Genomic DNA, 56,739 nt, shown 5'->3' with positions numbered 1-56,739 from the left:
CTTCACCGGAATGCTCGGGTCCTTCAGCGTCAGGTGGCTGGGCTGGTTCTCGTCGTGGTTGGTGCTGCTCAGGAACACCGAGCTGAGCCGGTCGAAAGTCAGCACGCCATCCGGCTTCGGGTAGGCGATGCGGGTGTGCTTGGCGGCCGGTTCCAGGCAGGCGTGGTCGGGCTGGGTGCGGTGCAGGGTCCACGGCGGGTTGCGCACGCCCAGCTTGGGAAGCAGCCACTGCTCCACGCCGGTCATCAGCGTGGCCACGGTCTGGCCCTTCTTGAACCACTGCTTGAAGTTCTTGGCCTGCTGCAGTTCGGTGAACAGCCAGCTGGCTTCGAACGCCGTCGGGTAGGCACTCAGTTCATCGTGCTGGCGGTCGGCGGCCAGTGCATCGAACGCGGCGTCGGCGCACAGCATGCCGGTCTTGATCGCGGCGTGGCTGCCCTTGATGCGGCTGGCGTTGAGGTAGCCGGCCTCGCAGCCGACCAGCGCGCCACCGGGGAACACCGTCTTCGGCAGCGACAACAGGCCACCGGCGGTGATCGCACGCGCGCCGTAACCGATGCGGGTGCCACCCTCCAGGTGCTTGCGGATGGACGGATGGGTCTTGAAACGCTGGAACTCTTCAAACGGGCTCAGCCACGGGTTCCTGTAGTCCAGGCCGACCACGTAGCCGATGGCGACCTTGCCGCCGTCGGCGTGGTACAGGAACGCGCCGCCGTAGGTGTCGCTGTCCAGCGGCCAGCCAGCAGCATGCACCACCAGGCCCGGCTCATGCTTGGCCGGGTCGATCTGCCACAGTTCCTTGATGCCGATGCCGTAGGCCTGCGGGTCCTTGCCTTCGTCAAGTTTGTAGCGAGCGATCAGCTGGCGGCCCAGGTGGCCGCGTGCGCCTTCGGCGAAGATTGTGTACCTGGCGTGCAGCGCCATGCCGCGCTCGAAGGCCGGGCCGATGCTGCCGTCCTTCTCGATGCCCATGTCGCCGGTCGCCACGCCGATCACTTCACCGTTGTCGCCATACAGCACTTCGGCGGCGGCGAAGCCCGGGAAGATCGCCACTTCCAGCGCCTCGGCCTGCTGCGCCAGCCAGCGGGTCACTTCGCCCAGGCTGATGATGTAGTTGCCTTCGTTGTGGAAGCACTCCGGCAGCAGCGCGTTGGGCGTGCTGCGTGCGCCGGTTTCGCTGAGGAACAGGAATTCGTCGCGGGTGACCTTCTGCTTCAGCGGTGCGCCACGCTCGGCCCAGTCCGGGAACAGTTCGGTCAGCGCGCGCGGATCCATCACCGCGCCGGACAGCACGTGCGCGCCTGGTTCGGACCCCTTCTCCAGCACGCACACCGACAACTCGCGGCCGGCTTCGATCGCGCGCTGGCGCAGGCGGATCGCGGTGGCCAGGCCGGCGGGGCCGGCGCCGACGATCACCACGTCGAATTCCATTACTTCACGCGGGGGCAGGGCGTTGGCTTCAGCGCTCATCGATTGCATGACTCGTGGGTAGGGCCGGCATCGGGGCCACCGGCGGTGCCTGGGAATCGCGCGTGCAGCCACGGGCGAAACGGTTGTTTGAATGTGTCAGGGTACCGGGACGCGCGTGATCGAGCTAGATCGCCGATGTTCACACCCGGATTGCTGCAATGCAGCGTAGGGCCGCGGCTCTGGTGGGTGCCGACCTTGGTCGGCACGCTCTGCCCGGATGACCGACAATGGCCCGGTCCTGACTGCGCGTGAGTGCCATGGCTTTGCATCCGTACGATCTGTTCGATGTCCGTTCCCTGCTCAACGAGGAAGAGCGCGCGGTGCAGGAGAGCGTCGCCCGTTTCACCAACGAGTGCGTGCTGCCGATCATCGGCGATGCCTTCGACCAGGCCCGCTTCCCCGATGAACTGGTGCCGGAGATCGCGTCACTGGGCCTGCTCGGTGCCACCCTGCCGACCGAGTACGGCGGTGGTGGCCTCGGCGCGGTCAGCTACGGCCTGATCTGCCAGGAGCTGGAGCGCGGCGATTCGGGCCTGCGCAGCTTCGTCTCGGTGCAGAGCTCGCTGTGCATGTACCCGATCTACGCCTATGGCAGCGAGGAACAGCGCCAGCAGTGGCTGCCGGCGATGGCGCGCGGCGAACTGATCGGCTGCTTCGGCCTGACCGAGGCGCATGGGGGTTCCGATCCGGCCAGCATGAAGACCCGCGCGGTGCGCGACGGCAGCGACTGGCGCATCAGCGGCAGCAAGATGTGGATCACCAGCGGCCCGGTGGCCGACCTGGCCATCGTCTGGGCGCAGACCGAGGACGGCATCCAGGGTTTCGTGCTGGAAAAGGGCATGGCCGGCTTCACCACGCAGGAGATCAAGCACAAGATGAGCCTGCGCGCATCGCTGACCGGGGCGCTGTTCTTCGATGACGTGCGCGTGCCTGACAGCCACCGGCTGCCGAACGTGAAGGGCCTGAAGGGGCCGCTGGGCTGCCTGACCCAGGCCCGCTATGGCATCAGCTGGGGCCCGATCGGTGCGGCGATTGCCTGCCTGGATGAAGCACTGGGTTATGCCAAGGAGCGCGTGCTGTTCGGTCGCCCGCTGGCGGCCACGCAGAGCGCGCAGATCAAGCTGGCCGAGATGGCCCGCCGCATCACCACCGCGCAGCTGCTGGCCCTGCAGCTGGGCCGCCTGAAGGAAGCCGGCCAGCTGCAGCCGCAGCAGGTCAGCCTGGCCAAGTGGAACAACTGCCGCATGGCGATCGACATCGCCCGTGAATGCCGTGACCTGCTGGGTGGCGCCGGCATCACCACCGAACACGTGGCGATCCGGCACGCGCTGAACCTCGAATCGGTGATCACCTATGAAGGCACCGAGACCGTGCACCAGCTGGTGATCGGCCGCGAACTGACCGGCATCAACGCGTTCTGAGTGCACCGGTAGTGCCGGCCGCTGGCCGGCATTGAGTTGGTAGTGCCGGCCGCTGGCCGGCATTGCCCAGTAGCGTATTCGCAGGCGAGCGATCGGTGTACCGAACCGCGCACCGTACCGAGATGGGTTCAAGGACAGCCTGTACCGCGCGGCTGTTGGGTCCGCCTTGAAGCGAGCCGAGCACCGCAGGTCCGGCGGGGGCGAAGAGGCGCGGGTGTCTGAGCGCAGCGAGTTCCGCGCCGTCCCCCGGCGGGCCGAGGAGCGCAGGGCACCGGTGCGCAGCACCGGCTCGCGGATGGCGGCGCGTTTCTTTTGGTTACTTTTCTTTCCGCGCGGAAAGAAAAGTAACGCCCATGAACGCATGCGCCCGCCACAGCAACGACCAGGCAGAAGAGAGACGCGTGGCGTTACGCGCCGCCGGCAAACCCATGCTGCCGCCACGCTTCGTACATCACCACGGCAACGGTGTTGGAAAGATTGAGGCTGCGGTTGTCCGGCCGCATCGGCAGGCGCAGGCGGCGGCCATCGGGCAAGGCATCGAGCACGTCCTGCGGCAGGCCGCGGCTTTCCGGGCCGAACAGGAAGGCATCACCGTCTTCGAACGCCACGCTGTCATAGCGGACGCTGGCACGCGTACTGAGGGCGAACAACCGCTTCGGTGCGATCCGCGCCAGCGCGGTGTCCAGGTCGGGGTGCACCTGCAGGCGCGAATACTCGTGGTAGTCCAGGCCGGCGCGCTTGAGCTGCTTGTCTTCCAGTGCGAAGCCGAGCGGCTCGACCAGGTGCAGCTGCGCGCCGGTGTTGGCGCAGAGCCGGATCACATTGCCCGTGTTGGGCGGGATTTCCGGTTGGAACAGGATCACGTGGAACTGGGGCGCGGCATTCATCGGCGCAGTGTACCTGCGACGACCGCCGCCTTTACGGCGCACGCCCTGCGCGAGGCAGGGCGGCACCGCTTACGGGCGCAGCAGGACCTGGGCGGTTTCGGTGGCCAGGGCCTGCAGGTCGGCGGCGCTCGGACGCACCTGCAGGGCCGGCAGGTTGACGATCACCTGGTTGGCGACGCTGGTGGCGGCGGCAGCCAGGGTCGCGGCGTAGCGCTGGGCTTCCAGTTCGGCGGCCAGGGCGACGCGCTGTTCCAGGCTCGGGCGCACTTCCACCGAGGCCAGGGTGGTGATCGGCATCGCGGCGGCGACCGGGGCGGCGACGTAGCCGCTGCGCTCGGCCAGCTGGTCGGCACTTGGGCGCACTTCCACGGTGGCCAGGGTCGGGATGCCGCTGGCCTGTTCCCAGGCCTGCTGGGCCAGCTGGTCGGCGGCCGGGCGAACCTGCACGGTGGACAGAGTCTTGATGGATTCGGAGGCCTGCACCGACGAAACAACCGCGGTGCCGGCGATCAGGGCGATGGCGATGGCAATGGTCTTGGCGTTCATGACGGGGCCTGTTTAGTGTTGGTGATCAGTGGTGTGGTAGTAAGGTAGTACACCAATTCTGGGCTTGCAAGGAAAATTTTCGATTTCCTGCGTTTGTTCAGTCTTCAGTCAGCTTTTGTCTGAAGCCCTTCCTGGTGCAGGAAGTACCAAGCAATCCCCGTGCCAACTTTTAATTATTGATTTGCAAGGGTTTTATGGTCATCGAAAAGTGTCCGGCGGGCGGACACCTGTCCATTCGATGTGCTGCGGACACTGTCCGGACGTTGCTGGCGGGTGCTTGTGACGGCTCGGACAGGGCAGATCGGCGCTGCGGATGGCGCACAGGGGCAAACACCCCCAGTGACTGGCGACCGATTCCTGCCGTTGCGCGCGCACGCTAGGATCGGGGTTCACCTATGTGACCAAGGATCCGGATATGTCTCTCGCCCTTCGCCCGCGCACTGCGCTGCTGGCCGTTGCCCTCAGCACCGCCCTGGGCACGCTTGTGCCTTCCCATGCGTTGGCGGCAAAGCCGGCCGCACCGGCCAAGGTCGATATCCCGTATGAGCAGTTCACCCTGCCCAACGGCCTGCGCGTGATCGTGCACACCGATCGCAAGGCGCCGATCGTCGCGGTCAACGTCTGGTATCACGTCGGCAGCAAGGACGAACCGGCCGGCCGCACCGGCTTCGCGCACCTGTTCGAACACCTGATGTTCCAGGGCAGCGAAAACCACGACGGCGAATTCTTCGAGCCGTTCAAGCAGGTCGGCGCCACCAACCAGAACGGCACCACCAATACCGATCGCACCAACTACTTCGAGAACGTGCCCACCACTGCGCTGGACATGGCGCTGTGGATGGAATCGGACCGCATGGGCCATCTGGTCGGTGCGATCGACCAGGCGGCGCTGGACGAGCAGCGTGGCGTGGTGCAGAACGAGAAGCGCCAGGGCGAGAACCAGCCCTACGGCCAGGCCTGGGACCAGCTCAACAAGGCGCTGTATCCAGTTGGCCACCCGTACCACCACGGCGTGATCGGTTCGATGAACGATCTGAACGCGGCGTCGCTGGATGACGTGAAGACCTGGTTCCGCACCTGGTACGGCCCGAACAACGCCGTGCTGGTGCTGGCTGGCGACATCGACCTGGCCACCGCCAAGGAAAAGGTTGGCAAGTACTTCGGCAGCATCCCGGCCGGCCCGACCATGGCGCAGCCGGCGGTGAACGTGGCCAAGCGCAGCACCGATACGCGCGAGACGATGACCGACAAGGTGCCGCAGGCGCGTATCTACCGCGCCTGGAACGTGCCGCAGGTCGGTACCACCGAGGTCGATCAGCTGCAGCTGTTCGCGCAGGTACTGGGCGGCGCCAAGTCCTCGCGGCTGAGCCAGCGCCTGCAGCACCAGGACAAGCTGGTGGACAGCATCGCGGCAGGCCTGTCGACGTCGCAGCTGGGTTCGAACTTCGTGATCATGGCGACGGTCAAGCAGGGCCAGGACCCTGCCAAGGTCGAGAAGATCATCGACGAGGAACTGGACCGGCTGATCAAGCAGGGCCCGACCGCGGCCGAGCTGGAACGCGCCAAGACCGGTGCCCGCGCCGGTTTCATCCGCGGCATCGAACGCATCGGCGGCTTCGGCGGCAAGGCCGACGCACTGGCCGAGTGCGCGGTGTTCACCGGCGACCCGGGCTGCTTCCGCACCTCGCTGGCCAACATCGAGAAGGCCAGTGCTGCTGATCTGAGCCGTCTGGGCGCGCAGTGGCTGGACAAGGGCAGCCACACCCTGGTGATTGCACCGGGTGAGCGCGTGGCGCTGAAGGAAGACCCGAGCCAGGCGCCGAAGCCGTTCAACGTGCCGGCGGTGGACCCCAAGTACAGCACGCTGCCCGAGCAGGTGGACCGCAAGGCCGGCGTACCGCAGACCCGCGAGTTCCCGCAGCTGAAGTTCCCGGCGCTGCAGCGCGCCACGCTGAAGAACGGCACCCAGGTGATCCTGGCCGAGCGCCACGAGATTCCGGTGGTGCAGTTCAGCTACCAGTTCCCGGGTGGCTTCAGCGCCGACCAGGGCCGCAAGCCGGGCACCGCCAACTTCACCATGAGCCTGATGACCGAAGGCGCCGGCAAGCTCGGCTCGCTGGCCTTCGCCGATGCCGCAGACGCACTGGGCGCCAGCCTGGATGCCTCGGCCGGCCTGGACTCCATGAGCGTGGACCTGTCGGCGCTGAAGGAAAACCTGGCACCGTCGCTGGCGCTGTATCGGGACCTGCTGCGCGAACCGCGCTTCGAGCAGGGCGAGATCGACCGGGTCAAGGCGAGCTGGATTGCCGGCATCCAGCAGGAGAAGGTCAACCCGGGCGCGGTGGCGATGCGCGTGCTGCCGCCGCTGCTGTACGGCAAGGGCCACCCGTATGCCATTCCGTTCACCGGCAGCGGTGACGAAGCAGCGATCAACGGCGTGACCCGCGAAGACCTGGTCGACTTCCACCACGACTGGCTGCGGCCGCAGAACGGCACCCTGATCGTGGTCGGTGACACCACCCTGGCCGAGATCGTGCCGCTGCTGGACAAGCAGCTGGGCGACTGGAAGGCTGCGGGCGACGCCCCGCAGGTGAAGGCCGCCACCGATGTGGCATTGCCGAAGGGCCCGCGCGTGTTCCTGATCGACCAGCCGGGTGCGGTGCAGGCCAACCTGTTCGCAGGGCAGGTGGTGGCGCCGTCCAGCGCCACCAGCTCGACCCGCTTCGATATTGCCAACGGCGTGATCGGCGGCGACTTCACCTCGCGCCTGAACATGAACCTGCGTGAGGACAAGCACTGGTCATACGGTGCGCGCAGCAGCGCGATCAACTCGGTGGGCCAGCGCCCGTGGATGGCCAGCGCGCCGGTGCAGATCGACAAGACCGGCCCGGCGATGGCGGAAATGCGCAAGGAAATCGCCGCGTTCGCCGATGGCAGCAAGCCGGCCACCGCCGCCGAGGTCAACCGCATCCGCAACATCCAGACCCTCAGCCTGCCCGGTGCCTACGAGACCGCCAGCGCGGTCGCCTCGACCATCGGTTCGATCGTGCAGTTCAAGCGTCCGGACGACTACGTGCTGCGTCGCAAGGCCGAGATCGAGGCGATGACCCCGGCGCAGGTGCAGCAGGCCGCCGCCGAGATCAAGCCGCAGGCGCTGACCTGGGTGGTGGTGGGTGATCTCAAGCAGACCGAAGCGGCCGTGCGTGCGCTGAACCTGGGCGAGGTGACGGTGATCGACGCCGAAGGCAACCCGGTCAAGAAATAAGGGATGCGCCTGCCCGCCCCCGCGGGCAGGCCTCCCCAGGTAGTGCCGGCCGCTGGCCGGCAACGCCGTGACCCGAAGGCGGGGTCAGAGCCCCCTGCGGGGGATCCGTTCCCCCACCGGCTACCCCCGATTCAGGCGGTTCAGGCAGAATCCCTCCATACCCTTCCAGGATCTGCCCATGCGCGTTCTGCTGCTTTCCTCCCTGCTGCTCACCGTCACCGCCTGTACCTGGGTGCCGATCGAACCGGCCGGCAAGGCGACCCGCGTGCTGCCGGCAGGCCCGGTTCCCGCTGGCTGCATTGCCAAGGGCGAGGTGGCGGTGACCGTGAAGAGCAAGGTCGGCTTCTACAACCGCAACCCGCTGCGCGTGCAGGAAGAGCTGGAAACCCTGGCCCGCAACGAGGCCCCGAGCGCCGGCGCCAATGCCGTGCAGGCCGCCGCGGCCCCGGCCGATGGCAGCCAGCGCTTCGCCGCATTCCAGTGCCCGCCGCGCTGAACGCTTCACCATACGGCCAAGGCTGAATTCGTAAAGATGCGGTGAAGGCCCCGGGGGTTATAGAATAGCGCCCCCTTTTGCCTGAGCCTTGGCGCTAACCTCGATGCTCTTCAAGAATGTCTCGATCGCCGGCCTGGCACACGTCGACGCGCCGCATACGCTGACCACCAAGGAAATCAACGAACGCCTGCAGCCGACGTTGGATCGCCTGGGTATCCGCACCGACGTGCTCGGCGACATCGCCGGCATCCACGCGCGCCGCCTGTGGGACAACGGCGTGCTGGCGTCCGACGCTGCCACCATGGCAGGCCGCAAGGCACTGGAAGACGCAGGCATCAATGCGACGCAGGTTGGCCTGCTGGTCAACACCTCGGTCAGTCGCGACTACCTGGAGCCGTCCACGGCTTCCATCGTCTCGGGCAACCTCGGCGTCAGCGACGAGTGCATGACCTTCGACGTCGCCAATGCCTGCCTGGCCTTCATCAACGGCATGGATATCGCCGCGCGCATGATCGAGCGCGGCGACATCGACTACGCGCTGGTGGTGGACGGCGAGACCGCCAACCTGGTGTACGAGAAGACCCTGGAGCGCATGACCGCCCCGGACGTCACCGCTGACGATTTCCGCAACGAGCTGGCCGCCCTGACCACCGGTTCGGGTGCCGCGGCGATGGTGATGGCGCGCTCGGAGCTGGTGCCGGACGCGCCGCGCTACAAGGGCGGCGTGACGCGCTCGGCCACCGAGTGGAACCAGCTGTGCCTGGGCAACCTGGACCGCATGGTCACCGACACCCGCCTGCTGCTGATCGAAGGCATCAAGCTGGCACAGAAGACCTTCACCGCTGCCAAGATCGCCTTGGGCTGGGCCGTGGAAGAGCTGGACCAGTTCGTGATCCACCAGGTCAGCCAGCCGCACACCGCCGCGTTCATCAAGAACTTCGGCATCGACCCGAAGAAGGTGATGACCATCTTCGGCGAGCACGGCAACATCGGCCCGGCCTCGGTGCCGATCGTGCTGAGCAAGCTCAAGCAGCTGGGCAAGCTGAAGAAGGGCGATCGCATCGCGCTTCTGGGTATCGGCTCGGGCCTGAACTGCTCGATGGCTGAAGTGGTCTGGTAAAAGAGTCACCGCTGACCTGCTGCACGACGGGCAGCGATGATTTTTCCAAGTGTTCAAGGGCCGGTTTACCGGCCCTTTCTACAGGTGCGATCCGATGTCCCAGCTTCCCGGTTACCCCGCCCACCCGCAGCGCTTCGAGGTACGCCCCGGCCTGTCGATGAACTATCTCGACGAAGGCCCGCGCGACGGCGAGGTGGTGGTGATGGTGCATGGCAACCCGTCGTGGAGCTATTACTGGCGCACGCTGGTCGCCGGCCTGTCGGACACGTACCGCTGCATCGTGCCGGACCACATCGGCATGGGCCTGTCGGACAAGCCCGATGACAGCCGCTACGAGTACACGCTGCAGTCGCGCGTGGACGACCTCGATGCGCTGCTCAAGCACCTGGGCATCACCGGTCCGGTGACCCTGGCGGTGCACGACTGGGGCGGCATGATCGGTTTCGGCTGGGCGCTGTCGCACCACGACCAGGTCAAGCGCCTGGTGGTGCTCAATACCGCTGCATTCCCGATGCCGGCGGCGAAGAAGATGCCGTGGCAGATCGCGCTGGGCCGCCACTGGAAGATCGGCGAGTGGATCATCCGGACCTTCAACGCGTTCTCCTCCGGTGCCTCGTGGCTGGGCGTGGAGCGGAAGATGCCGGCCGACGTGCGCCGCGCCTACGTGTCGCCGTACAACAGCTGGGCCAACCGCATCAGCACCATCCGCTTCATGCAGGACATCCCGCTGTCGCCGGCCGACAAGGCGTGGTCGCTGCTGGAGCGTGCCGGCAAGGCGCTGCCGTCGTTCGCCGACCGGCCGGCCTTCCTCGGCTGGGGCCTGCGCGACTTCGTGTTCGACCACCACTTCCTGAAGGGCTTCCAGGCCGCGCTGCCGCGGGCCCAGGTACATGCGTTCGAGGATGCCGGGCATTACGTGCTGGAAGACAAGCACGAGGTGCTGGTGCCGGAGATCCGCGCCTTTCTGGACAAGAACCCGATCTGATCGGTGTGCCGACCAACGGTCGGCACCCACCCCTTCCTCTTCCGGTGGGTGCCGACCGTTGGTCGGCACACCCGAACGGTTGATGAGGTTGCCGGCCAGCGGCCGGCACTACCATTACGCGGCGACCGGCGCCTGCGGCGGCGAGGAAGGGCTGTTGCCGTTGTCGTCCGGATGGTCGTCGTCGTTGTCGGCGTCATCGCGCCAGCGCCAGTCGGCCGGCGTCAACGGATCCAGGCCATAGGCGATGCGCGCCTTGTCGCACTGCGGGCTGGCCTTGCCGTACTCCCACGATGCATCCACCTCGCGGCACACGCTGGGCCGGTTGGGATGGATGGTGCAGCGTGAATACACGCCGATCTGCGCATCCAGCGCCACGCAGCGCACCGGCTTGGAATGGGTGCCGCGCATGCACAGGCGGTGCGGGTCCAGCACCTCGGTGAGCTGGTGCGGCACGCCGCCGGGGGTGACCTCGTCTGATTCCATCCAGTGGAAGGCCACGCGGTACTGGGTGCAGCAGGCGCCGCAGGTCATGCAGGGATGTTGCATGGGCAAGCCGCCTCGGGCGGCAGTCGGAATCAGGAACGAGGGTGCGGATTTTCCACGAAGTGGGCCGCCGCGCAAGAAATTCCGTAAGCGGCGACAATGAACGGATGAACCGACCCTGCAATATTGCCGCCCGCTTGCCTGAACTGGCGCGTGAACGGCCTGATCAGATCGCCATCCGCTGCCCTGGCCGCCGTGGCGCCGGCAACGGCATGGCCGCCTACGACGTGACCCTGGATTACCGCCAGCTGGACGCCCGCAGCGACGCCATGGCGGCCGGCCTGGCCGGCTACGGGATCGGCCGTGGAGTGCGCACGGTGGTGATGGTGCGGCCGTCGCCGGAGTTCTTCCTGCTGATGTTTGCCCTGTTCAAGCTGGGCGCGGTGCCGGTGCTGGTCGACCCGGGCATCGACAGGCGCGCGCTGAAGCAGTGCCTGGACGAGGCGCAGCCGGAGGCCTTCATCGGCATTCCGCTGGCGCACGTGGCGCGGCTGGTGCTGCGCTGGGCCCCCTCGGCGGCGCGCCTGGTGACCGTGGGCCGCCGCCTCGGCTGGGGCGGGACCACGCTGGCCGCGCTGGAGCGCGCCGGCGCCAAGGGTGGGCCGATGCTGGCCGCCACCGACGGCGAGGACATGGCCGCGATCCTGTTCACCAGCGGCTCCACCGGCGTGCCCAAGGGCGTGGTCTACCGCCACCGCCACTTCGTCGGCCAGATCCAGCTGCTGGGCAGCGCCTTCGGCATGGAAGCGGGCGGGGTGGACCTGCCGACCTTCCCGCCGTTCGCCCTGTTCGATCCTGCGCTGGGCCTGACCTCGGTCATCCCGGACATGGACCCGACCCGGCCGGCACAGGCCGACCCGGCCCGCCTGCATGACGCCATCCAGCGCTTCGGCGTGACCCAGCTGTTCGGCTCGCCGGCGCTGATGCGGGTGCTGGCGAAGCATGGCCGGCCGCTGCCGACGGTGACCCGGGTGACCTCGGCGGGTGCGCCGGTGCCGCCGGACGTGGTCGCCACCATCCGCAGCCTGCTGCCGGCCGACGCGCAGTTCTGGACGCCGTACGGCGCCACCGAGTGCCTGCCGGTGGCGGTGGTCGAAGGCCGCGAGCTGGAACGCACGCGCGCCGCCACCGAGGCCGGTGCCGGCACCTGCGTGGGCAGCGTGGTGGCGCCGAACGAAGTGCGCATCATCGCCATCGATGACGCGCCGCTGGCCGACTGGTCGCAGGCGCGCGTGCTGGCGGTCGGCGAAGTGGGAGAAATCACGGTGGCTGGCCCGACCGCCACCGACAGCTACTTCAACCGCCCGCAGGCCACGGCTGCAGCGAAGATCCGCGAGACGCTGGCCGATGGCAGCACCCGCGTGGTGCATCGCATGGGCGACGTCGGTTACTTCGATGCGCAGGGTCGCCTGTGGTTCTGCGGGCGCAAGACGCAGCGCGTGGAAACCGCGCGCGGACCGCTGTACACCGAACAGGTCGAGCCGGTGTTCAACACCGTCGCAGGCGTGGCGCGTACCGCGCTGGTCGGTGTCGGCGCCGCCGGTGCGCAGGTACCGGTGCTGTGCGTGGAACTGCTGCGCGGCCAGTCCGACAGCCCGGCGCTGCAGGAAGCGCTGCGTGCGCATGCCGCAGCGCGCACGCCTGAGGCCGGCCTGCAGCACTTCCTGGTGCATCCGGCGTTCCCCGTCGATATCCGTCACAACGCCAAGATCGGCCGCGAGAAGCTCGCCGTCTGGGCCAGCGCCGAACTGGAGAAGCGCGCATGAAGATCCTGGTCACCGGTGGTGGTGGGTTCCTTGGCCAGGCGCTGTGCCGCGGGCTGGTCGAACGTGGCCACCAGGTACTGGCGTTCAACCGCAGCCATTACCCGGAGCTGCAGGTGATGGGCGTGGGCCAGATCCGTGGCGACCTGGCCGACCCGCAGGCGGTCCTGCATGCGGTGGCCGGCGTCGATGCGGTATTCCACAACGGTGCCAAGGCCGGTGCGTGGGGCAGCTACGACAGCTACCACCAGGCCAATGTGGTCGGCACCGACAACGTCATCGCCGCCTGCCGTGCGCACGGTATCGGCCGGCTGGTCTACACCTCCACGCCCAGCGTGACGCACCGGGCCACCCACCCGGTAGAAGGCCTCGGCGCCGACGAAGTGCCGTACGGCGAAGATTTCCAGGCGCCCTATGCGGCCACCAAGGCGATTGCCGAACAGCGCGTGCTGGCGGCCAATGACGCGTCGCTGGCGACGGTGGCGCTGCGTCCGCGCCTGATCTGGGGCCCTGGCGACCAGCAGCTGGTACCGCGCCTGGCCGAACGTGCACGACAGGGCCGCCTGCGCCTGGTGGGCGATGGCAGCAACAAGGTCGATACCACCTACATCGACAACGCCGCGCTTGCCCACTTCCTCGCCTTCGAGGCACTGGCGCCCGGTGCCGCATGTGCAGGCAAGGCCTACTTCATTTCCAACGGCGAACCGCTGCCGATGCGCGAGCTGGTCAACAAGCTGCTGCAGGCGGTGGGTGCACCGACCGTGGACAAGGCGATCAGCTTCAAGACCGCGTACCTTATCGGCGCCATCTGCGAGCGGCTGTGGCCGCTGCTGCGCCTGCGTGGCGAGCCGCCGTTGACCCGGTTCCTGGCCGAACAGCTGTGCACGCCGCACTGGTACAGCATGGAGCCCGCCCGCCGTGACTTCGGCTATGTGCCGCAGGTCAGCATCGAAGAAGGGCTGCGCAGGCTGAAGGCTTCATCTGCTGCTTAGATCGCCGTCACTGGTTGCACACCGCAGGATCGGGAGGATGGACCCACGCCATCCAAGGCTCGACCACCCGCGAGGAGCGCCATGCTGCATTACGCCATCATTTTCTTTGTCATCGCCATCATCGCCGCCGTTCTGGGTTTCTCCGGTATCGCCGGCGCCGCAACGAACATCGCCTGGATCCTGTTCGTGGTGTTCCTGATCCTTGCGGTGATCTCGATGTTCCGCAAGCGAGGCTAGCCGGTAGTGCCGGCCGCTGGCCGGCATCGCTTTCCGCAGAGTCGAGCCATGCTCGACTCTGCGGGCGATCACCACGTTACACAGCGCTCTGCAGCCCGCGATCGGCCTCATGGCGCTCCAGCGCCAGTTCGATCAGGCGCGTGATCAGCGTGGTGTAGTCAACACCGCTGGCGCCCCACAATTTCGGGTACATGCTGATGCGGGTGAAGCCCGGCAGCGTGTTGACCTCGTTGATGACGATCTCGCCGTCTGCGGTGAGGAACACATCCACGCGCGCCATGCCCGCACACTCCAGCGCCTGGTAGGCCTGCCGCGCGATCTGCTGGATGCGCGCCTGGGTGGCGGCGTCGATGTCGGCCGGCACCACCACGTCAGCGCCATTGGCATTGATGTACTTGGTGTCGTAGGCGTAGAACTCGTCGTGCACCACCACCTCGCCGCATACGCTGGCCTGCGGGTGCTCGTTGCCCAGCACCGCGCATTCGATCTCGCGGCCGACCACCGCCGATTCCACCAGCACCTTGTGGTCGTAGCGCAGCGCCAATGCCAGTGCCTCGGCAAAGCCCGCCGCATCCTTGACCTTGCTCACACCCACCGACGAACCCTGGTTGGCCGGCTTCACGAACAGCGGCAGGCCGAGCTGGGCGATCACCGCATCGGCATCGACCTCCGCGGCCTGATGGCGACGGATGCACAGCCACGGCGCCACCTGCAGCCCCGCGTCGCGCAGCAGGCGCTTGGTCACGTCCTTGTCCATCGCCACCGCCGAGCCCAGTACCGGCGAACCGACGAAGGGCAGGTTCGCCATGCGCAGCAGGCCCTGCAGCGCACCGTCCTCGCCCAGTGGCCCGTGCACGATCGGAAGCACCACATCGATCTGGCCCAGCGCACTGGCCGTATCGGACGGCTGCAGCTGCGCCTGCTCGGCGCCCGGGCGCACCGCCAGCGACTGGCCCGAGCGATGCAGCGCGATGCGCGACGGATCATCGGCATTGATCAGGAAGGTATCCGGCTGGCTCAGATGCCACTGGCCCTGCTTGTCGATGCCGACCAGCACCGGCTCGAAGCGCTCGCGATCAAGCGCATCGAGGATGTTCTTCGCCGACTGCAGCGAAACTTCGTGCTCGGAAGACTTGCCCCCGAAAATAATGCCAACCCGGGTCCGTGCCATGGGGAATGCGATGTCCTGTGCGTTGCGTGGCCCCATAGCATGAACCTTCATCGGCCCTCCGCGTGAGGCACAGATGAACCACAAATCCATCCACGCATGGCGTGGATCTACCGTCCTCATGGCCCATCAACAGGGGTCGGAGCCCGTTGCGCTACAACGGGATCCGACCCCACGGACGACAGGAAACTGTCGAAGGGGGGGTGGGTCCGGTTGTGGGGGCGTGAGCCGCATGGATGCGGCGACCGAGCTTACATGGACGTACTTGCAGCGTCCCCCGCAACCGGACCCACCCCGCCATCCCACGGATAGCCAGCTTTTGATGTTGATCTTGCCGGCCAGCGGCCGGCACTACCACGGGTGCCGGGCGGCAGCCCGGCAGCCCGGCCCAAGCCCCCCACCCACGCAGGTAGAATGCGCACATGGCTCTCTCCCTGCTCAAGTCCCTCAAGCCGGTCGCTGGCCGCGCCCTGCAGATCGCCCTGAACCGCGCGCTGGCGCTGGATCCGGATACCCGCCATGCATTGGCCAGCCTCGACGGCCGGCATATCGACCTGACCCTGGAAGCGCCGTCGCTGGCCATGCGCATCAGCGTCGACGGCGACCAGCTGCGGGTCGGCCCGGTGGATGCGCAGGAAGCCGACCTGGCCGTGCGCAGCAGCCTGGCCGGCGTGCTGGCGCAGCTGCCACTGCTGGCCAACGCACGACGCGGCGACAACAACGGCAAGGGCCGTGTGCGCGTGGCCGGCGATGCCGAGCTGGCGCGCCGCCTGCAGCAGCTGGCCAAGGGCTTCGATCCGGACTGGCAGCAGCCTTTCGTCAGCGTATTCGGCGAAGTACTGGGCGTGCAGGTCGCCAACACCCTGCGCAGCGCCCTGCAGCACGCGCGCCAGGGGGCGATCGATCTGGCCCACAGCGCCGCTGAGTTCATCACCGAGGAGTCGCGCGATGTGGTGCCGCGCGCCGAGCTGGATGCCTTCCACGACGACGTGGATGTGCTGCGCGATGACGTGGAGCGCCTTGGTGCACGCGTGCAGCGCCTGCGGGGTGCCGCATGAAGGCCGTGCTGCGGGCCAGCCGCATCGGCCGGGTGATCCTGCGTTACCGCCTCGACGACCTGCTGCAGGGCACGCCGGCCGAACGCTGGCTGCGCCTGGCCAAGCCGTTCGTGCCGCGCGCCTCGGCCAGCATCGCCTCGCAGTCGCGCGGTGCGCGCCTGCGCCTGGCGCTGCAGGACCTCGGCCCGATCTTCGTCAAGTTCGGCCAGATCCTGTCCACCCGCCGCGACCTGGTGCCGCCGGACGTGGCCAACGAGCTGACCCTGCTGCAGGACCGGGTCAAGCCGTTCGATGGCGAGACCGCGCGCCGCATCGTCGAGGACGCGCTCGGCCTGCCGGTCAGCGAGGCCTTCGCCAGCTTCGACACCGAACCGCTGGCCTCGGCCTCGATCGCGCAGGTGCATGCGGCCACGCTGGCCGATGGCCGCCAGGTGGTGGTCAAGGTACTTCGCCCGGGCATCGAGAAGCAGATCGACGCCGACATCGCCCTGCTCAATTCGCTGGCCGCCCTGGTCGAGCGCACCCATCCGCGCGCCGACAAGATCCGGCCGCGCGAAGTGGTGGCCGAGGTCGAGAACACCCTGGCCGCCGAGCTGGACCTGCAGCGCGAAGGCGCCAATGCCAGCGTGCTGCGCCGCTTCTGGGAAAACAGCGACGACCTGTACGTGCCGGAAGTGATCTGGAGCCATACCGCCGAGCGCGCGCTGACCCTGGAGCGCGTTTGGGGCATTCCGTCCGATGACATCGCTGCACTGGACAAGGCCGGCATCGACCGCAAGGCGCTGGCCGCCAAGGGCGTGCGGGTGTTCTATACCCAGGTGTTCCGCGACAACTTCTTCCACGCCGACGCGCACGCCGGCAACATCTGGGTCGACACCGATCCGGCGCGCCGCGCCAATCCGCGCTTCATCGCGCTGGACTTCGGCATCATGGGCCAGCTGTCGCAGGAAGATCAGTACTACCTGGCCGAGAACTTCATGGCCATCTTCAACCGCGATTACCGCCGCATCGCCGAACTGCACGTGCAGGCACGCTGGATGCCCGACCACGTACGCATCGACGATCTGGAAGCGGCCGTGCGTTCAGTGTGCGAGCCGTACTTCACCCGTCCGCTGTCGCAGATCTCGCTGGCCGAAGTGCTGATGAAGCTGTTCCGGGTGGCGCAGCGCTACCAGCTGACGCTGCAGCCGCAGCTGATCCTGCTGCAGAAGACCCTGCTGAACATCGAGGGCGTCGGCCGCCAGCTGGACCCGCAGATCGACATCTGGGCGGTGGCCAAGCCGGTGCTGGCGAAGATCCTGCGCGAGCGCTACAGCCCGCGCCGGGTGGTGCGCGAGCTGGGCAAGCGCCTGCCGGAAATCATGACCCATGCGCCGGACATGCCGCGGCTGGTGCACGCCTGGCTGACCCAGCAGGTGGAAGGCCGCCACGAACTGGCGATGCGTTCGCGCGATCTGGTCGCGCTCGACGCCAGCCTGCAGCGCCTGCAGAAGCGCGCCGTGGGCGCGATCACCGGTGTGGGCCTGCTCGCCATCGCTGCACTGATGTATGTGCTGCAGCCGCCGGGCTGGTACTGGGGCGACGTGCCGGCGTGGAGCTGGCTGTCCGGTGCGGTCGGCGTGGTGGCGCTGGCGCGCGCGTGGTGGCGCTGACCCCGGCAGATTGAAGATCGGCGGCACGGTACGCCGCCGATCAATTACAGGCTCACCAGTGGTAGCCCAGGCCCAGGTGCGACTGCACACTCTGGAAGCTGTCCAGGCGCGTCCTGTGCCAGGTCTTGCCGATACCCACGTCCAGCACCAGATGCTCACCCAATGGCTGGCTGCGGCGCAGGAAGGCACGCCGTGCATCGTGCTCGCGCAGCAGCAGCGGATCGGACTCGGCGGTATAGCCGGACGTGCCGCTGCCCAGCCACAGCTGGGTCGAGCCGCGGCCTTGCCCATCCTTCAGCCGCAGCGACAGTGTGGTGCCATGCCCATCCGGTCCATTGGACTGGCGGTGCCGCTCGTGGCGCAGTGAGGCAGTCACGCGCGGGAAGTAATGCGAGGCACCCACCGACCAGCCGCTCACATGGGCGCCGGCATGGTACTGGGCGTATTTGCCGCCCACGCTCAGTACGGTCTGCGGTGTCACTTTCCACTGGATGTCCTGGTTGACCTGGCGGTTGACGAACACCGGATCATCGTTGGATGCCGTGACAGCGGTGCGGGTGGACAGGCGCGGGCTCCAGCGATGGTGCAGCGAGCCCTGCATGCGGTTGCCGCTGAATCGCCTGCTGCCGTAGTCACGCTCGCCATGGGCCAACCCCAGGTGCCAGCGGCTGCCGCCACTGCGGCCGGCCACGTCCACGGTCTGAACGTCGCGCTTGCCGAAGCCATCGCTGTAGTCGGCATGGTCCAGCTGCACCGTGACACGGTCGACGCCGGCGTGGGCGCTGCAGACAGCCAGCAGCAGGGCGCATGGCAGTGCGCCACGGATGATCAATCGCATGGGGTTACTCCAGGGGTTGGGAATGCAATGACTGCAGCAGCCGGTAGCGGCCGGGCGGCAGGTTTCGTTCCACGGTGATGCGCGGCCCGAACTGGCTTCCCGGCGCGACGATGCGGCCGGGCAGGATGATCACGCCGACGCCCAGCGCGGCACCTTCGCCGATCCAGGCGCCGAGCTTGTCGCGCTGGCTGTCGATGACGGTGTCGCCGATGTGGACGGTGACCGTTGCCCCATCCAGGCGATGGTTGCTGGTACGCACCAGGGCGCCGAGATACACCCGGTCATCGATGCGGCTGTCGGCGATGAAGCACTGCGGGCCGATGCTGACCTGGTTGCCCAACCGTGCGTTCTTCAGTTCGCTGGCAAAGCCGATACGCGTGCCGTCACCGATGCACAGCGGGCCGCGCAGCAGTGCGTTGTTGCCGATCAGGCAGTCGCGGCCGATCGACACCGGACCCTGGACATGGGCGCCGTCGCAGATGCGACTGCCGGCACCGATCCGTACGGCGCCGTGCAGGGTGGCCCGTGGCGAGACCTCCGCGTCGGGATCAGTGTGGGGCGCAAGTGTCGACAGTGCCTCGGCCATCGCGGCGAGGTCATTCCACCACATGCGGGTACCTCGTCGGCTTGTCGCGCACGGGTTCGCGGCCGGTGAACAGCCCCGCCAGGCCATGAAACAGCCAGATCGCATAGGCGAGCAGTACATACAGCATCGAGAAGGCCGCCGCCGGCACCAGCCACGCGCGTCGGTGGTGGATGGCACTGATCACTGCCAGCAGCATGACGATGCCGGTCCAGAACAGCGGCATCACCGACAGGGCAAGGCCACCCGGTCCGTGCAGCCGGGCCGCGCCGAACCATACCTGCAGCGACAGCATGATGCCGGCCAGGGCGAGCAGCATCATCGGCAGGATGCTGAAAATGCCGAAGCGTGTCAGGAGCAGGCGGCGATGCAGGCGCATGCATACCGCATAGCCGACGATCCAGCGTCGCCAGCGCCGCCATTCCTCCACCAGCGTGTTGCATTCCTGCGGGTAGACCACGCAGCGGATGCTCTGGCGAACCCGATAGCCCTGCGCAACCAGCGACCAGGACATGTCGAGGTCTTCCACGCGGGTGCGATCGGAAAATCCGACCTTGCGCAGCACCGAAGTACGGAACAGGCCACACGAGCCGGAAACGATGAACGGTGCGCCGCCCAGCCATTGCTGGAAGCTGCGCTTGATCACGATCATCGGCAGTTTCAGGCTGGCGCGCACATGGGGGAGGAAGCCGGCGCCCTGCAGGCTGGACGAGGGGACCCCGCCAACCGCATCGGCGCCGCGCTCGATCTCGGCCAGCAGATAACCCAGGCCATGGCTGCGCGGATCGATATGGGTATCTGCATCGGTCAGGAACACCTGCTCGGCGGTTGCGTGCTGCAGCCCGTGCATCAGCGCACCGCCCTTGCCGGTGTTGGCCTGGTGCACGGCCACCAGGCGCCCGGGCCAGCGCGCCTGCAGCGCATCAAGCACCTGAGCCGTGTTGTCGGTGGAACCATCGTTGACACAGATCACCCGCGCCACGTACGGGTTTTCCAGCAGGCTGGCCAGCGAGCGCTCCAGGCATGGGGCTTCGTTGTAGGCCGGCACGATCGCGTCGATGCTGTACAGGCGGGTGCTGGGCCGGCGCGAGGCCTGCACGCAGATTCGTACCAGGATGAAAGCGCACATGGCCAGGAACAACAGCGTCTTCATCAAAGCACCAGACGGTAGGGCAGGAAGCCCTCGCTGGGACCGATGCCGATCTGCTGGCCACGGAACTGCGCATGGCAGCGGAGGTGGCTTTCCTGCATGTAGTGGCGATCGCCCTGGCTGGCATGCTCGCGCAGCGCGTGGATCTTCAGCTCCAGCTGCGCGCTGATGTCCTCGAACACCTGCGGCGCGAACTGCGGCAGGGTGCTGGGGCTCTCATAACAGAGGATCTGCGGAATGTGGCGGCAGGCGATGATCGACGCTTCGTGAACGGTGCGATGGTCCTGGTGATGATCCTCACCACACATCGTGTAGATGCGGTCTGGTTCGATCAGCGTGCAGACCTGTTCGATCGACGCAATGATGTCGTTGCGGCAGGCGGGGAATCGCGTGTCCGGGAAATCCTGCTGGATCACCTCGGCCACCCCGAGCCGGCGCAGGGCGCGATGCGATTCATCGCTGCGGTCGACGCCGGCGTGGCAGCCCCGGCCGCCACGGCTGAGTACCAGTGCATGGATGCGCGAGCCGGCGCGGGCAAGCTTTGCCAGGCTGCCACCGCAACCGAGTTCGATGTCATCTGGATGGGCACCGATTGCCAGAATGTTCAATGTCATGGCCGTGTCCTAGCGGAAGCCGGGTGCGCGGCGGCCAGGCATGCTGTCCCCGCGCGAAGGAGGCGGAAACTATCTCAGCGTGAAAATGCAGCGGCTCTAGGATTCATACGAAATTCCGGGATTCGGGTAAGAATGGACGCTGCGTCATGGCGAGCTCAGCGGAAAATGGCCCTGGAACTGTCGGAACTGAAGAACGAACTGGCCCACTTCGGTGCCGAAAACGACGCCCGTGAAGTCGAACGCGGCCGCCGCATGCTCAACATCACGCCAGACACGGGCGAATTCCTCGCGGTGCTGGTGCGCTTCGGCACTGCGCGCCGCGTACTGGAGATCGGCACCTCCAACGGCTATTCGACGCTGTGGCTGGCCGAGGCCGCCGCCGCCATCGATGGCCACGTGACCACGCTGGAATACGCCGAGGACAAGGCGGCGATGGCGCGTGACACCTTCGCGCGCAGTGGCCTGGCCGATCGCATCACGCTGGTCCACGACGATGGCGGGCTGTGGCTGGCAGAGGCCGCCGATGCCAGCATTGACCTGCTGTTCCTCGATTCGGACCGCGGGCAATACGCCGGCTGGTGGCCGCAGCTGCGCCGCGTGCTGCGCCCAGGTGGCCTGCTGGTGGTGGACAATGCCACCTCGCATGCGGGAGAGATGGAACCGCTGCGGACGCTGCTGGAGTCTGACGCGAACTTCAGCACCAGCCTGGTGCCGGTAGGCAACGGCGAGCTGCTGGCCGTACGCAACGCCTGACCGCCGTGCTGCCCGCGCCTGATCCGGTAGTGCTGGCCGCGCCTGATCCGGTAGTGCCGGCCGCGCCTGATCTGGTAGTGCCGGTCGCGCCTGATCTGGTAGTGCCGGCCGCTGGCCGGCAAGCCCAGCAGCCAGACGATCCGCAGGCAGCCGGCCAGCGGCCGGCTCTACCGCATTCAGTGCCCAGCCTCGATAATCCCGCCGTGAGCACCGAACCTGACACCCTCGCCGCGGTCGAGACTGAAACCGCGCCCCTGCAGCTGCTGCACCTGGATGAGCGCCTGGCCGTGGTCAACAAGCCTGCCGGGCTGATGGTCCACGACAGCAAGCTGGCCCGTGGCGAAGACGACTTCCTGGCCGACCGCCTGCGCGAGCAGCTGGGCCGCCCGATCTTCCTCGTGCATCGCCTGGACCGGGCCACCAGTGGCTGCCTGCTGCTGGCCTTTGACCGCGATACCGCCAGCGCGCTGGGCAAGGCGCTGATGGGCGGCGAAGTGCTGAAGGACTACCTGACCGTCTGCCGGGGCTGGCCGGCCGAACTCGCCTGGCAGGTCGATCATGATCTGGACGGCGGCCCGGGCAAACCGGTGAAGAAGCCGGCGGTCACCGACTTCCAGCGCCTGGCCACCGGAGAGTTGTCGGTGCCGGTCGGTGAATTCACCAGCTCGCGTTATGCGTTGCTGCGCTGCCAGCCACAGACCGGGCGCTTCCGGCAGATCCGCCGGCACCTCAAGCACCTGTCGCATCACATGATCGGCGACACCAGCCATGGTGATGGCCGCCACAACCGCATCTTCCGCATGCAGGGCGTGCACCGCATGCTGCTGCACGCCGAGCGCCTGCGCTTCCCGCATCCTGAGGGTGGCAACGTGGATGTCAGTGCGCCGCTGGATCGTGAGTTCCAGAAGGCGCTGGACCTGTTCGGCTGGCAGGTGGACCTATAGACGGTAGTGCCGGCCGCTGGCCGGCATCTGCCTGATCCCAACCGTACGAGGTTGCCGGCCAGCGGCCGGCACGACCTCACTTCTTTTCCGGCTCGTTGACGATCGCTTCCAGGTCCTTCTGCAGGTCCGCGAACAGCGGCTGCATGCGCGCCTGGATCGCCACCATCACGTTCTGCATCAGGGCCGGGGTCTTGTCCAGCAGGCTCTGGCCGGCCGCGCTCTCGTAGAACTCGGCCATCGCCAGCACGTCTTCCTTGCTGAAAGTCTTCTTGTACAGGTCCACGTACATCGGCCGCAGCTGCTGCCAGGACAGTGCCTGGCGCAGGGTCTGGCTGGTCCGTGCCTGGATCCGCTTCAGCTGCTCCTGCTGCTGGGCATTGAGCTGGCGCTGTGCGGCCACCTGCTGGAACTGCTGCTGCTGCATCGCCTCGATCTGCGGCAGCATGGTGTCGATCATGCTCTGCGCACGTGACGCGGACAGCAGACGGTTGATGTCGCCATCGGTCGGCGGCGCGGCCAGGGCGGGGACACTGGCCACGGCCAGCGCCAGCAGCAGGGCGGCGCGGCGCAGCAGGGAGGGCAGGGCGGGTGCGGAGCGGGTCATGCGAAGCTTCCTGCGGTACATGGGACGGCCAGCATACCCGCAGCCAAGGCGAAGGCGGCGTGTTCGGTACCTGATCGGCGGCATACGGCGCGCGATGCGCACTCCGACACTTGGCTGCCGCTACAATGCGCGGATGGGCAGTGGACCGGTCACCATCAACGCGCAGCTTGAAATCCCCGACGGCGAGATCGTCGAGCGGTTCGTGCGTGCCAGCGGTGCCGGTGGCCAGAACGTCAACAAGGTCTCCACTGCGGTGGAACTGCGTTTCGACGTGGCCAACTCGCCCTCGTTGCCCGAACCGTTGCGCACGCGCCTGCTGGCGCGGCGTGACCGGCGCATGACCGGCGAAGGCGTGCTGGTCATCGACGCGCAACGTTTCCGCACCCAGGATCGCAATCGCGAGGATGCGCGCGAGCGGCTGGCGGCCTTCATCCAGGCCGGGCTGAGCGTGCCCAAAGCGCGCAAGGCCACCAAGCCGACCCTCGGGTCGAAACTGCGTCGTCTGGACGCCAAACGCGGGCGCGCGCAGATCAAGCGCGGGCGCTCATCACGTGACTGGGAGTGATTGCTTGAACAACCCGACTCCGCTGCTGCCGGCCGTGCCGCCGCAGATGCCACAGGTCAAACCCAACGCCTTCCTGCGCTGGCTGGCGCGCTGCACCCTGCGCATGGGCGGCTGGAAGGTGACCGGCACCCTGCCTGACATCCCGCGCCTGGTGTTCATCATCGCGCCGCATTCGTCCAACTGGGACGGCCTGTGGGGCATGGCGGCCAAGATCGCGCTGGGCATGAAGGTGAAGGTGCTGGGCAAGGCCTCGCTGTTCTGGTGGCCGCTGGGGCCGCTGCTGCACAAGCTGGGCGTGATCCCGCTGGACCGCAGCTCGCCGCAGGGCACGGTGGGCCAGGCGGTGGACCTGCTGCGCAACAACGAGAAGATGTGGTTCGCCATCACCCCCGAGGGCACCCGAAAGGCGGTGAAGGAGTGGAAGGCCGGCTTCCTGAAGATCGCCCGGATGGCCGACGTGCCGATCCTGGCCGCCTATTTCCATTACCCGGAAAAGACCATCGGCATCGGCCCGCTGTTCCAGCCGACCGGAGACGATGCTGCCGACATGGCCGCCATCCGCGAGTTCTACCGGCCGTGGATCGGCAAGACCCGCGGCACGGTCTGAGCCGGCCGCAGGCCGTCGCATAGACGCCACGTCCGGCACATGCCGGGCGAGCGCGACAGGAGTAGGGTGGAGGGCTGGTATTCCATACCGTCTGCCCAAGGAGCGTTTTACATGTCGCGTACCGTAGTCCTGGCCGCCGCCATCAGCCTGGCGCTGGCGGCCTGTTCCGGCAAGGAGTCCACCCCCGTGTCCGATGCCCAGAAAGCCCCGGCCCAGCAGCCGGCCGAAGCCTCCACCAATCCGCTGCTGAGCGCCAGCACGCTGCCGTTCCAGGCGCCGCAGTTCGACAAGATCAAGGACAGCGACTACCTGCCGGCCTTCGAAGAAGGCATGCGCCAGCACCTGGCCGACGTTCGCAAGATCGCCGACAGCAGCGAGCCGGCCACCTTCGACAACACCATCGTGGCGATGGAGCGCAGCGGCGAGACCCTGACCCGCGTGTCGCGCATCTTCTTCGGCCTGGTCCAGGCCGATACCAACGATGCACGCCAGAAGATCCAGGAAGAAGTGGCGCCGAAGCTGGCCGCGCACCAGGACGAGATCAACCTCGACCCGAAGCTGTTCGCGCGCGTGAAGTCGATCTATGACCAGCGCGACACCCTTGAACTGGATCCGGTGCAGAAGCGCCTGGTCGAGCACTACTACGATGGCCTGGTGCGCGCCGGTGCACAGCTGTCCGACGCCGACAAGGCATCGCTGCGCAAGCTCAACGTGGAAGAGACCACGCTCTCCACCCAGTTCCATACTCGCCTGGTGGCTGCCACCGCGGCCGCCGCCGTGGTCGTCGACGACAAGGCCAAGCTGGCCGGCCTGGACGAGGATGCGATCAACAACGCCGCCAACGCAGCGAAGGAGCGCAAGCTGGATGGCAAGTTCCTGCTGCCGCTGCAGAACACCACCCAGCAGCCGGTGCTCGGCTCGCTGAGTGACCGCGACCAGCGTGCCGCCGTGCTGAAGGCTTCGGAAACCCGCGCCGAGCGCGGCGATGCCAACGACACCCGGCAGACCGTGCAGCGCCTGGCCCAGCTGCGTGCGCAGAAGGCCAAGCTGCTTGGCTTCGACACCTTCGCCGACTACCAGCTGGGCGACCAGATGGCCAAGACCCCGGCCGCCGCGCTGAAGCTGCTGACCGACACCGTGCCGGCCGCCACCGCCAAGGCCCGCGCCGAAGCCGGCGAGATCCAGAAGGTGATCGACGCGCAGAAGGGCGGCTTCCAGGTTGCCGCCTCGGACTGGGATTTCTACGCCGAGCAGGTGCGCAAGGCCAAGTACGATCTGGACGAGTCGCAGGTAAAACCGTACTTCGAACTGGACAACGTGCTGCAGAACGGCGTCTTCTACGCCGCCACCCAGCTGTACGGCATCACCTTCAAGCCGCGTACCGACATTCCGACCTACAACCCGGACATGAAGGTGTACGAAGTCTTCGACAAGGACGGTACCTCGCTGGCCCTGTTCTACACCGACTACTTCAAGCGTGACAGCAAGTCCGGCGGCGCCTGGATGGACGTGTTCGTCGAGCAGGACGGCCTGACCGGCGCCAAGCCGGTGGTCTACAACGTCTGCAACTTCACCAAGCCGGCCGCCGGCCAGCCTGCGCTGATCAGCTTCGACGACGTCACCACCATGTTCCATGAGTTCGGCCATGCACTGCATGGCATGTTCTCGAACGTGAAGTATCCGTCGATCGCCGGCACCGCCACCTCGCGCGACTTCGTCGAGTTCCCGTCGCAGTTCAACGAGCACTGGGCGCTGGACCCGAAGGTGTTCGCCAACTACGCCAAGCACTACAAGACCGGCGAGGCGATGCCGCAGGAGCTGGTCGACAAGATCCTCAAGGCACGCAGCTTCAACCAGGGCTATGCGACCACCGAGTACCTGTCGGCCGCACTGCTGGACCTGGCCTGGCACACGCAGAAGGCCGACGCGCCGCTGCAGGACGTCGGCGCCTTTGAAGCCAGCGCGCTGAAGAAGTTCAAGGTCGACCTGCCGCAGGTGCCGCCGCGTTACCGCACCACCTACTTCGACCACATCTGGGGTGGCGGTTACTCGGCCGGCTACTACGCCTACTTCTGGGCCGAAGTGCTGGATCATGACGCCTACCAGTGGTTCACCGAACACGGTGGCCTGACCGCCGCCAATGGCCAGGAATTCCGCGACAAGATCCTCTCGCGCGGCAACAGCGTGGAGCTGTCGACCCTGTACCGCGATTTCCGCGGCAAGGACCCGTCGGTGGAACCGCTGCTGAAGTTCCGCGGACTGAAATAAGCGCGACCTGAAGTACGAAAGAAATAACGGCGGGGGAAACCCCGCCGTTTTTCGTTGAATCGATACCATCGACAGATTCCGCAGTTTGCCGCTCATCCACGCATGGCGTGGATCCATGCATCGACCAAGGTCGACACCCACCAAAAGCAGGCCATGCTGTTCCGACAGTTCGCGGAGATCTGTCGAAGGCGGGGTGGGTCCGGTTGCGGGGGTGTCCGCGGCATGGATGCCGCGGCCAAGCTTACAGGCACGTACTTGCAGCGTCCCCCGCAACCGGACCCACCCCGCCATCCCCCAGGAAAACGGCTTTGGCTGTTGCTGTTGAGGTTGCCGGCCAGCGGCCGGCACTACCGGGTGCCGGGCACAGCCCGGCCATCACGTCCCCACGTGTACCCGGTTGGCCTGTTCGGCCAGGCCCAGGTGATCCAGCGCGATGTCCAGCGCCAGCACATAGCTCTGCGCACCGTACCCGGCGGCAATGCCCAGGCGCTGGCCGACACCGGCCGGCAGGCACGGCTCGGCCACCGCGCCGTCGTCATGTACTTCCACGTAGGCGTTGTGCAGGTAGGGCAGCAGGCGCTGAAGACGCAGGCTGTTGGCACACGCACCCGGGTCCAGCAGCGTCACCTCGCCACGGCTGTGGTCGGCCACGCGCAGGGCGTCCAGCAGTTCCTGTTCCGAGCCGCAGGCGCGTATCGCCACGCTGGTGCCGGCGTCGATCGCCCGGTGCACCAACGACTTCAGTACCGGTGCCGGCAGCGGCATGGCGGTACGGATCAGCGCACCGGCGGCTTCCGGGCCACGGATGATGAAGATCGACATGGCTCAGCCCTCCTGCGCCAGGCGGCGGCCGACGATGGCCAGCGACAACGGATAACCGGCCTGCTGGCTGCGCTGGTCAATGACCACCGCCGCCGGGCCATGCTGCAGTCGCAGGCGCGCCTCCAGGCCGGGCTCGCTGGGTGCCTGCAACTCGATGTACTGCGCCGGCAGCCGTTCCAGCGCCGCCTGCAGCGCACCGCCCTCGGCCTGCCATTGCGCCTCGTCGGCCACGCCGACATCCAGCAGCACCCAGTCGGCCGAACGCGCCTGTGGCTGGCACAGGCACTGGCGCACTTCGGACAGGCTGGCGCAGTCGCTGCACAGCACGCGATGGCCGCTCAGCTGCGCCGGCAATTGCGGGCGCGGCGCGGACGAAGATGCGTGGCGGATCACCAGGAGGGTCATACAACACCTTGCGGAATGCGCCCTGCGGCGCGGTGGGCACACGATGCGCGCGCTGGCCGTAAAGGTGCGATGCCCGCGGCCGGTCCCGCGCGTAAAACCTGCGTAACCCGGCACTACCGGGAACCTCTCCCCCCGTGTGTGGTCTGATGCAGCTACCACCCACCCGGAGCCTGCCATGGACGCCGTTGCCCGCCCTCCCTTTTCCGATCGCGCGCTCGCCTGGCTGAAGAAGGAGGCGCTGCCGTTGCTGGTGATGCTCGGCCTGCTCGCCGCCGCCCGCGATACCCTCGCCAACCACTACGTGGTGCCCAGCGGTTCGATGCAGCCGACCCTGCAGCCCGGCGACCGGGTGGTGGTGGACATGCGCGCCTACGGCCTGCGCCTGCCATTCACCAGCAGGGAACTGATGTCCACCGGCACGCCGCAGCGCGGCGAAGTGGCGGTATTCGATTCGCCAGCCGACGGCACCCGCCTGATCAAGCGCGTTGCCGCAGTGGCCGGTGACCATGTACAGCTGCACGAAGGGCACCTGACCATCAACGGCCAGCCGCTGCAGACTGCGGACCTGCAGGATGTGGAAGCCTTCGGTGAACGCCGTGCCAGCCTCGATCTGGACATGGGGGGCGGCCCGGACATCGCCGACCTGGTGGTGCCGGACGGCAAGGTGCTGGTGCTGGGTGACCACCGTGGCAACAGCTTCGATGGCCGCTTCTTCGGCTTCGTAGATGCCGACAAGGTCTACGGCCGTGCGGTGGCGGTGTACTACCGCCGCGGCGACGGTTTCGAGTGGCAGCGCCTGTAAGCTGAATTGATACTTCTTGAGTATCAATCCTGACTTATCAGGTTATGGATCGACTGGATGGACGGGCCTAGTCTGAGGCCCGTTCCCTCCCACGCCCGGCCGTCCCCACCGGCCCTTCGATTCCATGACTGGCGAAACTGCGGCGGCCGTTGAAGGCCGTCCCTCCACTCTCGATACCGGCACCGACACCCGCATCCAGCAGGGCACCCCGGCCTTCCGCCGCACCGCGCTGGCGCTGTTCCTGGCCGGCTTCTCCACCTTCGGCCTGCTGTACACCGTGCAGCCGCTGCTGCCCGAGTTCAGCCGTCACTTCGGCGTGTCCGCCGCCGGCAGCGCGATGTCGCTGTCGTTGACCACTGGCACGCTGGCGGTGGCGATGCTGCTGGCCGGCCTGCTGTCCGACGCGGTCGGCCGTCGCCCGTTGATGATCGTTGCGCTGTTGGCGTCGGCCATGCTGTCGCTGTGCACCGCGCTGGTGGACGACTGGACCACGCTGCTGGTGCTGCGGACCCTGCTTGGCCTGGCGCTGAGCGGCGTGCCGGCGGTGGCGATGACCTACCTGGTCGAGGAAATGGACAGCCGTGCGCTGGGCCTGGCGATGGGCCTGTACATCGGCGGCAACGCCATCGGTGGCATGAGCGGGCGCCTGCTGGCCGGCATCATCGCCGATCACTGGGGCTGGCGCTGGGGCATCGGCGTGGTCTCGATCATCGCCGTGGCCAGCACCGTGCTGCTGTGGCTGCAGCTGCCGCCGTCGCGTCACTTCCAGCCCCGCCGTGATGGCCTGCGCCAGTTGCCGTCGCGCTGGCGCACGCTGTTCGCCGACCCGGGCCTGCCGTGGCTGTTCGCCACCTCGTTCGTACTGATGGGCGTGTTCGTCACCCTCTACAACTACCTGGGCTATCACCTGCTGGCGCCGCCCTACCACCTCAGCCAGACCGTGGTCGGCCTGATCTTCAGCGTCTACCTGGTGGGCACCTTCAGTTCGGCGTGGATGGGCCAGCAGGCCACGCGTTACGGACGCGGCCGCATCCTGTCGATCTCGTTCGCGCTGATCGGCGCCGGCATCGCGCTGCTGGCGATGCCGTGGCTGAGCACGATGGCGCTGGGTATCGCACTGGTGACCTTCGGCTTCTTCGGTGGTCATTCCGTGGCCAGCAGCTGGGTTGGAAGCCGCGCCGGCGCGATGCGTGCGGAAGCCTCGGCGCTGTACCTGTTCGCCTACTACCTGGGGTCCAGCGTGCTGGGCGGTGTGGGTGGCCTGGCCTATGCAGCCTGGGACTGGCTTGGCGTGTGTGCGTTCGCCGCCGTGCTGACCCTGATCGGCGGTGGCATCGTCTGGGCGCTGCAGCAGCGCGCGCCGCAGCCGGTCACGGCGTGACCCAACGCACGGTAGTGCCGGCCGCTGGCCGGCAACCACGGTGTGGCGGGTTTGCCGAGGTAGAGTCGACTGTTAGTCGACTGCTCTTCCATCAGATCGCGAAAACCCCGCGCTGCGCGCGATAGTCGACTAACAGTCGACTCTACCGGCGAATGCCCCGCGCAGCAGCGTGGCGAAATTGCGGATCAACGGGGTTACCCGTTCGCGATGCCACGCCAGCTGCACTTCCGAATGGGCACCGGCATCGGCCAGCGCCACGAAGCGCGATCCTTCCACCCGGATGTGATCGCACGAAGACGGCAGGATCGCGGCGCCCAGGCCTGCGGCGGCCAGGCTGATCAGCGTCGAGGCTTCACCCGCCTCCTGCACGATGCGCGGTGTGAATCCGGCAGCCGCGCACAACGCGATCATGTGGTCGTGGATGCCCGCACCGGCACTGCGGCGGAACGCCACGAATGGCTCCTGCGCGAAGTCGCGCAGCGACAGCGTGCCCTGCTTCGACAGTCTGCGCAGGGCAGGATGGTCGGCATGCACGATCAACGCCAGCGGATCGACGAACAGGCTGTGCGCCACCAGTTCCGGTGGCAGCGCACGCTTGCGGATGATGCCCACGTCCAGTGACCCGTCGAGCAGCGCGTCGATCTGCTGCAGGGTGTTCATCTCGCTCAGCTGCAGCCGCACCTGCGGATACTGCTGGCGGTAATGCAGGATCGAACGCGGAATCTGCGGCGACAGCGGTGTGGCGCGGGTCAGGCCGATGTGCAGTTCACCCTGCTCACCGCGCTGCGCGCGCTGTACCTCATCCACCGCCGCTTCCACCTGCTGCACGATGGCGCGTGCACGTTCCTGCAGCAGCTCGCCCGCGGGCGTCAGCTGCACACGACGATGGCTGCGCACGAACAGGCGCGCACCGATCAGGTCCTCCAGCTGGCGGATCTGCTGGCTGAGCGGCGGCTGCGACATGCCCAACCGCTCCGCCGCCTGGCCGAAGTGCAGCGTATCGGCAACAGCGAGGAAGTAACGCAGGTGGCGGAGTTCGATGGACATGCGGCCAGTTTATTCATCGTCAGCCGGAAATGAATCAGAGATGGGATCCGATCCCGTGCCGACCAACGGTCGGCACCCACCAACAGCAGCTGGCACCAACAGCAGCAACCAACTGTCGAAGGCGGGGTGGGTCCGGTTGCGGGGGTGTGAGCGGCATGGATGCCGCGACCAAGCCCCCATGGACGGATTTGCGGCGTCCCCCGCAACCGGACCCACCCCGCCATCCCACGGAATGCCCGCTGTTGCTTTTGAGGTTGCCGGCCAGCGGCCGGCACTACCGCAGGTGCAGGGCGGCAGCCCTGCAAACCAGAACACCCCTCACCGCTCCGAATGCCCGCTCTGGTCGTAATCGCGCGGGCTGAACAACTCCGGCTGGATCAGCTCGATGAACGCCCGCGCCTGCGCCGACAGCGCCTTGCCCCGGCGCACGATCACCCCGTAACTGCGTTCCGGGAACCAGCGCTTCATCGACCGCGCCGCCAACCGCTCGCGGTCGGCCTCGTTCAGGCACAGCGCCGGCACGATCGAAATGCCCATGCCCATCGCCACGTACTGCTTGATCACCTCCCAGCCGCCGACCTCCAGTGCCACGGTGTAGGCGATGCGGTGGCGCTGGAACACCTGGTCCACCAGCCGGTAGGTGATCTGCCGCTTCGGCGGCAGCACCAGCGGATAGCGCGCGATGTCGGCCAGCTCCAGCTCGCCGCCACTGGCCAGCGGATGATCGTGCGGTGCGATCAGCACCTGCTCGAAGCGGTAGGCCGGGGCGTAGCTCAGGTCGGCCGGCACATCGGTCATCGAACCGATCGCCAGGTCGGCGGCATCCTCGCGCAGCAGGTCGGTGCCGTCGGCGCTGATCGCGTTGTGCAGGGTCAGGCGCACGTCCGGGTGATGCAGGCGGAAGCGTTCGACGATCTTCGGCAGCAGGTAGAGGATGGTGGAACTGTTGGCGGCGATGTTCAGTTCGCCCGCATCCAGTCCGCGCACCTTGTCGCGGAAGCGCGCCTCCAGCCCGTCCAGGTTTTCCACCAGTGGCTGCGCCATTTCATACAGCAGCTGGCCCTCGCGGCTGGGCACCAGGCGCCGCCCGCTGCGCTCGAACAATGGCACCCCCAGCTCCCGTTCCAGCGCCTGCAACTGAAGGCTGATCGCCGGCTGGCTGACGAAAAGTGCCTCAGCCGCCCGTGAGACCGAACCCAGGCGCACGGTCTGGCAGAACGCGCGCAGCGGCTTCAGCCGGTCTGATTTGTAGGAAAAACGCGGACTTGGCGGGGTGCGTGTGCTCATCGTGTCACGAGTATTAGCACAACTTATGTAGAACATTGCAAAAACTGTTTTGCCAAATACTCCGGCCCAGCGGCACCGTGGAGTCGTTCCCCCACCGCTGGAGTCGCCCCATGTCCGCCGTCGCTTCCGCTGTTCCCACCCCTGCCAGCAAGGCTACCCCCGGCATCGCCCTGGCGACCCGCGTGGCCGGCCAGGACACCCTGCTGCCGGCGCCGCTGCTGGCCCTGCTGGTGTCGCTGCACCGCGCGGTGGAACCGGGCCGGCAGGCACGGCTGCAGGCCCGCCGCGAGCGTCAGGCGTTCTTCGATCAGGGCGGCCTGCCGGACTTCCGCGAAGACACCACCGCGATCCGCAACGGCGACTGGCGCGTTGCCCCGCTGCCGGCCGCGCTGCAGGACCGCCGCGTCGAGATCACCGGCCCGACCGACCCGAAGATGGTCATCAACGCGCTGAACTCCGGCGCCAAGGTGTTCATGGCCGACTTCGAGGATTCGACCTCGCCGACCTGGCGCAACCTGCTGGCCGGGCAGCAGTCGCTGGCGGCGGCGGTGCGCGGTGATCTGCAATTCACCGCTGCAAATGGCAAGCACTACAGCCTGCGCCCGTACGACGAGCAGGCGGTGCTGATCGTGCGCCCGCGCGGCTGGCACCTGGACGAAAAGCACGTGGCCATCGACGGCCAGCCGCTGGCCGGTGGCCTGTTCGACGCGGCGGTGTTCGCCTTCCACAACGCCCGCACCCTGCAGGCGAAGGACCGCGGCCCGTACTTCTACCTGCCCAAGCTGCAGAGCATGGAAGAGGCGGCGCTGTGGGAGACCGCGCTGTCGCACATCGAAGGCATGCTCGGCCTGCCGCATGGCCAGATCAAGGTGACGGTGCTGATCGAAACGCTGCCGGCGGTGTTCGAGATGGACGAGATCCTGCACGCGCTGCGTGACCGCATCGTCGGCCTGAACTGCGGGCGCTGGGACTACATCTTCTCGTACCTGAAGACCTTCCGCCGCCACGCCGATCGCGTGCTGCCCGAGCGCGGCCAGGTGACCATGACCCAGCCGTTCCTGAAGGCCTATTCGGAACTGCTGATCCAGACCTGCCACCGCCGCGGTGCGCATGCGATGGGCGGCATGGCCGCGCAGATTCCGATCAACAACGATGCCGCCGCCAACGAACAGGCGATGGCCCGCGTGCGCGCCGACAAGCTGCGCGAAGTCACCGCCGGCCATGACGGCACCTGGGTTGCGCACCCGGCGCTGATTCCGGTGGCGATGGCGATCTTCGACGAACACATGCCCGGTGCGAACCAGCACAGCGTGCTGCGCCAGGACGTGCGCGTCGGCCGCGACGAACTGATCGCACGGCCGCCGGGCACCATCACCCGCGCCGGTTTCGAAGGCAACGTGGAAGTCTGCGTGCGCTACCTGGCCGCTTGGCTGGATGGCAACGGCTGCGTGCCGATCCACCACCTGATGGAGGATGCGGCCACCGCCGAGATCAGTCGCAGCCAGCTGTGGCAGTGGCTGCACACGCCGGGCCAGCAGCTGGACGACGGCACCGCGATCGACCTCGCGCTGCTGGATTCCACCCTCTCGCAGCTGCCGGCACGGCTGGGCGATACCGCCGCGCTGCCTGGTGGCGCACGCATCGGCGAGGCCATCGCCCTGCTCGGCGAACTGAGCCGCAGCGACGAACTGACCGATTTCCTGACCCTGCCGGCTTACGCGCGCATCGACTGACCGACTGCCCGCAAACCCGCCGTTTCCCTCCCCGCTGCACGCACGAACCGAACTGGAGAAAGACATGAGCAAGCTGCCCACTGCCGAACAGATCCAGCACGACTGGGATACCAACCCGCGTTGGGAAGGCATCCAGCGCAACTACAGCGCCGCCGACGTGGTGCGCCTGCGCGGCACCGTCCACATCGAGCATTCGCTGGCCCGCCTGGGTGCGGAGAAGCTGTGGGCATCGCTGCATGAGCGCGAGTTCGTCAACGCGCTGGGTGCACTGACCGGCAACCAGGCCATGCAGCAGGTCAAGGCCGGGCTGAAGGCGATCTACCTGTCCGGCTGGCAGGTGGCGGCCGACGCCAACCTGGCCGGCCAGATGTATCCGGACCAGTCGCTGTACCCGGCCGATTCGGTGCCGGCGGTGGTCAAGCGCATCAACAACACGCTGCTGCGTGCCGACCAGCTGCACCACGCCGAAGGCAAGGATGACATCGACTTCCTGCAGCCGATCGTGGCCGACGCCGAAGCCGGTTTCGGCGGCGTACTCAACGCCTTCGAACTGATGAAGGCGATGATCGAGGCCGGCGCCGCCGGCGTGCATTTCGAAGACCAGCTGGCGTCGGTGAAGAAGTGCGGCCACATGGGCGGCAAGGTGCTGGTGCCGACCCGCGAGGCCATCGAGAAGCTCAACGCCGCACGCCTGGCCGCCGACGTGCTGGGCGTGCCGACCCTGCTGGTCGCGCGCACCGATGCCGAGGCCGCGGATCTGCTGACCAGTGACATCGACGGCAACGACCGCCCGTTCACCACCGGCGAGCGCACCGTCGAGGGCTTCTACAAGACCCGCAATGGCCTGGACCAGGCGATCAGCCGTGGCCTGGCCTACGCGCCCTACGCCGACCTGGTGTGGTGCGAGACCGGCAAGCCGGACCTGGAATTCGCACGCAGGTTCGCCGAGGCGATCCATGCGAAGTTCCCGGGCAAGCTGCTGGCCTACAACTGCTCGCCCAGCTTCAACTGGAAGAAGAACCTGGACGACGCCACCATCGCCAAGTTCCAGCGTGAGCTGGGCAGCTATGGCTACAAGTTCCAGTTCATCACCCTGGCCGGCTTCCACGCGCTGAACTACGGCATGTTCAATCTGGCCCACGGCTACGCACGCCGCCAGATGAGCGCGTTCGTGGAACTGCAGGAAGCCGAGTTCGAAGCCGCCGAGCGCGGCTTCACCGCGGTCAAGCACCAGCGCGAGGTTGGCACCGGCTACTTCGATGCCGTGACCCAGGCGATCCAGCAGGGCCAGTCCTCGACCACCGCGTTGACCGGCTCGACCGAAGAAGAGCAGTTTCACGGCGGGCGCAGCGAACGCGCTGCGTGATGCGGTAGTGCCCGGCCGCTGGCCGGCACCCACGTGCGCCTTCGGGCACTACGGAGAAGCCGGCCAGCGGCCGGCTCTACCGGGGTCGCGAATCCGATCAGGGTGGCCAGGGAAGGGCCAGGCAACGCCGGCCGGTCGGGGGACCTGCCGGCGTTGTTGTATCGATGGAAACGCGATGAACGCATGCAGCGTCAATCCAGCGCACCCCACAGTCCGGCAACTTGGCCGAAACCCTGTGAAGGTGGCCATCAGATTGATCCGGAACGACTTTTCCCTGGACCGTGGCGGGCAGAACGGCCACCGTGCGCCTTCACATCGGGAAAGCGGACCACAAGGCTCAAAATGAGATAGGGCGCACATTTTAAAGCGGTGCTATGCTCCGCGGCTCACCAGGGGACGCTGGCGGCGGGTGCAGGGAATGACCGGCAGGGGTGCGGCCGAGAACAGTGATGTGACGTCAGGTATCGCCCGGGTGGCGATGGCCGAGATCGTGCATGCGCTGCTGTCCGATGCCGAGGTCGCATTGTTCGCCAGATTTGCCCGTCCACGCAAGCTTCATGCCGGGCAGTGGCTGTTCCAGCGTGGCCACCGTGGCGAGCGCATGTACGTGATCCTGGAAGGCCAGATCGAACTGGATTTCGGCGAGGACCTGGTGATCAAGACCCTCGGGCAGCAGGAGTTCTTCGGTGAGCTGGGCCTGCTGGTGGGTGATCACCCGCGCAGCGCCAGTGCGCGCGCCCTGGTGGACTGCGAGGTGCTTGAGCTGGGGCCCGCCGACTTCCATCGTCTGGTGGAATCCGATCCGGGCCTGGTCGCCTACTTCCTGCGCCGCACGATCATGCGCGTGCTGACCAACGAACAGGCGCTGATCAGCCAGCTGCGCCGGCGCAACCATGATCTGGAAACCGCGCTGGACAACCTGTACATCACTACCCACCAGCTGACCCACACCCGTGAACTGGTGCGTACCGATGAACTGACCGGGCTGCACAACCGCCGTGGCCTCACCCTTTACCTGCAGGAATGCCGCGCCGATGGCAGTGGGCTGCCGCAGGCGCTGCTGCTCATCGACTGCGACCGCTTCAAGCAGATCAATGACCGCCATGGCCACCAGGCCGGCGATCGCGTGCTGCAGAGCATGGGCAACATCCTGCGCTCGATGGCCGGTGAGCAGGACCTGGCCTGCCGGCTCGGCGGTGACGAGTTCTGCCTGATCCTGCGTCGTGGCAACCACGAGATCGTGCAGCACGCGGCAGAGTTCATCCTCAGCGCGGTACACGGCCTGCTCGAGCGCAGCCACGGCACGCCGCACGTCAGCCTGGTCAGCATCGGCGCCAGCCTGCTGGACCCGGATGCGGGCTGGAGCGAGTGGTACGCCAGCGCGGATCGTGCGCTGTACCAGGCCAAGCGTGATGGTGGCAACTGCCTGCGTTGGGCAGACGCAGTGGACTCACCCTAGATCGGGAGACAGAGGCGATGAATGGCGACAACGGAACGTCGGCGCCGCACAACCAGCAACTGCGCGCCCTGCTGTTCACCGACCTGTGTGACTCGCTGCTGCTGGTCGAACGCATCGGCGATGTCGCTGCCGCCGAACTGTTCCAGGAACACGACCGGCTGGTGCTGGCGCTGCAGCAGCGCTGGAACGGCCAGCTGATCGATCGCTCCGACGGACTGTTCATGCTGTTCGAGCGCCCGATCGACGCGCTTGGCTTTGCATTGGATTACCAGCGTGGGCTGCAGCCGCTGGGGCAGAGACACGAGATCCATCTGCAGGCGCGGGCTGGTCTGCATGTGGGCGATGTGCTGACCTGGGAGAACAGCGCCGAGGCAGTGCGGGCTGGCGCCAAGGCGATTGAAGTCGAAGGCCTGGCCAAGCCGACGGCGGCGCGCCTGATGCAGTTGGCACGCCCGGGCCAGATCCTGCTTTCGGCGGTGGCCGAATCCATCGTGCGTCGCTCCAGTGGGTCGCTGGGCACGATGGCTGAAGGCCTGCAATGGCGGTCGTTCGGGCGATGGCGCTTCAAGGGCGTGAGCCAGCCAGCCGAAGTCTACGGCGTGCAGGCGGCGGGCATGCCCACGCCGGGGCGGCTGCGGCACACGGCCAAGGCCCGGCGTGATCTTCCGTTGTGGCGCCGTCCGCTGGCGATGGCGGCGCAGGCCGCCGTGCTGCTGGCCGCGGTGCTTGGCGTCTGGTTGCTGACCCGGCCACAGCCGGCCATCGCGTTCGCCGAACGCGACTGGGTGGTGCTCGGCGGGCTGCATAACCTCACCGGCAATCGACTGCTCGATGACGCCCTGGACCAGGCGTTCCGGATCAGTCTCGAGCAGTCCCGCTACGTCAACGTCGTCAGTGACGACCGCGTCGGCCGCACCCTTGAGATGATGCGGAAACCGCCGGATCGCGGTGTCCGTGAACGTGGCGATGCCGCCGCTGTGGCGGTGCGCACGGGCGCCCGCCTGGTGTTCGTGCCATCGGCGACCGATGTCGGCGGCCGAACCCGCTTCAGCGTGGAGGTGGTCGAGCCGTCGACGCTGCGCACCCTGGCCGTGGTATCCGCCGATGCGAAGGCGGGTGCGGTACTGGCGGCGGTGGACGATGTTTCGCGCCAGCTGCGCGATCGCCTGGGCGAAGAGCCCGCATTGATCCAGCGCGACAGCCAATCCCTGCCGGAGGTGACCACGGGCAGCATGGATGCGTTGCGTGCGTTTGCCTTGGGCCAGAAGCGCTACAGCCGAGGAGATTTCAACGGCGCGATGGCATTCTTCGGGCAGGCGATCGAGGTCGATCCTGAGTTCGCCCTGGCATGGCTGGGCCAAGCCCGCTGTCGCTTCGCCATGATGAATTACCGCGATGCCCGGCGTCTGCTGGCAGAGGCTGATCGTCGATCAGGGCACCTTACGCCACGCGAGCGCCTGTACGTGCAGAACTGGGCGCTGCAGATCAGTGATCCGGATCGCGCCACCGATGGCTGGGCGCGCATGGCGGAGCTGTATCCGGATTACATGCCTGCAAGCTACAACGCCGGTCTGAATCTTTTCCACGAGAACCGCCTTGCCGAGGCCCTGGCGCTTTCCAGGCGTGTTGCACAAAGCAGGGTCGAGCTGCCTGAGATCGCGCAGGACCAGTACGGCCGCGCCTTGCTGGCCAGCGAGCGCTACGCAGAGGCTGACATCGCGTTCAGTCGTGCCGCCGGCAATGGTTGGGAAGGTGCATTGATGCGCCAGGCGACGGTGGCGGCAGCGCGTTCCGAGTTCGAGAAGGCCAATGCGCTGCTTGCGCGGATCGATCCAGGCAACTTCCATGCTGGCAATTTCGCTACCACGATTGCGCTTGACCAAGGCGATGTCGAGGGCGCCATCAAGCTCGCCGAACAGGGAAGGATGCTTGCCGGACAGCGCCAGGGCATGGATCGGTACAACTTCGACATGCCCCTGGCCGTCGCCTACATGATGGCCGGCAGAAGGTCGAAGGCGCTGATGGTGGCGCGCGTGGCCGCGACCGCGCCGTTCGCAGAGCTGAGCGGCGAACCCGCGGTGGAGGTAGTGGATCGCCTGGTTGCAGCACACGCGGCAGCCTTGCTGGCACTGAGACTGGGCGATGCCGCACCGGCCAAGGCGGTCCAGGCCCGGATGAACGCGCTTCAGGATCTCCCTGACAGCAGCGTGTTGCGCCAGTACGTCACCCTGTTGGCCGGGCGGATGATGCAGCATGAGGGCCGGCCCCAGGCCGGGCTGGACCTGCTCGTACCGCTGTTGAAGAAGCAGCCACGCCTGCAGGTGCGGCTGGCAGTGCGTGACCTGGCGCTGGAGGCGGGCCTGAAGGATGTTGCCCAGGAGCAGACGCGTTGGCTGCGTGATCGCCCCGGATTTGCATATGCAGAAGCGCAATGCAGCTTCTGCCTGCAGGCGCTTAACGTAGTGGATGTGCGGAGGCTCATGGCGGCGCCGGCAATCGAGGCCGCCGACACCATGGCCTCGATGCCTCAGCGCAGCGTGCGCGGCGAGCCGTAACCGTCCTCCAGCATCGGCACGGAGTAGCCGGTACCACTGGTCAGCATGGCGATGATCTGGTCTTCGGCCTGTGCGATGACGTCTTTCTCCGCCAGGCAGATGTTCTTGCAGCAATCCTGGACGAACTGCTGAAGGTCAGCCGGGTTGGATGGAACGTGTCCAGCCAGCAGTATCGCGGCAGCCGTGTCGGTGGCGAAGAGCTGGCGGAAGGTGTCATCGGTGGCGAGGCGCTGAACCAGCGTCCTTGCGACCGGCAGCGAGAGCGTCAACGTGGGCATTGTGTCCTGCATCCATGGAGTGTCGAGGGGCAGTGGTGATGTCGGCTTGGCAAAGCGGTTCTTGAGAGGGTAGAGCGGGAGATGTAAAGGAATCGGGTCGCGGTTCGATAACGTGGATTCACGATGAAGGAAGGGCTGATCCGATGGATGTCAGGCGCTGCGCGATCGTAGTGGTACAGCCCACCGAGCAGATCCGGTTTGAGTTTGAGGGCCTGCTGCGCGGTGGTGATGGGCTGGTGCGCACGCTTGCCTGGGAGGCACTCGCCCCCCACCTGGATGGACCGGTGGTGCTGGACGCTGCGGCACAGGCACTGCTGGGAAGTCTGAGCCCAAGTGCATGGACCACGCTTGAGGCAGGGGAGGCCTGTTCACCCGCGATGGACCTGCTGATCGCCAGTGGCCTGGTGTTGATCCGCGGACAGGATGACGATGTTGCCGCTCGTGACGAGCGGCTGCGTGCAACGCATTGGCACCCCCTGGCTGCGGTCATGCATGCCTTCTCACGCTGGGAGGATGTTGACGCCGTTCGCAACATGCGTGAATCACAGATCGAAACGGCCTCGCAGATGCGCAGGACGTTGGGACCGCCGCCACCGCACGCTGCCGCTGCCGACGCTGGGTTGGTACCACTGCCGCCTCAGCAGTCCAACGATTTCGACGCACTGCTGGCGCGGCGCGTCACCTGCCGGAACTTCGATGTCACCCGATCACTGCCGCTGTCCCTGCTGAGCCAGATGCTGCAACGGGCATTCGGCAGCAGCAGCTGCCAGCGCGAAGGCGATGATCTGGTGTTCCTGAAGAAGAACGTACCTTCGGGCGGCGGACTGCATCCTGTGGAAGCCTACGTGCTGGTGCGCAATGTCGATGGACTTGCCGCGGGCATGTACCTCTATCGAGCGCAGGGCCACGGACTGATGCCGGTTGAGTGCCCCGTGGCCATCGATCGCGACTTCGTGATGTCCATGGTCGGGCAGCAGCACTGGTTCGCGGATGCGCACGTGCTGGTGGTCCTGGCCCCGCGTTTCAACAGGACGTACTGGAAGTATCGCCAGCATGGGAAAAGCTATCGGGTTGTCGCGATGGAGGCGGGACATCTATCCCAGACGCTGTACCTGGCGGCCACGGATGCCGGCCTGGGAGCATTCATTACTGCAGCGATCAACGAAAAGCCCATCGAACGTGCCCTGGGCCTGGACACGATCAACGAGGGGGTACTCGCGGTCTGCGGTTTCGGATGGCGTGCATCACGGATGACGACCAGCGAACTGGACCCGGCAGGCGTGATCTGGAACCTTGAAGACCGCGCGGGCTGACCCCGCGCGGCCTCTGCTGCATCACGCCGCGTCGAAGTCCACCAGCACCGCGCCATCACCCACCTGGTCGCCGGCCTTGGCGCGATAGCCCTTCACCGTGCCATCGGCCGGTGCCTGCAGGGTGTGCTCCATCTTCATCGCTTCCAGCACCACCAGCGGCGTGCCGCGCTTGACCTCGGTACCGGCGGCGACCAGCGTGGCGACGATCCTGCCCGGCATCGGCGCCAGCAGGCTGCCGGCATCGGCCACGGCGTGGTCTGATTCGCCCACGGGATCATGCAGGGTGAAACGGTGCTGGCCATCGGCGCCGAACAGATACAGCTGGTCACCGTCGCGCAGCAGCTGCAGAGTCCAGCGGCGCTCGCCCAGCTGTACCGCCAGCCCCTGTGCATCGGCCGTGCCGGTCACCCGCATCGGTGCCGCGTCATCGCATTGCACGCGCCAGCCACCGGCCTGCGTCCAGACCTTCAGCGTGTGCCGGCGCTCGCCCTGCTGCAGCGGCAGCACGCGCGGCGCAGACGCGCCGAGGCGCCAGCCGTCCTGTGCCTGCCATGGCGAATGCGGGTCACGGGCATCGGTGGTGGCACCGGCAGTGCTTGCAACAGCGGCCACGGCGGCCAGCTGCCACAGGGCATCATCCGTGTCGCCCACTACGCTCAATGCCGCCTGTTCGCGTTCGATCAGCGCGGTATCCAGCCTGGCGTGCGCGAACGAATCGGTATTCACCAGCCGGCGCAGGAAGCCGGCATTGGTGGTCACGCCTACCACCTGGCAGTCGGCCAGCGCCTGGCTCATGCGGCGCAGCGCGGCATCGCGGTCCACGTCCCAGACGATCAGCTTGGCAATCATCGGGTCGTAGTACGGGGTGATGCTGTCGCCTTCCTCCACGCCGGTATCCACGCGCACATGGGCCGACGGGGCCGGCAGGCGCAGGCGGCGCAGGGTGCCGGTGGAGGGCAGGAAGCCACGGTCGGCATCTTCGGCATACAGGCGCGCTTCGATCGCGTGGCCGTGGATGGCCAGCTGCTCCTGGCGCAGCGGCAGCGGCTGGCCCGAGGCCACGCGCAGCTGCCATTCCACCAGGTCGGTACCGGTGATGTACTCGGTGACCGGGTGCTCGACCTGCAGGCGGGTGTTCATTTCCATGAAGTAGAAATCGCCGTCCGGGCCGGCGATGAACTCCACCGTGCCCGCACCTTCATAGCCCACCGCGCGCGCGGCATCGACCGCCGCCTTGCCCATCGCAGCACGACGTTCCGCGCTCATGCCCGGGGCCGGCGCTTCTTCCAGCACCTTCTGGTGGCGGCGCTGCACCGAGCAGTCGCGCTCGAACAGGTACACCGCGTCACCGTGGCTGTCGCCGAATACCTGGATCTCGATATGGCGCGGGCGCTCGACATACTTCTCGACCAGCACGTGGTCGTTGCCGAACGCCGAGGCCGCCTCGCGCTGGCAGCTGGCCAGCGCATCGACGAAGTCCTCGCTGCGCTCGACCTTGCGCATGCCCTTGCCACCGCCACCGGCGCTGGCCTTGATCAGTACCGGGTAGCCGATGGCGTCGGCCTGCGTGCGCAGGAAGTCCGGTGCCTGCTGGTCGCCGTGGTAGCCCGGGGTCAGCGGTACACCCGCCTTGGCCATCAGCGCCTTGGCCGCGCTCTTGTCGCCCATCGCGCGGATGGCGCTGGCCGGCGGCCCGATGAAGGTGATGCCGGCGGCGGCGCAGGCATCGGCGAAGTCGGCATTCTCGGACAGGAAGCCGTAGCCGGGGTGGATGGCCTGCGCGCCGGTCGCGCGTGCCGCGTCGAGCAGCGCATCGCCGCGCAGGTAGCTCTCACGCGCGGCGGCCGGACCAATGTGGATGGCTTCGTCGGCCAGGCGCACGTGGCGCGCGTTGCGGTCGGCATCGGAATACACCGCCACGGTGGCGATGCCGAGGCGGCGGCAGGTGGCGATGACGCGACAGGCGATTTCGCCACGGTTGGCGATCAGGACTTTGGTGAACATGGCAACGGGCTTCATGGGAGCGTGCTCGGTCATGGCATGGATTACATGCGGAACACGCCGAAGCGCGTCTGCTGCGGGGCGGCGTTGAGGCTGGCCGACAGCGCCAGGGCCAGCACCCGGCGAGTGTCGGCCGGATCGATCACGCCGTCGTCCCACAGGCGCGCGCTGGCGTAGTACGGGTGGCCCTGCTGCTCGAACTGGTCGCGGATCGGCGCCTTGAACGCGTCTTCCTCCGCAGCCGGCCACTGGCCGCCCTTGGCTTCGATGCCATCGCGCTTGACCGTGGCCAGCACGCTGGCGGCCTGCTCGCCGCCCATCACGCCGATGCGTGCGTTCGGCCACATCCACAGGAAGTTCGGCGAGTACGCGCGGCCGCACATGCCGTAGTTGCCGGCGCCGAACGAACCGCCGATCACCACGGTGAACTTGGGAACCTTGGCGCAGGCCACCGCCATCACCAGCTTGGCGCCGTCCTTGGCGATGCCGCCCTGTTCGTACTTGCGGCCGACCATGAAGCCGGTGATGTTCTGCAGGAACACCAGCGGAATGTTGCGCTGGGTGCACAGTTCGATGAAATGCGCACCCTTCAGCGCCGACTCGGAGAACAGGATGCCGTTGTTGGCGATGATGCCGATCGGGTAGCCGTTCAGATGGGCGAAGCCGGTGACCAGCGTTGCGCCATAGCGCGGCTTGAACTCGTCGAAGCGCGAGCCATCGACCAGGCGCGCGATCACTTCGCGCACGTCGTAGGGCTTGCGCGTATCGGCCGGGATCACACCGTACAGTTCGTGTGCCGGCAGCAGCGGTTCTTCGCTGGCCTGCACCGCCATCGCCGGTTCCGGCTTGCGCCAGTTCAGCTGCGCGATGATCGCACGCACCCGTGCCAGTGCCTGCAGATCGTTGTCAGCCATGTGGTCGGCCACGCCGGATATGCGGGTGTGCACGTCGGCGCCGCCCAGTTCCTCGGCGGTCACTACTTCACCGGTGGCCGCCTTCACCAGCGGCGGGCCGCCGAGGAAGATCGTGCCCTGCTCGCGCACGATCACCGTCTCGTCGCTCATCGCCGGCACGTAGGCGCCACCAGCGGTGCAGCTGCCCATCACGCAGGCGATCTGCGGAATGCCCTGCGCCGACAGGTTGGCCTGGTTGTAGAAGATGCGGCCGAAATGGTCGCGGTCGGGGAAGACTTCGTCCTGCAGCGGCAGGAACGCGCCGCCGGAATCGACCAGGTAGATGCAGGGCAGGTGGTTCTGCTCGGCGATCTCCTGCGCGCGCAGGTGCTTCTTCACCGTCATGGGATAGTAGGTGCCGCCCTTGACCGTGGCATCGTTGGCCACGATCACGCACTCCACGCCGCTCACCCGGCCGATGCCGGCCACCACGCCGGCGGCTGGCACGGCGTCTTCATACATGCCATGCGCGGCCAGCGGCGCGATTTCGAGGAAGGCGCTGCCGGGGTCGAGCAGGGCGTCGATGCGGTCGCGCACCAGTAGCTTGCCGCGCGCGGTGTGCTTGGCGCGTGCGGCTTCGCTGCCACCCAGCGCGGTGCGCGCCAGGGTGGCGTGCAGATCGTCGACCACGGCCTGCATGGCCGCGCGGTTGGCTTCAAAGGTATCGCTGCCCGGTTGCAGCTGGCTGTTCAGGACGGTCATCGCGGTGGCCTTACAGGGTGCGCTGGAACAGTTCGCGGCCGATCAGCATGCGGCGGATCTCCGAGGTGCCGGCGCCGATTTCATACAGCTTGGCGTCGCGCCACAAGCGGCCGGTCGGGTATTCGTTGATGTAGCCGTTGCCGCCCAGGATCTGGATCGCCTGGCCGGTCAGCCAGGTGGCCTTCTCGGCGGCGTACAGGATGGCACCGGCGGCGTCCTGGCGGGTGGTGCGGCCCTGGTCGCAGGCGCGCGCCACGGCATAGACATAGGCGCGGCAGGCGCCCAGGCCGACGTACATGTCGGCGATCTTGGCCTGGATCAGCTGGAAGCTGCCGATCGCCTCACCGAACTGGTGGCGCTCGTGCACGTACGGCATCACCACGTCCATCGCCGCGGCCATCAGGCCCAGCGGGCCGCCGGACAGCACCACGCGCTCGTAGTCCAGGCCGGACATCAGCACGCGCACGCCACCGCCAACCTGGCCCAGCACGTTTTCTTCCGGCACTTCGCAGTCCTGGAACACCAGCTCGCAGGTGGGCGAGGAGCGCATGCCCAGCTTGTCCAGCTTCTGCGCGGTGGAGAAGCCCTTCATGCCCTTCTCGACCAGGAACGCGGTGATGCCCTTGGCGCCGGCGTCCATGTCGGTCTTGGCATAGACCACCAGCACGTCGGCATCCGGGCCGTTGGTGATCCACATCTTGTTGCCGTTGAGCACGTAGCGGTCGCCGCGCTTGTCGGCGCGCAGCTTCATCGACACCACGTCCGAACCGGCACCCGGCTCGCTCATCGCCAGCGCACCGACCAGGCTGCCGTCGCACAGGCCGGGCAGGAAGCGCTGCTTCTGTTCTTCGTTGCCGTTCTTGCGCAGCTGGTTCACGCACAGGTTGGAATGCGCGCCATAGGACAGGCCGATGCCGCCGGAGGCACGCGAGATCTCTTCCATCGCCACCACATGGGCCAGGTAGCCCATGCCGGTGCCGCCGTATGCTTCTTCCACGGTGAGGCCGAGCAGGCCCTGTTCGCCCAGCTTCGGCCACAGGGCCAGCGGGAACTGGTTGCTGGCATCGGCCTCGGCGGCCAGCGGTGCGACCTCGGCGGCGGCAAAATGGGCCACGCTCTGGCGCAGCAGGTCGATGTCTTCGCCAAGGTCGAAGTTCAGGGATGGCACGTGCATTGTGGTGGCTCCACGACGGGATGGCAGGAAATGGACGCACCCGGCGGGGGAGCGGGCGGCGGTCTGCAGGACCGCTGCCCGCACGGGCGATTGGACCCCAGCGTAGCGGGGTTCGGATAAGAAGTGAATACAAATTCAAAAATTGAAACCAGAATCAAAACATGGCCTACAAACGCTCTGCACTGATGGAAGAACGCCTGGCTGGGGCCCGTGAACGGATCCTGCTGGCCACCCGTGAGCTGGTCGCCACCGGCGGCTGGCGCAACGCCCCGGTGACCGCCGTGGCAACCCAGGCGGGGGTATCCACTGGCCTGATCTATCGCCATTTCCCGTCCAAGGCCGAGCTGTTCGTGGAGGTGCTCAACGCCGCGGTGGCCCACGAGGTCGCGATCATGGAGCGCATCGCCAGTGGTCCGGAGGTGGCCAGCGAGCGCCTGCGGCTGGCGATCACCGCCTTCGTTCGCCGCGCCCTGGCCGGGCCGGGGCTGGCGCATGCCTTCATCGTCGAGCCGGTCGACCCGGACGTGGAAGCCGAACGCATGCGTGGCCGTCGTGCCTTTGGGGATGTCTTCCTGCGGCTGGTGGAGGAGGGCGTGGCCGCCGGTGAGCTGCCGGCGCAGGACGCGCATGTGGCCGCCGCCTGCCTGGTCGGCGCCTTCACCGAGGCGATGGTCGGCCCGACCGCACCCAGCCGCGAAGCGCACCGCGACGAAGACGCGCTGGTGGATGCGATCTGCAGCTTCTGCCTGCGCGCGATCGGCGCCCGGTAACGTGGTAGAGCCGGCCGCTGGCCGGCTTCTGCACGATCCATCCGGCGGGATGGCGATGCCGGCCAGCGGCCGGCACTACCGGGCCGGCATGTTGCGCCGCACCAGCAGTGACGCCTGTTGTCGCACGCAAAGCGCGTTCTATACTCGGTCCATCACGCAGTCGCTCAGCCGTGGTCCAACGACTATCAGCCAGGGGTAACGAAGAGTGCGGAATTACGATCTGGAGTTCCTGAAACGCTTCTCCATGGTGATCGCGCTGCTGGCGACCATCACCCTCGGCCTCATCCTCCTAGCCGCCTACATCCACACCCGGATTCCGCCCGAGGTGTCGCCGACTGCGGCCAAGCGCACCGAACAGCGCATCTCGCCCACCGGCGCGGTCTATGCCGGCAGCACCGGCGCCGCCGCGCAGGCTGCGGCCAAGGCCGCCGCGCTGGCCAAGGCCGCCTCGCAGGTGGCCTACGGCGGCACCAAGGACGGCAAGGTCATCTTCGACAACCTGTGCACCGCCTGCCACACCACTGGCGTGGGCATGGCGCCGACGCTGGACCATTCGCACTGGGACAAGCGCATCGCGCAGGGCAAGGACACCCTCTACAAGCACGCCATCGAGGGCTACACCGGCCCGGATGGCGGCATCATGCCGCCCAAGGGTGGCAACCCGGCGCTGACCGAGGAACAGATCCACGCCACCGTGGACTGGATGCTGGGCAACCTGAAGTAGGCGCCGGAACGGCCAAACCGCGAAACGGCGGAAACGTCGAAACATGGAACCGCCGAACGGGATGGCGGAACCGCGGAACATGGAACGGCCGAACGGGATGGCGGAACCGCGGAACATGGAACGGCCGAACGGGATGGCGGAACCGCGGAACATGGAACGGCCGAACGGGATGGCGGAACCGCGGGAAGGGGGTAGAGTCGACTGTTGGTCGACTGCTCTTCCCAACGCCACCGAAAAAGCCCGCGCTGCGCGCGATAGTCGATTAACAGTCGACTCTACCCGCCGGTCGCCCCAATCGCCGCGGTCGTTCTCCGTCTGCCGCCGGCGGCTTTGCCGGCCAAGGCCAAAACCGCGCGCGTCGCTGGGGTTTCGCATTTCAAGGTTAGTCTGTGCGCCTCTTTCATGGAGTCGCCCGTCGATGCGCCGCCGTTCCCTCGCCATTGCCCTGTCCCTGCTGCTGCCGGCCGGCGCCTTTGCCCAGCCGCAGGCCGCACCGGTCACGTCGCCCTCCGCTGCGCGCGGCAGCGCCACCGTGGTGCTGACCGCCGCGCCGGCCGACTGGCGTGCACTGGATGGCCAGCGCGTGCGCATCGCCGCACCGCTGACCCTGGCCGGTACCGACGGCCTGGAGCGCTTCGGCCAGCTCACCGTGGCCTTCGATGGCCGCCTCTGGCAGCCGACCGAAGTGGCCACGCCGGGCACTGCCGGCTATGAGCAGGTGATGGCCGACAACCAGCGCCGCCGCCTGGTGCTGGAAGATGGCAGCGATGCCCGCGACCCGGCCAGCGTGGCTTACCTGCCGGGCAACCCGGTGCTGCGCACCGGCATGCAGCTGCGTGATGTGCAGGGCATCGTGCGCATGGACGCGCAGGGCCATCCGCGCCTGCAGGTCGAAGGCGCGCTGAAGCTGCCGGAGCTGAAGCGCCCGGCGGTGCCGACCGTGCCGGGCAACCTGCATGTGGCGGCCTTCAACCTGGAGAACTTCTTCAACGGCGACGGCCAGGGCGGTGGCTTCCCGACCCTGCGCGGCGCACGCACGCTGGAGGAACACAAGGCGCAGGTGGCCAAGCTGGTCACCACGGTCAACGCGCTGGGCGCCGATGTCGCCGCGCTGATGGAGCTGGAGAACGATGGCTACGGTCCGCAGTCGGCCATCGCCGAACTGGTCGATGCGCTCAACCGCGACCGCGGCGCGCAGGGCGACTGGCGCTTTGTCGATGCCGGCAACGGCCCCGGCGACAACCCGATCCGGGTCGGCATCATCTACCGCAGCGCGCGCCTGCAGCCGGTGGGCAAGCCGGCTACGCTGACCGGTGGCCCGTTCGTCGAGCACAGCCGCGTGCCGCTGGCGCAGGCCTTCCAGGGCAAGCAGGGCGCGCCGTTCGTGGTGGTGGCCAACCACTTCAAGTCGAAGGGCTGCCGCGACGCCGCCGGTGCCGACGCCGACCACAACGACAACCAGGGCTGCTGGAACGCCACCCGCGTGACCTCGGCGCAGCAGCTGCACGCCTGGCTGCAGACCGACCCGACCGGTACCGGTGCAAAGGACGCGGTGCTGCTCGGCGATTTCAATGCCTACGCGATGGAAGACCCGATCCGCACCCTGCATGACCTGGGCTGGCAGGACGCGTTCAAGGTCGCCAAGGTCGAGCATCCCTACAGCTACGTCTACAACGGCTATACCGGCCGCCTCGACCACGCGCTGTTGAGCCCGGGCATGGCCAAGCGCCTGCGCGGTGCCGCCGAGTGGCACAGCAACGCCGACGAGCAGGATGCCAGCGGCTACCAGGACCGCAACGTGCAGGGCCCGTGGCGCAGCTCCGACCACGACCCGCTGTTGTTGGGTTTCGACAGATAAGGTTCGGCGGGGATCTGCTCTGGGAGGGACCTTGATCGGCACGGATCCTGCCGTTGCTTTTGATCTTCCAGTCCGTCTTCAAGCGAGCCGAGCATCGCAGGTGAATCAGGGGCGAAGAGGCGCCGATGTTTGAGCGCAGCGAGTTCGGCGCCGTCCCCTGGTTCATCGAGAAGCGCAGGGTACCGGTGCACAGCACCGGCTCGCGGCTGGCGGCGCGTTTCTTTTGGTTACTTTTCTTTTCGCGCGAAAAGAAAAGTGACATCCCACCGCGGGCGCGGAAATGGCCCGCCGCAACCAACGCTCACCCCCAGGCGATCAGTCCGATCGCCAGCACCGCCAGCGCCAGGCCGGCGCGGTTCCACCGGGTGGTCGCCTCGCCGAAGGCGAACACGCCCACCAGCGCGCCCAGCACCACCACGCCGATGTTCATGCCGGCGAACACGGTGGCCGGGTTGTCCGGCATCGACTGGTGGGCGTGCACATAGAAGAGGATGTTGCCGCCATTGAGCAGGCCCAGCAGCGCACCTGCGCCGAGGTTGCGCCAGGCCAACCGGCTGCGGCCACTGGCGTGCCGCCACAGCTGCAGCGCCAGCATCAGCACGAAGGCCACGCTGAAGCTGGCCAGCACCGCCGCCATCGACGGCGTGCCGGACAGCGCCACCTGCTTGAGCAGCACGTCCACCACCGCAAACCCAGCCCATACCCCCAACAGCCAGCCCCAGCCGCCGGGCGAGGACGCGACCACCGGCCCGCGTGGGCGCAGGCTGATCGCCACCATCGCCAGCAGGCCCAGGCCGAGCCCGGCCAGCTTCCACGGTGTGGCAGTCTGGCCGAAGAACAGGAAGGCGGCGGCCAATGACAGCAGCAGCGACAGCCGCTGCGCCACGTCGCTGCGGACGATGCCGGCCACCGCCACCGCGCGGCCCAGCACCAGGAAAATCGAGGGCAGCACCACCGCCAGCGCCAGCAATGACAGCCACGGCGCGTGCGGCGCGCGCAGCGCATCCAGCGGCGGCTGCAGCACCACGGCGGTGAGCGTTGCCGCCACCAGATAGTTCCAGGTGACCATCTGCGAAACATCCAGCTGGCGGCGTCCGGCCACCTTCAACAACACCGAAACCAGCACGCTGCAGATCACGGCCAAAGACAGGTAGAGCATGGGGCGGGCACAGGGCAGGGGCGGGGGACGGTATCATGGTGCCATGCACAAGCACTCGTTCCCCGTCGCCCCCGGCGAAACCGCCTGCCTCGAACTGGACGGCCCGGCCGGCCCGCTGGAAGTGGTCGTCGACCTGCCCAGGGCCGATGTGCCGGTGCAGCCGATCGTGGCCATCATCTGCCACCCGTTGTCCACCGAAGGCGGCACCCTGCACAACAAGGTGGTCACCATGACCGCCACCACCCTGCGCGAGCTGGGCATCGCCACGGTGCGATTCAACTTCCGCAGCGTGGGTGGTTCGGCCGGTGAGTTCGACCATGGCGTGGGCGAGCAGGACGACCTGAAGGCCGTCGCCGCTTGGGTGCGCAGCCAGCGTCCGGACGACCGCCTGTGGCTGGCCGGTTTCAGCTTCGGCGCGTTCGTTTCACTGAAGGCCGCAGCCGAGTTGCAGCCGGAAGCGCTGATCTCGATCGCGCCGCCGGCCGGCCGCTGGGACTTCGATGGCATCGCCCCGCCGGCCCGTTGGCTGGTGATCCAGGGCGAGCAGGACGAGATCGTCGACCCGCAGGCTGTCTACCAGTGGCTGGACTCGCTGGATTTCCCGCATGAGCTGGTGCGCATGCCCGAGACCAGCCACTTCTTCCACCGCAAGCTGATCGACCTGCGCGGCGCGCTGACCCACGGCGTGAAGCACTGGCTGGGCGCGGCGGCATGAGTGCAACCGAGCTGACCCCGTCGCAGCGGTACGCGGAAGGGGTTGCCCGTGGCGACTGGCAGAACGACCCGGCCCAGCATGCGGCGCTGGCCGAGCTGGACCGCATCCACCTGGGCCTGCTGGACAGTGCCGAGGACGGTTGGCTGGACCGCCTGTCCTCGTTCTGGAAGAAGCCCGAGCCGGTCAAGGGCCTGTACTTCTGGGGCGGTGTCGGCCGCGGCAAGACCTTCCTGGTCGACCTGTTCTACGACGGGCTGCCGATCAAGCAGAAGTACCGGACCCACTTCCACCGCTTCATGCGCAGCGTCCACGAGCGCCTGCGCGAGCACCAGGGCCAGAGCGACCCGCTGGCGAAGATCGCCCAGGAATGGCGCAGCAACCTGCGCGTGCTGGTGCTGGACGAATTCTTCGTCACCGACATCGGCGATGCGATGCTGCTGGCGCGGCTGCTGGAGCGCCTGTTTGCCGAGGGCGTGACCCTGGTCACCACCTCCAACACCGCAGTGGAGAACCTGTACCTCAACGGCCTGCAGCGCGAGAGCTTCCTGCCGGCCATTGGCCTGCTGCAGCGCTTCTGCGTCGAGCTGTACGCCGAAGGTACCGAGGATTACCGCATGCGCGCGCTGACCCGCTCGCCGGTGTACCGCGCACCGCTGGCTGCCGACAGCGATCAATGGCTGGCCACGCGCTGGAACGAACTGAGTGGTGGCCAGCCGGCCAAGACCGGCAACATCGAGATCGAGGGCCGTAAGATCCCGGTCCGCGGCCGCGGCAAGAGCATCGCCTGGTTCGATTTCGCCGCGCTGTGCGAGGGTCCGCGCGGTCCCTCGGACTACATCGAGATCGCGCACGAGTTCAACACGGTGCTGCTGGGTGGCATCCCCGCCTTCGACCGTTTGAACGAAGATGCCGCGCGCCGCTTTGTCAACCTGATCGACGAACTGTACGACCGCCACGTCAACCTGGTCTGCACCGCCAGCACCTCGCCGATCGAGCTGTACACCGGCCAGCGCCTGCAGGGCGCTTTCGAACGCACCGCCTCGCGCCTGATCGAGATGCAGAGCGCCGAGTACCTGGGTACCCCGCACCGGGCGTGAGGGGTCTGCGGGCGTACGTTGCCGGCCAGCGGCCGGCACGACCCCCCTGGGATTCCGGTAGTGCCGGCCGCTGGCCGGCAATGATCGGGGGAAGGAGGGCGCAACGGCGTTTCCCTGCGGCCGCTGCTCCGGCCTGGCCGGCACATGCAGCCTCGCGTCGCTGCCCGGCGGGCGGTCCCGGCGTCCACCGGATTCCCACCGGCTGCCCACCACCTATCCACAGGGTTGTCCCTAGCCAGTTTCATCACTGTCATGTGAAGCTGTCATTGTTCCGTTTTCGCGGTGCGTTGTACCACCGCAATGACGCCTTTCGGGCTTGACTGCGCAGCCCGTTCCGGCAGGTCTGAAGCGTCTGATCCGGACGCCGGTGGCACGATCCTTGCGGCGCAAGGGATTGCCGAATTTCACTACATTTGGCGTTGACGGGCCCCATCACCCCCACTATCTTGTGGCCGTCGGTCGCAGCAACCCCAATTCCAGGGATGCCCGGGTACCCATCCGCGATCGTCAACGGCAGTGGCAGGCGCAGGGTCTCATCCGCTGCGACGCCGTCCTGCCATCCTGGGCTGTCATGTCCCGGGCTGCGTCACCCGATGCATCGAGCACCCACCAATCACGCCAAGAGGACACACGCCGTGACCACCGAATCCAGCGCCACCATCGAGAAGGAAAGCGAATTCCTGTTGACGTCGCCGCCGACGGCCAACGCGATGAGTGTGACCAAGCGCAATGGCACGACCGAACTGGTGGACCTGAACAAGATCGTGCGCGCGGTGCAGCGTTCCTCCGAAGGCCTGCACGCCGTCGATCCGATGCGCGTGGCCACCCGCACCATTTCCGGCCTGTACAACGGCGCCACCACCCGCGAGCTGGACGAACTGTCCATCCGCACCGCCGCCCTGCTGATCGGTGAAGAGCCCGAGTACGGCCGCCTGGCTGCGCGCCTGCTGGCCAACTACATTGCCAAGGAAGTCTCGGGCCAGGAAATCTACGCCTTCTCGCAGTCGGTCAGCCGTGGCCATGAAGTCGGCCTGATCAACGACCGCCTGCTGAACTTCGTGCAGACCAACGCGCGCAAGCTCAACGATGCCATCGACATCTCGCTGGACCTGAACTTCGATTACTTCGGCCTGCGTACCCTGTACGACCGTTACCTGCTGCGCCACCCGCACACCCGCAAGGTGATCGAGACCCCGCAGCAGTTCTTCCTGCGCATCGCCAGCGCGCTGAGTGAGGACGTGTCCGAGACCCTGGCGCTGTACAAGCGCATGGGCAACCTGGACTACCTGCCGTCCAGCCCGACCCTGTTCAATTCCGGCACCACCCACGAGCAGCTGTCCTCGTGCTTCCTGCTGGACTCGCCGCAGGACTCGCTGGAGTCGATCTACTCCAAGTACGGCGACATCGCCCAGCTGTCGAAGTTCTCCGGCGGCATCGGCGTCAGCTACACCCGCGTGCGTTCGCGTGGTTCGCTCATCAAGTCGACCAACGGCCACTCCAACGGCATCGTGCCGTGGCTGAAGACCATGGATTCGTCCGTGGCCGCGGTGAACCAGGGTGGCAAGCGCAAGGGCGCGGCCTGCGTGTACCTGGAAACCTGGCACGCCGACATCGAGGACTTCCTCGAGCTGCGTGACAACACCGGTGACGAAGCCCGCCGCGCGCACAACCTGAACCTGGCCAACTGGGTGCCGGACCTGTTCATGAAGCGCGTCGAAGCCGACCAGGAATGGTCGCTGTTCGATCCGCGCGTCGTGCCGGAGTTCACCGACCTGTTCGGCGAAGCCTTCGAGGCCGCCTATCTGCAGGCCGAAGCCCAGGGCAAGGCCAACCGCACCATCTCTGCCCGCAAGCTGTACGCCCGCATGATGCGTACGCTGGCCGAGACCGGCAACGGCTGGATGACCTTCAAGGACAAGTGCAACCGCGCCAGCAACCAGACCCTGCGTCCGGGCAACGTGATCCACCTGTCCAACCTGTGCACGGAAATCCTGGAAGTCACCTCCAACGATGAAACCGCGGTGTGCAACCTGGGTTCGATCAACCTGGGCAACCACTTCGACGAGCACAACGAGTTCGATTTCGAGAAGCTGGCCGAGACCGTGCGCCTGGCCGTGCGCCAGCTCGACCGCGTCATCGACCTGAACTTCTACCCGATCGAAACCGCCCGCCGCGCCAACCTGCGCTGGCGTCCGGTCGGCCTGGGCTGCATGGGCCTGCAGGACGTGTTCTTCCGCAAGCGCCTGCCGTTCGACAGCGCCGAAGCCCGCGCCCTGTCGAAGAAGATTGCCGAAGCGATCTACTTCCACGCGCTGGAAACCTCCTGCGAGCTGGCCCAGGAACGTGGCAAGCACCCGTCGTTCAACGACACCCGCGCTGCGAGCGGCGAACTGCAGTTCGACGCCTGGAACGTGGTGCCGGAAGACACCGCACGCTGGGACGCCCTGCGCAGCCGCATCAAGGAACACGGCCTGCGCAATTCGCTGATGATCGCGATTGCGCCGACCGCGACCATCGCCTCGATCGCCGGCTGCTACGAGTGCGTCGAGCCGCAGGTGTCCAACCTGTTCAAGCGCGAAACCCTGTCCGGTGACTTCCTGCAGGTCAACCGTTACCTGGTGAACGAGCTGAAGAAGCTGGGCCTGTGGACGCCGGAAATGCGCGATGCCATCAAGCTGGCCGAAGGTTCCATCGCCGGCGTGGCGCAGATTCCGGAAACGCTGCGCGAGGTCTACCGCACCGCGTGGGAACTGCCGATGCGTTCGCTGATCGACATGGCCGCCGAGCGTGGCGCCTTCATCGACCAGTCGGCCTCGCTCAACCTGTTCATGGAAAGCCCGAACATCGGCGCGATGTCCTCGATGTACATGTACGCCTGGAAGCAGGGCATCAAGACCACCTACTACCTGCGTTCGCGCCCGGCCACCAAGATCGCCAAGACCACGGTGAGCGCTGCGGCCCCGGCCAAGGCATTCAGCCCGGACGAAGCCATCGCCTGCTCGCTGGAAAACCCGGAAGCCTGCGAGGCCTGCCAGTAACACACCGCGCGGTGGGTGCCGACCGTTGTTTGGCACTCGAACACCTCGCACCTGTAGAGCCGAGCCATGCTCGGCTGCGGAAAAACACCCACGGTAGCGCCGGGCCACGCCCGGCGGCTCACCCAGGAATTCAAGGAAACACCCATGGCCGACAAGCCCAAGCAGATGCTGCTCGATCCCGGTTTTGAACTGACCCTGCGCCCGATGCGCTATCCGCAGTTCTATGACATGTACCGGAACGCGATCAAGAACACCTGGACGGTGGAAGAGATCAACTTCCAGATCGACATCACCGACCTGCACAGCAAGATGTCGCCGGGCGAGCGCCACCTGATCCACCGCCTGGTCGCGTTCTTCGCCACCGGCGACTCGATCGTCTCCAACAACCTGGTGCTGAACCTGTACCAGCATCTCAATGCGCCGGAAGCGCGCATGTACCTGTCGCGCCAGCTGTATGAAGAAGCGCTGCACGTGCAGTTCTACCTGACCCTGCTCGACAACTACCTGCCGGATCCGGAAGAGCGCGCCAAGGCGTTCTCGGCGGTGGAGAACATCGACTCGATCAAGAAGAAGGCCGATTTCTGCTTCAAGTGGATCGACTCGATCCAGAGCCTGACCCGCATCGAGACCCGCGAACAGCGCCGCCAGTTCCTGCTCAACCAGATCTGCTTCGCCGCCTGCATCGAAGGCCTGTTCTTCTTCGCGGCCTTTGCCTACGTGTACTACTTCCGTTCGCGCGGCCTGCTGCCGGGCTTGGCCTCGGGCACCAACTGGGTGTTCCGCGACGAGAGCGCACACATGGAGTTCGCGTTCGAGTCGGTGCGCGTGGTGCGTGAGGAAGAACCGGACCTGTTCGACGAAGAGATGAAGCAGCAGGTCTACGACATGCTGGCCGAAGCCATCGAATGCGAAGTGCAGTTCGCCGAGGACGTGCTGTCCGGCGGCGTGGCCGGCATCTCCACCCGCGACATGCGCCAGTACCTGCAGCACTGTGCCGACCAGCACTTCGCCAAGCTGGGCATGGAAAAGAAGTACAACGTGCGCAACCCGCTGCCGTTCATGGAACTGCAGGACGTGCAGGAGCTGACCAACTTCTTCGAACGCCGCGTCTCGGCCTACCAGGTCGGCGTGCAGGGCGAAGTCGCCTTCGACATGAACTTCTGATCGAACCGGCCCGGCCTGTCGCAACGAAGAACCCCGGCCAATGCCGGGGTTTTTCGTTGCGCATCAGAAGGATGAGCTATTCTCGCTGGACGCCAGTGGTGGCGGTGCTTCGCATCCATGCCGGGCCTGGGGAGGAAGAGGGGATGCCACTGCAGGAATGACGCGTGGACAATCCCAGCGCCGGGTTCCCGTGCGCGTGGTCCCCGGAGGTCGCAATGGAGACTGCAGTGCCTGCAACAGCAACCCGCAGGACCGTGTTTCGTGGGTGGACGGGAGGACTGTTCGCCGTCCTGGTCGCCTGTCCGTCCCTCGCCCATGGCACGAACTGCGATTCCAAGGTGACCAACGTTTCCATCGATGCCAGCGGCAAGGTGTTCGTGGCGACCACCGTCTCGCCCATCCACGCG

At 67.0% G+C, this 56,739-nt stretch carries 49 protein-coding genes (2 of these 49 cut by a window edge); 30 read left to right on the top strand and 19 right to left on the bottom strand.

The window, feature by feature from the left end:
- Positions 1 to 1,470 carry the 5' portion of an electron transfer flavoprotein-ubiquinone oxidoreductase gene (locus AC5P67_RS12930; protein ID WP_005411892.1) on the bottom strand. It extends 207 nt beyond the left edge of the window, so 1,470 of the gene's 1,677 nt are visible here — the first part of the coding sequence; the start codon lies at positions 1,468 to 1,470; its stop codon lies off the left edge, out of view.
- 257 nt (positions 1,471 to 1,727) lie between these two features.
- Here AC5P67_RS12930 and AC5P67_RS12925 point away from each other — a divergent pair, with 257 nt between their 5' ends.
- Complete coding sequence (locus AC5P67_RS12925; protein WP_049459756.1) at positions 1,728 to 2,891, top strand: acyl-CoA dehydrogenase family protein; 1,164 nt, start codon at positions 1,728 to 1,730, stop codon at positions 2,889 to 2,891.
- Between the two features lie 407 nt (positions 2,892 to 3,298).
- On the opposite strand, the gene AC5P67_RS12920 is transcribed toward AC5P67_RS12925, so the two are convergent.
- Positions 3,299 to 3,778: a tRNA (cytidine(34)-2'-O)-methyltransferase gene (locus AC5P67_RS12920; RefSeq protein ID WP_005407625.1), complete on the bottom strand. Its 480-nt coding sequence runs from the start codon at positions 3,776 to 3,778 to the stop codon at positions 3,299 to 3,301.
- A 69-nt stretch (positions 3,779 to 3,847) separates the two neighbouring features.
- Positions 3,848 to 4,324 (bottom strand): XAC0231 family protein, encoded by a 477-nt coding sequence (locus tag AC5P67_RS12915; protein WP_005407626.1) that lies wholly within the window; start codon positions 4,322 to 4,324, stop codon positions 3,848 to 3,850.
- Between the two features lie 415 nt (positions 4,325 to 4,739).
- On the opposite strand from AC5P67_RS12915, the gene AC5P67_RS12910 reads away from it, so the two are divergent.
- From AC5P67_RS12910 to AC5P67_RS12895, 4 genes are all read left to right on the top strand, one after another.
- The gene (locus AC5P67_RS12910) at positions 4,740 to 7,589 is read left to right on the top strand and encodes a M16 family metallopeptidase (protein WP_495214751.1); all 2,850 of its coding nucleotides are present in this window, start codon (positions 4,740 to 4,742) and stop codon (positions 7,587 to 7,589) included.
- Between the two features lie 178 nt (positions 7,590 to 7,767).
- Positions 7,768 to 8,085, top strand: coding sequence for a DUF4156 domain-containing protein (locus tag AC5P67_RS12905; protein ID WP_099523388.1), 318 nt, complete (start codon positions 7,768 to 7,770; stop codon positions 8,083 to 8,085).
- Between the two features lie 103 nt (positions 8,086 to 8,188).
- On the top strand, positions 8,189 to 9,205 hold the full coding sequence (locus tag AC5P67_RS12900; protein WP_004135358.1) for a 3-oxoacyl-ACP synthase III: 1,017 nt from the start codon (positions 8,189 to 8,191) through the stop codon (positions 9,203 to 9,205).
- Between the two features lie 94 nt (positions 9,206 to 9,299).
- Positions 9,300 to 10,190, top strand: a complete 891-nt coding sequence (locus tag AC5P67_RS12895; protein WP_043034983.1) for an alpha/beta fold hydrolase — start codon at positions 9,300 to 9,302, stop codon at positions 10,188 to 10,190.
- Positions 10,191 to 10,304: 114 nt separating this feature from the next.
- Here the strand turns inward: AC5P67_RS12895 and AC5P67_RS12890 are convergent, their stop codons facing one another.
- Complete coding sequence (locus AC5P67_RS12890) at positions 10,305 to 10,736, bottom strand: YkgJ family cysteine cluster protein (protein WP_005407630.1); 432 nt, start codon at positions 10,734 to 10,736, stop codon at positions 10,305 to 10,307.
- 104 nt (positions 10,737 to 10,840) lie between these two features.
- On the opposite strand from AC5P67_RS12890, the gene oleC reads away from it, so the two are divergent.
- From oleC to AC5P67_RS12875, 3 genes are all read left to right on the top strand, one after another.
- Positions 10,841 to 12,499: an olefin beta-lactone synthetase gene (gene oleC, locus AC5P67_RS12885; protein WP_024956304.1), complete on the top strand. Its 1,659-nt coding sequence runs from the start codon at positions 10,841 to 10,843 to the stop codon at positions 12,497 to 12,499.
- Positions 12,496 to 13,488 carry a 2-alkyl-3-oxoalkanoate reductase gene (gene oleD, locus AC5P67_RS12880; RefSeq protein ID WP_495214749.1) on the top strand — a complete coding sequence of 331 codons (993 nt, stop codon included), beginning with the start codon at positions 12,496 to 12,498 and terminating at the stop codon, positions 13,486 to 13,488. Before oleC ends, oleD begins: the two co-directional genes overlap by 4 nt.
- Before the next feature lie 81 nt (positions 13,489 to 13,569).
- Positions 13,570 to 13,725 (top strand): DUF1328 domain-containing protein, encoded by a 156-nt coding sequence (locus AC5P67_RS12875; protein ID WP_005407633.1) that lies wholly within the window; start codon positions 13,570 to 13,572, stop codon positions 13,723 to 13,725.
- A gap of 76 nt (positions 13,726 to 13,801) precedes the next feature.
- On the opposite strand, the gene ddlA is transcribed toward AC5P67_RS12875, so the two are convergent.
- Positions 13,802 to 14,896 (bottom strand): D-alanine--D-alanine ligase, encoded by a 1,095-nt coding sequence (gene ddlA / locus AC5P67_RS12870; RefSeq protein ID WP_059034202.1) that lies wholly within the window; start codon positions 14,894 to 14,896, stop codon positions 13,802 to 13,804.
- A gap of 419 nt (positions 14,897 to 15,315) precedes the next feature.
- Here ddlA and AC5P67_RS12865 point away from each other — a divergent pair, with 419 nt between their 5' ends.
- Complete coding sequence (locus AC5P67_RS12865; protein ID WP_005411902.1) at positions 15,316 to 15,951, top strand: ubiquinone biosynthesis accessory factor UbiJ; 636 nt, start codon at positions 15,316 to 15,318, stop codon at positions 15,949 to 15,951.
- Complete coding sequence (gene ubiB / locus AC5P67_RS12860) at positions 15,948 to 17,603, top strand: ubiquinone biosynthesis regulatory protein kinase UbiB (protein WP_012478774.1); 1,656 nt, start codon at positions 15,948 to 15,950, stop codon at positions 17,601 to 17,603. The genes AC5P67_RS12865 and ubiB overlap by 4 nt, the downstream gene beginning before the upstream one ends.
- A 52-nt stretch (positions 17,604 to 17,655) precedes the next feature.
- Here the strand turns inward: ubiB and AC5P67_RS12855 are convergent, their stop codons facing one another.
- From AC5P67_RS12855 to AC5P67_RS12840, 4 genes are read right to left on the bottom strand one after another with little or no spacing between them, the layout of a single operon-like run.
- Positions 17,656 to 18,441, bottom strand: coding sequence for a YaiO family outer membrane beta-barrel protein (locus tag AC5P67_RS12855; protein WP_012478775.1), 786 nt, complete (start codon positions 18,439 to 18,441; stop codon positions 17,656 to 17,658).
- Between the two features lie 4 nt (positions 18,442 to 18,445).
- A complete protein-coding gene (locus tag AC5P67_RS12850) occupies positions 18,446 to 19,051 on the bottom strand; it encodes an LbetaH domain-containing protein (RefSeq protein ID WP_044569363.1) in 606 nt (201 codons plus the stop codon).
- Entirely contained in the window at positions 19,038 to 20,177 is a 1,140-nt protein-coding gene (locus tag AC5P67_RS12845) for a glycosyltransferase family 2 protein (RefSeq protein ID WP_005411906.1), read from the bottom strand. The genes AC5P67_RS12850 and AC5P67_RS12845 overlap by 14 nt, the downstream gene beginning before the upstream one ends.
- Positions 20,177 to 20,788, bottom strand: coding sequence for a PIG-L deacetylase family protein (locus AC5P67_RS12840; protein WP_111193712.1), 612 nt, complete (start codon positions 20,786 to 20,788; stop codon positions 20,177 to 20,179). Before AC5P67_RS12840 ends, AC5P67_RS12845 begins: the two co-directional genes overlap by 1 nt.
- A 165-nt stretch (positions 20,789 to 20,953) precedes the next feature.
- Here AC5P67_RS12840 and AC5P67_RS12835 point away from each other — a divergent pair, with 165 nt between their 5' ends.
- Together AC5P67_RS12835 and AC5P67_RS12830 are read left to right on the top strand one after the other, a co-directional pair.
- On the top strand, positions 20,954 to 21,541 hold the full coding sequence (locus tag AC5P67_RS12835) for an O-methyltransferase (RefSeq protein WP_111193711.1): 588 nt from the start codon (positions 20,954 to 20,956) through the stop codon (positions 21,539 to 21,541).
- A gap of 203 nt (positions 21,542 to 21,744) precedes the next feature.
- Positions 21,745 to 22,485 (top strand): pseudouridine synthase, encoded by a 741-nt coding sequence (locus tag AC5P67_RS12830; protein ID WP_099531060.1) that lies wholly within the window; start codon positions 21,745 to 21,747, stop codon positions 22,483 to 22,485.
- 76 nt (positions 22,486 to 22,561) lie between these two features.
- On the opposite strand, the gene AC5P67_RS12825 is transcribed toward AC5P67_RS12830, so the two are convergent.
- Complete coding sequence (locus AC5P67_RS12825) at positions 22,562 to 23,089, bottom strand: DUF2059 domain-containing protein (RefSeq protein ID WP_005407643.1); 528 nt, start codon at positions 23,087 to 23,089, stop codon at positions 22,562 to 22,564.
- 133 nt (positions 23,090 to 23,222) lie between these two features.
- On the opposite strand from AC5P67_RS12825, the gene arfB reads away from it, so the two are divergent.
- The 3 genes from arfB to dcp all read left to right on the top strand — a co-directional run bounded on the left by arfB (position 23,223) and on the right by dcp (position 26,529).
- Positions 23,223 to 23,654 carry an alternative ribosome rescue aminoacyl-tRNA hydrolase ArfB gene (arfB, locus tag AC5P67_RS12820; protein WP_111193710.1) on the top strand — a complete coding sequence of 144 codons (432 nt, stop codon included), beginning with the start codon at positions 23,223 to 23,225 and terminating at the stop codon, positions 23,652 to 23,654.
- 4 nt (positions 23,655 to 23,658) lie between these two features.
- Entirely contained in the window at positions 23,659 to 24,261 is a 603-nt protein-coding gene (locus AC5P67_RS12815; RefSeq protein ID WP_005407645.1) for a lysophospholipid acyltransferase family protein, read from the top strand.
- Positions 24,262 to 24,372: 111 nt separating this feature from the next.
- Positions 24,373 to 26,529 carry a peptidyl-dipeptidase Dcp gene (dcp, locus tag AC5P67_RS12810; protein WP_065183506.1) on the top strand — a complete coding sequence of 719 codons (2,157 nt, stop codon included), beginning with the start codon at positions 24,373 to 24,375 and terminating at the stop codon, positions 26,527 to 26,529.
- Positions 26,530 to 26,904: 375 nt separating this feature from the next.
- On the opposite strand, the gene AC5P67_RS12805 is transcribed toward dcp, so the two are convergent.
- Both AC5P67_RS12805 and AC5P67_RS12800 read right to left on the bottom strand, forming a co-directional pair.
- Entirely contained in the window at positions 26,905 to 27,351 is a 447-nt protein-coding gene (locus AC5P67_RS12805; RefSeq protein ID WP_004153636.1) for a 3-dehydroquinate dehydratase, read from the bottom strand.
- Between the two features lie 3 nt (positions 27,352 to 27,354).
- A complete protein-coding gene (locus AC5P67_RS12800) occupies positions 27,355 to 27,756 on the bottom strand; it encodes a hypothetical protein (RefSeq protein ID WP_049459209.1) in 402 nt (133 codons plus the stop codon).
- A gap of 175 nt (positions 27,757 to 27,931) precedes the next feature.
- Between AC5P67_RS12800 and lepB the strand changes: the two genes are divergently transcribed.
- Complete coding sequence (gene lepB, locus AC5P67_RS12795; RefSeq protein WP_005407648.1) at positions 27,932 to 28,558, top strand: signal peptidase I; 627 nt, start codon at positions 27,932 to 27,934, stop codon at positions 28,556 to 28,558.
- Positions 28,559 to 28,682: 124 nt separating this feature from the next.
- On the top strand, positions 28,683 to 29,939 hold the full coding sequence (locus AC5P67_RS12790; RefSeq protein WP_241889067.1) for an MFS transporter: 1,257 nt from the start codon (positions 28,683 to 28,685) through the stop codon (positions 29,937 to 29,939).
- A 129-nt stretch (positions 29,940 to 30,068) separates the two neighbouring features.
- Here the strand turns inward: AC5P67_RS12790 and AC5P67_RS12785 are convergent, their stop codons facing one another.
- Both AC5P67_RS12785 and AC5P67_RS12780 read right to left on the bottom strand, forming a co-directional pair.
- Entirely contained in the window at positions 30,069 to 30,986 is a 918-nt protein-coding gene (locus AC5P67_RS12785) for a LysR family transcriptional regulator (protein WP_005411915.1), read from the bottom strand.
- 318 nt (positions 30,987 to 31,304) lie between these two features.
- Positions 31,305 to 32,273 carry a LysR family transcriptional regulator gene (locus AC5P67_RS12780; RefSeq protein ID WP_005407651.1) on the bottom strand — a complete coding sequence of 323 codons (969 nt, stop codon included), beginning with the start codon at positions 32,271 to 32,273 and terminating at the stop codon, positions 31,305 to 31,307.
- A 110-nt stretch (positions 32,274 to 32,383) separates the two neighbouring features.
- Between AC5P67_RS12780 and aceB the strand changes: the two genes are divergently transcribed.
- From aceB to AC5P67_RS12760, 4 genes are all read left to right on the top strand, one after another.
- Positions 32,384 to 34,006, top strand: coding sequence for a malate synthase A (aceB, locus tag AC5P67_RS12775; protein ID WP_033833256.1), 1,623 nt, complete (start codon positions 32,384 to 32,386; stop codon positions 34,004 to 34,006).
- A 64-nt stretch (positions 34,007 to 34,070) separates the two neighbouring features.
- Positions 34,071 to 35,372, top strand: coding sequence for an isocitrate lyase (gene aceA / locus AC5P67_RS12770; protein ID WP_005407653.1), 1,302 nt, complete (start codon positions 34,071 to 34,073; stop codon positions 35,370 to 35,372).
- 418 nt (positions 35,373 to 35,790) lie between these two features.
- Complete coding sequence (locus tag AC5P67_RS12765; RefSeq protein ID WP_024956231.1) at positions 35,791 to 36,831, top strand: GGDEF domain-containing protein; 1,041 nt, start codon at positions 35,791 to 35,793, stop codon at positions 36,829 to 36,831.
- 17 nt (positions 36,832 to 36,848) lie between these two features.
- Positions 36,849 to 39,386 carry a putative peptide modification system cyclase gene (locus AC5P67_RS12760; RefSeq protein WP_043035408.1) on the top strand — a complete coding sequence of 846 codons (2,538 nt, stop codon included), beginning with the start codon at positions 36,849 to 36,851 and terminating at the stop codon, positions 39,384 to 39,386.
- Here the strand turns inward: AC5P67_RS12760 and AC5P67_RS12755 are convergent.
- Positions 39,359 to 39,664, bottom strand: a complete 306-nt coding sequence (locus tag AC5P67_RS12755) for an NHLP-related RiPP peptide (RefSeq protein WP_033833258.1) — start codon at positions 39,662 to 39,664, stop codon at positions 39,359 to 39,361. The two genes, AC5P67_RS12760 and AC5P67_RS12755, sit on opposite strands and share 28 nt — an antisense overlap.
- A gap of 143 nt (positions 39,665 to 39,807) precedes the next feature.
- Here AC5P67_RS12755 and AC5P67_RS12750 point away from each other — a divergent pair, with 143 nt between their 5' ends.
- Positions 39,808 to 40,977, top strand: a complete 1,170-nt coding sequence (locus AC5P67_RS12750; protein WP_043035409.1) for a putative peptide maturation dehydrogenase — start codon at positions 39,808 to 39,810, stop codon at positions 40,975 to 40,977.
- 21 nt (positions 40,978 to 40,998) lie between these two features.
- Here the strand turns inward: AC5P67_RS12750 and AC5P67_RS12745 are convergent, their stop codons facing one another.
- Genes AC5P67_RS12745 through AC5P67_RS12735 form a run of 3 tightly spaced genes read right to left on the bottom strand, consistent with a single transcriptional unit; the run spans position 40,999 to position 45,807 of the window.
- Complete coding sequence (locus AC5P67_RS12745) at positions 40,999 to 43,014, bottom strand: acetyl/propionyl/methylcrotonyl-CoA carboxylase subunit alpha (RefSeq protein ID WP_425524952.1); 2,016 nt, start codon at positions 43,012 to 43,014, stop codon at positions 40,999 to 41,001.
- A gap of 8 nt (positions 43,015 to 43,022) precedes the next feature.
- Positions 43,023 to 44,633 carry a carboxyl transferase domain-containing protein gene (locus tag AC5P67_RS12740; protein ID WP_005411924.1) on the bottom strand — a complete coding sequence of 537 codons (1,611 nt, stop codon included), beginning with the start codon at positions 44,631 to 44,633 and terminating at the stop codon, positions 43,023 to 43,025.
- A 10-nt stretch (positions 44,634 to 44,643) separates the two neighbouring features.
- Positions 44,644 to 45,807, bottom strand: coding sequence for an isovaleryl-CoA dehydrogenase (locus AC5P67_RS12735; protein ID WP_005407660.1), 1,164 nt, complete (start codon positions 45,805 to 45,807; stop codon positions 44,644 to 44,646).
- Positions 45,808 to 45,968: 161 nt separating this feature from the next.
- Here AC5P67_RS12735 and AC5P67_RS12730 point away from each other — a divergent pair, with 161 nt between their 5' ends.
- The 3 genes from AC5P67_RS12730 to AC5P67_RS12720 all read left to right on the top strand — a co-directional run bounded on the left by AC5P67_RS12730 (position 45,969) and on the right by AC5P67_RS12720 (position 49,159).
- Positions 45,969 to 46,577, top strand: a complete 609-nt coding sequence (locus AC5P67_RS12730) for a TetR/AcrR family transcriptional regulator (protein WP_005407661.1) — start codon at positions 45,969 to 45,971, stop codon at positions 46,575 to 46,577.
- Between the two features lie 205 nt (positions 46,578 to 46,782).
- Positions 46,783 to 47,301 (top strand): c-type cytochrome, encoded by a 519-nt coding sequence (locus AC5P67_RS12725; protein WP_005407662.1) that lies wholly within the window; start codon positions 46,783 to 46,785, stop codon positions 47,299 to 47,301.
- A 418-nt stretch (positions 47,302 to 47,719) separates the two neighbouring features.
- Entirely contained in the window at positions 47,720 to 49,159 is a 1,440-nt protein-coding gene (locus AC5P67_RS12720; protein WP_111189198.1) for an ExeM/NucH family extracellular endonuclease, read from the top strand.
- Between the two features lie 301 nt (positions 49,160 to 49,460).
- On the opposite strand, the gene AC5P67_RS12715 is transcribed toward AC5P67_RS12720, so the two are convergent.
- The gene (locus AC5P67_RS12715) at positions 49,461 to 50,318 is read right to left on the bottom strand and encodes an EamA family transporter (RefSeq protein WP_111193625.1); all 858 of its coding nucleotides are present in this window, start codon (positions 50,316 to 50,318) and stop codon (positions 49,461 to 49,463) included.
- A gap of 43 nt (positions 50,319 to 50,361) precedes the next feature.
- Between AC5P67_RS12715 and AC5P67_RS12710 the strand changes: the two genes are divergently transcribed.
- The 5 genes from AC5P67_RS12710 to AC5P67_RS12690 all read left to right on the top strand — a co-directional run.
- Positions 50,362 to 51,033: an alpha/beta hydrolase gene (locus AC5P67_RS12710; protein ID WP_111193626.1), complete on the top strand. Its 672-nt coding sequence runs from the start codon at positions 50,362 to 50,364 to the stop codon at positions 51,031 to 51,033.
- A complete protein-coding gene (zapE, locus tag AC5P67_RS12705; protein WP_111193627.1) occupies positions 51,030 to 52,130 on the top strand; it encodes a cell division protein ZapE in 1,101 nt (366 codons plus the stop codon). Before AC5P67_RS12710 ends, zapE begins: the two co-directional genes overlap by 4 nt.
- 635 nt (positions 52,131 to 52,765) lie before the next feature.
- Complete coding sequence (locus AC5P67_RS12700; RefSeq protein WP_111193628.1) at positions 52,766 to 55,168, top strand: ribonucleoside-diphosphate reductase subunit alpha; 2,403 nt, start codon at positions 52,766 to 52,768, stop codon at positions 55,166 to 55,168.
- A gap of 144 nt (positions 55,169 to 55,312) precedes the next feature.
- A complete protein-coding gene (locus tag AC5P67_RS12695) occupies positions 55,313 to 56,332 on the top strand; it encodes a ribonucleotide-diphosphate reductase subunit beta (RefSeq protein ID WP_005407669.1) in 1,020 nt (339 codons plus the stop codon).
- A 338-nt stretch (positions 56,333 to 56,670) separates the two neighbouring features.
- A protein-coding gene (locus AC5P67_RS12690; RefSeq protein ID WP_227833029.1) for a hypothetical protein crosses the window boundary here: on the top strand, positions 56,671 to 56,739 show its 5' portion. It continues 189 nt past the right edge of the window; only the first 69 of its 258 coding nucleotides appear in the window; the start codon lies at positions 56,671 to 56,673; the stop codon falls past the right edge of the window.

It is taken from the genome of Stenotrophomonas sp. YJH_SMC_21 (assembly GCF_059369555.1).
Note: the sequence above shows the minus strand (reverse complement) of the source record. Positions and strands in the feature narration are given on the sequence as shown.

Bases quoted from the DNA above. Each gene is read 5' to 3' on its own strand.
- AC5P67_RS12925 (WP_049459756.1), top strand. From the start codon at position 1,728: ATGGCTTTGCATCCGTACGATCTGTTCGATGTCCGTTCCCTGCTCAAC.
- AC5P67_RS12920 (WP_005407625.1), bottom strand. From the start codon at position 3,778: ATGAATGCCGCGCCCCAGTTCCACGTGATCCTGTTCCAACCGGAAATC.
- AC5P67_RS12915 (WP_005407626.1), bottom strand. From the start codon at position 4,324: ATGAACGCCAAGACCATTGCCATCGCCATCGCCCTGATCGCCGGCACC.
- AC5P67_RS12910 (WP_495214751.1), top strand. From the start codon at position 4,740: ATGTCTCTCGCCCTTCGCCCGCGCACTGCGCTGCTGGCCGTTGCCCTC.
- AC5P67_RS12905 (WP_099523388.1), top strand. From the start codon at position 7,768: ATGCGCGTTCTGCTGCTTTCCTCCCTGCTGCTCACCGTCACCGCCTGT.
- AC5P67_RS12900 (WP_004135358.1), top strand. From the start codon at position 8,189: ATGCTCTTCAAGAATGTCTCGATCGCCGGCCTGGCACACGTCGACGCG.
- AC5P67_RS12895 (WP_043034983.1), top strand. From the start codon at position 9,300: ATGTCCCAGCTTCCCGGTTACCCCGCCCACCCGCAGCGCTTCGAGGTA.
- AC5P67_RS12890 (WP_005407630.1), bottom strand. From the start codon at position 10,736: ATGCAACATCCCTGCATGACCTGCGGCGCCTGCTGCACCCAGTACCGC.
- oleC (WP_024956304.1), top strand. From the start codon at position 10,841: ATGAACCGACCCTGCAATATTGCCGCCCGCTTGCCTGAACTGGCGCGT.
- oleD (WP_495214749.1), top strand. From the start codon at position 12,496: ATGAAGATCCTGGTCACCGGTGGTGGTGGGTTCCTTGGCCAGGCGCTG.
- AC5P67_RS12875 (WP_005407633.1), top strand. From the start codon at position 13,570: ATGCTGCATTACGCCATCATTTTCTTTGTCATCGCCATCATCGCCGCC.
- ddlA (WP_059034202.1), bottom strand. From the start codon at position 14,896: ATGGCACGGACCCGGGTTGGCATTATTTTCGGGGGCAAGTCTTCCGAG.
- AC5P67_RS12865 (WP_005411902.1), top strand. From the start codon at position 15,316: ATGGCTCTCTCCCTGCTCAAGTCCCTCAAGCCGGTCGCTGGCCGCGCC.
- ubiB (WP_012478774.1), top strand. From the start codon at position 15,948: ATGAAGGCCGTGCTGCGGGCCAGCCGCATCGGCCGGGTGATCCTGCGT.
- AC5P67_RS12855 (WP_012478775.1), bottom strand. From the start codon at position 18,441: ATGCGATTGATCATCCGTGGCGCACTGCCATGCGCCCTGCTGCTGGCT.
- AC5P67_RS12850 (WP_044569363.1), bottom strand. From the start codon at position 19,051: ATGTGGTGGAATGACCTCGCCGCGATGGCCGAGGCACTGTCGACACTT.
- AC5P67_RS12845 (WP_005411906.1), bottom strand. From the start codon at position 20,177: ATGAAGACGCTGTTGTTCCTGGCCATGTGCGCTTTCATCCTGGTACGA.
- AC5P67_RS12840 (WP_111193712.1), bottom strand. From the start codon at position 20,788: ATGACATTGAACATTCTGGCAATCGGTGCCCATCCAGATGACATCGAA.
- AC5P67_RS12835 (WP_111193711.1), top strand. From the start codon at position 20,954: ATGGCCCTGGAACTGTCGGAACTGAAGAACGAACTGGCCCACTTCGGT.
- AC5P67_RS12825 (WP_005407643.1), bottom strand. From the start codon at position 23,089: ATGACCCGCTCCGCACCCGCCCTGCCCTCCCTGCTGCGCCGCGCCGCC.
- arfB (WP_111193710.1), top strand. From the start codon at position 23,223: ATGGGCAGTGGACCGGTCACCATCAACGCGCAGCTTGAAATCCCCGAC.
- dcp (WP_065183506.1), top strand. From the start codon at position 24,373: ATGTCGCGTACCGTAGTCCTGGCCGCCGCCATCAGCCTGGCGCTGGCG.
- AC5P67_RS12805 (WP_004153636.1), bottom strand. From the start codon at position 27,351: ATGTCGATCTTCATCATCCGTGGCCCGGAAGCCGCCGGTGCGCTGATC.
- AC5P67_RS12800 (WP_049459209.1), bottom strand. From the start codon at position 27,756: ATGACCCTCCTGGTGATCCGCCACGCATCTTCGTCCGCGCCGCGCCCG.
- lepB (WP_005407648.1), top strand. From the start codon at position 27,932: ATGGACGCCGTTGCCCGCCCTCCCTTTTCCGATCGCGCGCTCGCCTGG.
- AC5P67_RS12790 (WP_241889067.1), top strand. From the start codon at position 28,683: ATGACTGGCGAAACTGCGGCGGCCGTTGAAGGCCGTCCCTCCACTCTC.
- AC5P67_RS12785 (WP_005411915.1), bottom strand. From the start codon at position 30,986: ATGTCCATCGAACTCCGCCACCTGCGTTACTTCCTCGCTGTTGCCGAT.
- AC5P67_RS12780 (WP_005407651.1), bottom strand. From the start codon at position 32,273: ATGAGCACACGCACCCCGCCAAGTCCGCGTTTTTCCTACAAATCAGAC.
- aceB (WP_033833256.1), top strand. From the start codon at position 32,384: ATGTCCGCCGTCGCTTCCGCTGTTCCCACCCCTGCCAGCAAGGCTACC.
- aceA (WP_005407653.1), top strand. From the start codon at position 34,071: ATGAGCAAGCTGCCCACTGCCGAACAGATCCAGCACGACTGGGATACC.
- AC5P67_RS12765 (WP_024956231.1), top strand. From the start codon at position 35,791: ATGACCGGCAGGGGTGCGGCCGAGAACAGTGATGTGACGTCAGGTATC.
- AC5P67_RS12760 (WP_043035408.1), top strand. From the start codon at position 36,849: ATGAATGGCGACAACGGAACGTCGGCGCCGCACAACCAGCAACTGCGC.
- AC5P67_RS12755 (WP_033833258.1), bottom strand. From the start codon at position 39,664: ATGCCCACGTTGACGCTCTCGCTGCCGGTCGCAAGGACGCTGGTTCAG.
- AC5P67_RS12750 (WP_043035409.1), top strand. From the start codon at position 39,808: ATGGATGTCAGGCGCTGCGCGATCGTAGTGGTACAGCCCACCGAGCAG.
- AC5P67_RS12745 (WP_425524952.1), bottom strand. From the start codon at position 43,014: ATGACCGAGCACGCTCCCATGAAGCCCGTTGCCATGTTCACCAAAGTC.
- AC5P67_RS12740 (WP_005411924.1), bottom strand. From the start codon at position 44,633: ATGACCGTCCTGAACAGCCAGCTGCAACCGGGCAGCGATACCTTTGAA.
- AC5P67_RS12735 (WP_005407660.1), bottom strand. From the start codon at position 45,807: ATGCACGTGCCATCCCTGAACTTCGACCTTGGCGAAGACATCGACCTG.
- AC5P67_RS12730 (WP_005407661.1), top strand. From the start codon at position 45,969: ATGGCCTACAAACGCTCTGCACTGATGGAAGAACGCCTGGCTGGGGCC.
- AC5P67_RS12720 (WP_111189198.1), top strand. From the start codon at position 47,720: ATGCGCCGCCGTTCCCTCGCCATTGCCCTGTCCCTGCTGCTGCCGGCC.
- AC5P67_RS12715 (WP_111193625.1), bottom strand. From the start codon at position 50,318: ATGCTCTACCTGTCTTTGGCCGTGATCTGCAGCGTGCTGGTTTCGGTG.
- AC5P67_RS12710 (WP_111193626.1), top strand. From the start codon at position 50,362: ATGCACAAGCACTCGTTCCCCGTCGCCCCCGGCGAAACCGCCTGCCTC.
- zapE (WP_111193627.1), top strand. From the start codon at position 51,030: ATGAGTGCAACCGAGCTGACCCCGTCGCAGCGGTACGCGGAAGGGGTT.
- AC5P67_RS12695 (WP_005407669.1), top strand. From the start codon at position 55,313: ATGGCCGACAAGCCCAAGCAGATGCTGCTCGATCCCGGTTTTGAACTG.